This is a genomic window from Actinacidiphila cocklensis (genome assembly GCF_907177275.1).
Taxonomy (GTDB): Bacteria; Actinomycetota; Actinomycetes; order Streptomycetales; family Streptomycetaceae; genus Actinacidiphila; species Actinacidiphila cocklensis.
Genome location: NZ_CAJSLV010000091.1, coordinates 1 through 44,292, shown reverse-complemented (window position 1 = coordinate 44,292; position 44,292 = coordinate 1). Strand labels below are relative to the sequence as shown.

Annotated in this window: 37 protein-coding genes and 2 pseudogenes; 21 read left to right on the top strand and 18 right to left on the bottom strand. The window is 73.3% G+C overall.

The window, feature by feature from the left end; genetic code table 11:
- The 3 genes from NFU81_RS32355 to NFU81_RS32345 form a co-directional block, all read left to right on the top strand.
- Positions 1-504, top strand: a 504-nt coding sequence (locus tag NFU81_RS32355; protein ID WP_251498113.1) for a DUF4232 domain-containing protein, incomplete at its 5' end; no start/stop codon positions are given.
- A 10-nt stretch (positions 505-514) separates the two neighbouring features.
- Positions 515-1,345, top strand: coding sequence for a GH25 family lysozyme (locus NFU81_RS32350; protein ID WP_251498110.1), 831 nt, complete (start codon positions 515-517; stop codon positions 1,343-1,345).
- 154 nt (positions 1,346-1,499) lie between these two features.
- Positions 1,500-2,534: a PHP domain-containing protein gene (locus NFU81_RS32345; protein ID WP_251498108.1), complete on the top strand. Its 1,035-nt coding sequence runs from the start codon at positions 1,500-1,502 to the stop codon at positions 2,532-2,534.
- A gap of 71 nt (positions 2,535-2,605) precedes the next feature.
- Here the strand turns inward: NFU81_RS32345 and NFU81_RS32340 are convergent, their stop codons facing one another.
- The 6 genes from NFU81_RS32340 to NFU81_RS32315 all read right to left on the bottom strand — a co-directional run bounded on the left by NFU81_RS32340 (position 2,606) and on the right by NFU81_RS32315 (position 10,886).
- Complete coding sequence (locus tag NFU81_RS32340) at positions 2,606-4,693, bottom strand: cellulose binding domain-containing protein (RefSeq protein WP_251498105.1); 2,088 nt, start codon at positions 4,691-4,693, stop codon at positions 2,606-2,608.
- Positions 4,694-4,831: 138 nt separating this feature from the next.
- Positions 4,832-6,235 (bottom strand): Si-specific NAD(P)(+) transhydrogenase, encoded by a 1,404-nt coding sequence (gene sthA / locus NFU81_RS32335; RefSeq protein ID WP_251498102.1) that lies wholly within the window; start codon positions 6,233-6,235, stop codon positions 4,832-4,834.
- A gap of 74 nt (positions 6,236-6,309) precedes the next feature.
- Positions 6,310-8,673 (bottom strand): glycoside hydrolase family 65 protein, encoded by a 2,364-nt coding sequence (locus NFU81_RS32330; protein WP_251498099.1) that lies wholly within the window; start codon positions 8,671-8,673, stop codon positions 6,310-6,312.
- Positions 8,670-9,413: an HAD family hydrolase gene (locus tag NFU81_RS32325; RefSeq protein WP_251498096.1), complete on the bottom strand. Its 744-nt coding sequence runs from the start codon at positions 9,411-9,413 to the stop codon at positions 8,670-8,672. The genes NFU81_RS32330 and NFU81_RS32325 overlap by 4 nt, the downstream gene beginning before the upstream one ends.
- 72 nt (positions 9,414-9,485) lie before the next feature.
- A complete protein-coding gene (locus NFU81_RS32320; protein WP_251498093.1) occupies positions 9,486-10,163 on the bottom strand; it encodes an NAD-dependent epimerase/dehydratase family protein in 678 nt (225 codons plus the stop codon).
- An 87-nt stretch (positions 10,164-10,250) separates the two neighbouring features.
- Positions 10,251-10,886 (bottom strand): NAD(P)-dependent oxidoreductase, encoded by a 636-nt coding sequence (locus tag NFU81_RS32315; RefSeq protein ID WP_251498090.1) that lies wholly within the window; start codon positions 10,884-10,886, stop codon positions 10,251-10,253.
- A gap of 162 nt (positions 10,887-11,048) precedes the next feature.
- Between NFU81_RS32315 and NFU81_RS32310 the strand changes: the two genes are divergently transcribed.
- Entirely contained in the window at positions 11,049-12,284 is a 1,236-nt protein-coding gene (locus tag NFU81_RS32310; RefSeq protein WP_251498087.1) for an alpha/beta hydrolase family protein, read from the top strand.
- A gap of 121 nt (positions 12,285-12,405) precedes the next feature.
- Here the strand turns inward: NFU81_RS32310 and NFU81_RS32305 are convergent, their stop codons facing one another.
- On the bottom strand, positions 12,406-12,927 hold the full coding sequence (locus NFU81_RS32305) for a hypothetical protein (protein ID WP_251498086.1): 522 nt from the start codon (positions 12,925-12,927) through the stop codon (positions 12,406-12,408).
- Positions 12,928-13,184: 257 nt separating this feature from the next.
- Here NFU81_RS32305 and NFU81_RS32300 point away from each other — a divergent pair, with 257 nt between their 5' ends.
- Positions 13,185-14,552, top strand: coding sequence for an NAD(P)/FAD-dependent oxidoreductase (locus NFU81_RS32300; RefSeq protein ID WP_251498083.1), 1,368 nt, complete (start codon positions 13,185-13,187; stop codon positions 14,550-14,552).
- Between the two features lie 50 nt (positions 14,553-14,602).
- Here NFU81_RS32300 and NFU81_RS32295 read toward each other — a convergent pair whose 3' ends face one another.
- Positions 14,603-16,600, bottom strand: coding sequence for an ATP-binding SpoIIE family protein phosphatase (locus tag NFU81_RS32295; protein ID WP_251498081.1), 1,998 nt, complete (start codon positions 16,598-16,600; stop codon positions 14,603-14,605).
- Positions 16,601-16,727: 127 nt separating this feature from the next.
- On the opposite strand from NFU81_RS32295, the gene NFU81_RS32290 reads away from it, so the two are divergent.
- From NFU81_RS32290 to NFU81_RS32240, 11 genes are all read left to right on the top strand, one after another.
- The gene (locus tag NFU81_RS32290; protein ID WP_251498078.1) at positions 16,728-17,441 is read left to right on the top strand and encodes a ribonuclease H family protein; all 714 of its coding nucleotides are present in this window, start codon (positions 16,728-16,730) and stop codon (positions 17,439-17,441) included.
- A gap of 236 nt (positions 17,442-17,677) precedes the next feature.
- Positions 17,678-18,325, top strand: coding sequence for a GntR family transcriptional regulator (locus NFU81_RS32285; protein ID WP_251498075.1), 648 nt, complete (start codon positions 17,678-17,680; stop codon positions 18,323-18,325).
- Entirely contained in the window at positions 18,325-19,230 is a 906-nt protein-coding gene (locus NFU81_RS32280) for a dihydrodipicolinate synthase family protein (protein WP_251498072.1), read from the top strand. Before NFU81_RS32285 ends, NFU81_RS32280 begins: the two co-directional genes overlap by 1 nt.
- On the top strand, positions 19,227-20,960 hold the full coding sequence (gene araD / locus NFU81_RS32275; RefSeq protein ID WP_251498069.1) for an L-arabinonate dehydratase: 1,734 nt from the start codon (positions 19,227-19,229) through the stop codon (positions 20,958-20,960). The genes NFU81_RS32280 and araD overlap by 4 nt, the downstream gene beginning before the upstream one ends.
- A gap of 76 nt (positions 20,961-21,036) precedes the next feature.
- Entirely contained in the window at positions 21,037-21,954 is a 918-nt protein-coding gene (locus tag NFU81_RS32270; protein ID WP_251498066.1) for a carbohydrate ABC transporter permease, read from the top strand.
- A complete protein-coding gene (locus NFU81_RS32265; RefSeq protein WP_251498064.1) occupies positions 21,951-22,850 on the top strand; it encodes a carbohydrate ABC transporter permease in 900 nt (299 codons plus the stop codon). Before NFU81_RS32270 ends, NFU81_RS32265 begins: the two co-directional genes overlap by 4 nt.
- Before the next feature lie 5 nt (positions 22,851-22,855).
- A complete protein-coding gene (locus NFU81_RS32260) occupies positions 22,856-24,058 on the top strand; it encodes a Gfo/Idh/MocA family protein (protein WP_251498062.1) in 1,203 nt (400 codons plus the stop codon).
- Entirely contained in the window at positions 24,055-24,873 is an 819-nt protein-coding gene (locus tag NFU81_RS32255; RefSeq protein WP_251498058.1) for a DUF6807 domain-containing protein, read from the top strand. Before NFU81_RS32260 ends, NFU81_RS32255 begins: the two co-directional genes overlap by 4 nt.
- A 23-nt stretch (positions 24,874-24,896) precedes the next feature.
- The gene (locus NFU81_RS32250) at positions 24,897-26,243 is read left to right on the top strand and encodes an ABC transporter substrate-binding protein (protein ID WP_251498055.1); all 1,347 of its coding nucleotides are present in this window, start codon (positions 24,897-24,899) and stop codon (positions 26,241-26,243) included.
- 126 nt (positions 26,244-26,369) lie between these two features.
- Positions 26,370-27,662, top strand: coding sequence for a pectate lyase family protein (locus tag NFU81_RS32245; RefSeq protein ID WP_251498118.1), 1,293 nt, complete (start codon positions 26,370-26,372; stop codon positions 27,660-27,662).
- Positions 27,663-27,966: 304 nt separating this feature from the next.
- Positions 27,967-28,443, top strand: a complete 477-nt coding sequence (locus NFU81_RS32240; protein ID WP_251498052.1) for an NUDIX hydrolase — start codon at positions 27,967-27,969, stop codon at positions 28,441-28,443.
- On the opposite strand, the pseudogene NFU81_RS32235 reads toward NFU81_RS32240, so the two are convergent.
- Positions 28,440-28,643: pseudogene (locus NFU81_RS32235) on the bottom strand (VOC family protein); the annotation flags it as partial. The gene NFU81_RS32240 and the pseudogene NFU81_RS32235 sit on opposite strands and share 4 nt — an antisense overlap.
- 144 nt (positions 28,644-28,787) lie before the next feature.
- Here NFU81_RS32235 and NFU81_RS32230 point away from each other — a divergent pair.
- Both NFU81_RS32230 and NFU81_RS32225 read left to right on the top strand, forming a co-directional pair.
- Positions 28,788-29,597 carry an alpha/beta fold hydrolase gene (locus NFU81_RS32230; RefSeq protein ID WP_251498050.1) on the top strand — a complete coding sequence of 270 codons (810 nt, stop codon included), beginning with the start codon at positions 28,788-28,790 and terminating at the stop codon, positions 29,595-29,597.
- Positions 29,594-30,865 (top strand): PP2C family protein-serine/threonine phosphatase, encoded by a 1,272-nt coding sequence (locus tag NFU81_RS32225; protein WP_251498047.1) that lies wholly within the window; start codon positions 29,594-29,596, stop codon positions 30,863-30,865. Before NFU81_RS32230 ends, NFU81_RS32225 begins: the two co-directional genes overlap by 4 nt.
- Positions 30,866-31,020: 155 nt before the next feature.
- Here the strand turns inward: NFU81_RS32225 and NFU81_RS32220 are convergent.
- From NFU81_RS32220 to NFU81_RS32200, 5 genes and pseudogenes are all read right to left on the bottom strand, one after another.
- Positions 31,021-31,503 (bottom strand): annotated as a pseudogene (locus tag NFU81_RS32220) (flavin reductase family protein); the annotation flags it as partial.
- A gap of 44 nt (positions 31,504-31,547) precedes the next feature.
- Positions 31,548-32,414, bottom strand: a complete 867-nt coding sequence (locus tag NFU81_RS32215) for a DUF4232 domain-containing protein (protein ID WP_251498044.1) — start codon at positions 32,412-32,414, stop codon at positions 31,548-31,550.
- Entirely contained in the window at positions 32,398-32,901 is a 504-nt protein-coding gene (locus NFU81_RS32210; protein WP_251498042.1) for an RNA polymerase sigma factor, read from the bottom strand. The genes NFU81_RS32215 and NFU81_RS32210 overlap by 17 nt, the downstream gene beginning before the upstream one ends.
- Positions 32,902-32,939: 38 nt before the next feature.
- Positions 32,940-33,629: a class F sortase gene (locus NFU81_RS32205; protein WP_251498040.1), complete on the bottom strand. Its 690-nt coding sequence runs from the start codon at positions 33,627-33,629 to the stop codon at positions 32,940-32,942.
- A gap of 5 nt (positions 33,630-33,634) precedes the next feature.
- Positions 33,635-34,354, bottom strand: coding sequence for a DUF4232 domain-containing protein (locus NFU81_RS32200; protein WP_251498037.1), 720 nt, complete (start codon positions 34,352-34,354; stop codon positions 33,635-33,637).
- 220 nt (positions 34,355-34,574) lie between these two features.
- Between NFU81_RS32200 and NFU81_RS32195 the strand changes: the two genes are divergently transcribed.
- Together NFU81_RS32195 and NFU81_RS32190 are read left to right on the top strand one after the other, a co-directional pair.
- Positions 34,575-35,837, top strand: coding sequence for a VWA domain-containing protein (locus tag NFU81_RS32195; RefSeq protein ID WP_251498035.1), 1,263 nt, complete (start codon positions 34,575-34,577; stop codon positions 35,835-35,837).
- Positions 35,837-36,682 (top strand): hypothetical protein, encoded by an 846-nt coding sequence (locus NFU81_RS32190; RefSeq protein WP_251498032.1) that lies wholly within the window; start codon positions 35,837-35,839, stop codon positions 36,680-36,682. The genes NFU81_RS32195 and NFU81_RS32190 overlap by 1 nt, the downstream gene beginning before the upstream one ends.
- Before the next feature lie 58 nt (positions 36,683-36,740).
- On the opposite strand, the gene NFU81_RS32185 is transcribed toward NFU81_RS32190, so the two are convergent.
- A complete protein-coding gene (locus NFU81_RS32185) occupies positions 36,741-37,061 on the bottom strand; it encodes a hypothetical protein (protein ID WP_251498121.1) in 321 nt (106 codons plus the stop codon).
- Positions 37,062-37,240: 179 nt separating this feature from the next.
- Between NFU81_RS32185 and NFU81_RS32180 the strand changes: the two genes are divergently transcribed.
- The gene (locus NFU81_RS32180; protein WP_251498030.1) at positions 37,241-38,152 is read left to right on the top strand and encodes a Dyp-type peroxidase; all 912 of its coding nucleotides are present in this window, start codon (positions 37,241-37,243) and stop codon (positions 38,150-38,152) included.
- Here NFU81_RS32180 and NFU81_RS32175 read toward each other — a convergent pair.
- The 3 genes from NFU81_RS32175 to NFU81_RS32165 form a co-directional block, all read right to left on the bottom strand.
- A complete protein-coding gene (locus NFU81_RS32175) occupies positions 38,138-39,091 on the bottom strand; it encodes a carbohydrate kinase family protein (protein ID WP_251498027.1) in 954 nt (317 codons plus the stop codon). The two genes, NFU81_RS32180 and NFU81_RS32175, sit on opposite strands and share 15 nt — an antisense overlap.
- 61 nt (positions 39,092-39,152) lie before the next feature.
- Positions 39,153-42,083, bottom strand: coding sequence for an NHLP bacteriocin export ABC transporter permease/ATPase subunit (locus tag NFU81_RS32170; RefSeq protein ID WP_251498025.1), 2,931 nt, complete (start codon positions 42,081-42,083; stop codon positions 39,153-39,155).
- A gap of 1 nt (position 42,084) precedes the next feature.
- Positions 42,085-44,292, bottom strand: a 2,208-nt coding sequence (locus NFU81_RS32165; protein WP_422665344.1) for an NHLP family bacteriocin export ABC transporter peptidase/permease/ATPase subunit, incomplete at its 5' end; no start/stop codon positions are given.

Here is a 44,292-nt window from a genome sequence, read left to right as displayed (position 1 = left end):
GCGGCGGGCACCGCACCGGCCGGCGCCCGGCCGGCAGCGCCCGCCACCACCGACCCGGCCGCCGCGCCCACCGCCACCACCAAGGCCGCCCCGTCGCAAGCGGCCGCCGCCGCCCGCTGCACCGTCACCGGGCTGAAGATGACGCTGGGCCGGGGCGACCCGGGAGCGGGCAGCATCTACTACCCGCTGGACTTCACCAACACCACCACGCACGCCTGCACCCTCGACGGCTTCCCCGGGGTGTCGCTGCTGCGCGGCGACGGAAGCGTCATCGGCAAGCCCGCCGGTCGCCAAGGCGCCAAGGCGGCGGCGGTACGCATCGCACCGGGCCAGACCGTCGAGGCCGACCTGCACACCCTCAACCAGGGCATCAAGGGCGACAGCTGCTGGCGCAAGCCCACCCTGATCATGGTCTACCCGCCGGGATCGACCGAATCCATGACCCTCGCCACGTCGAACCCGGTCGTCTGCGGCGACACCTTCGACGTCGGCCCCGTGCACTGAGAGGACCGCCGTGACGGTTCACGGAATCGATGTCGCCTCGTACCAGAGCAGCGACTACAGCACCAGCGGCCTGGACTTCGTGTTCGTCAAGGCCACCGAGGGGACCGGCTACATCAACCCCAGGCACGCGGCCCAGGTCGCCACCGGCCGGGCGCACGGCCTGGTCGTCGGCCACTACCACTTCGCGCGCCCGGGCCCGGTGACCGCCCAGGCGGACTACTTCCTCGCGCACGCCGGCGCGAAGGCCGGCGACGTGCTGGCCTTCGACTGGGAGGACACCGGGGTGCCGGGCGCCGACAAGGACGCCTGGCTGCGGCACGTCCAGGCCAAGGCGCCCGAGCTGCGGGTGGTCCTCTACTGCAACCGGGACTTCTGGCTGCACCGGGACAGCACGTCCTACTGCGCCGACGGCCTGTGGATCGCCGACCCGTCGGCGCCCGAGGGGCATCCGCGGGTCGAGCACCCCTGGCTTTTCCACCAGTACAGCTCGGCCGGCGGCCTGGACCGCAACGTCGGGAACTTCGCCGGCCCCGGCACCCTGCGGACCTGGGCGGGCAGGGGCTCCGCACCGCGCTACGAGCCCTTCCCCGGCGCCGGCTGGTTCACCGTCGGGCGCCGCTCGCCGATCGTGGCGGCCCTGCACGACCGGCTCGTCGCGGTCGGCTGCAACCGCTACACCAGCACCGCCAACAAGGACGTCATCGGCTCGGGCGACGTGGCCTCCTACGAGGCCTGGCAGCGCAAGTACAACACCGACCACCACAAGGGCTGGACCGGGTCCGCGCTGAAATGGCCGCCGGGACGCGAGACCTGGGACGCGCTGCACGTCCCCAACGTGTGACCGTCCCCAACGTGTGATCGTCCCCGACGCCTGACCGTCCCCTGCCTGCGTGTGATCGTCTCCGGCCTGTCGCCCGAACGTGTGGCCAGTCCCGAACGTGTGACCCGGGCGGCGCGGCCGTTACGCGGCCCGCCCGACCGGGAAACGGCTCTGCATGGAGCCGATCGAGGCACTGGAGCGGATCGCGTTCCTGCTGGAACGCGCCGACGCGCCCGTCTACCGCATCCGTGCGTTCCGCAACGCCGCCGCCGTGCTGTCCGCGCTGCCGCCGGCAGAGCGGGAACGGCGGGCGGCGACCGGCCGGTTCACCGACCTCAAGGGCATCGGCTCCACCACGGGCAAGGTCCTCGCCGAGGCCGCCGCCGGCCGCACCCCGGGCTATCTGGCCGACCTGGAAAGGGACAGCGGCGGCCCGCTCGCCGAGGGCGGCACCGCGCTGCGCGCTGCGCTGCGCGGCGACTGCCACCTGCACTCCGACTGGTCGGACGGCGGCAGCCCGATCGAGGCGATGGCCCTCGCGGCCCGGGACGCCGGGCACCGGTGGGCGGTGCTCACCGACCACTCGCCGCGGTTGCGGATCGCCCACGGCCTGACGGCCGACCGGCTGCGCAGCCAGCTGGACGCGGTCGCGGAGCTGAACGCCCGCCTGGCACCCTTCCGGCTGCTCACCGGCATCGAGTGCGACATCCTGCCCGACGGCTCGCTCGACCAGGACGACGACCTGCTCGACCGGCTCGACGTCGTCGTCGCCTCGGCGCACTCCGAACTTCGGATGGCCGCCCCCGCCTTCACCCGCCGGCTGCTGGCCGCCGTCGGCAACCCGCTGGTCGACGTGCTCGGCCACTGCACGGGGCGGCTGATCGGCGACCGCAAGCGCCCCGAGTCGACCTACGACGCGGCCGCCGTCTTCGCCGCGTGCGCCGAGGGCGGAACCGCGGTGGAGATCAACAGCAGCCCGCAGCGACTCGACCCGCCGCGCCGGCTGCTGGCGCTGGCCAGGGACGCCGGCACCCTCTTCGCGATCGACAGCGACGCCCACGCGCCCGGCCAGCTCGACTGGCAGATCCACGGCTGCGCCCGCGCCGAGGAGGCCGGGATCCCGGCCGGGCGGATCATCACCACCTGGAGCGCCGACGACCTGCTGGCCTGGACCGCGACCCGCCGCCTGCCGTCGGACGCGCCGGCCTGAGAAAGAGGGCCTGCCGCGCCCGGCGCCCCTGACAGGCGCCGGGTGCGGCAGGCGGTCGTGGGGGTGCGGTGTCACAGGGTCGTGCAGACCGCCCCGTTGAGGGTGAAGACCGTCGGCGGCTGGTAGGCGCCGCTGTTGGCGCCGGTGAAGCCGAAGGTCGCCGAGTTGCCGCCGTTGGCGGCCAGGGTGCCGTTCCAGTCCACCGGGGTCGCCACCACATGGGAGCCCTGGGTGCTGAGGTTGGCGTTCCAGTAGCCGCTGACCGACTCGTTGCTGCTGCTGGGGAAGGAGAAGGCCAGGCTCCAGCCGGTGATCGGGGCGGGACTGGTGTTGGTGACCGTCACGTTGGCGTTGAAGCCGTTGCCCCAGCCGGCCGTCAGCGTGTAGGAGACCCGGCAGGGCGCGTCCTGCGGGGTCCCGGTGCGTACGGTGACCGGGTCCGAGGGCCGGGAGAGCCGGCCGAGGGAGTCCCTGGCCAGGACGTTCCAGGTGAAGGTGCTGCCCGGGGTGAGGTTGGGCACGGTCACCGAGCTGCCGGTGCTGCTGCCCAGGAGTTCACTGACGGTGCCGACCTGCCGGTAGACCTCGTAGCGGTCGACCTTGCCGCCGGTCGAGGGGGTCCAGCTGACGGTGGCACTGGTGGCGCCCGCGGCGGTGACCTCCGGGGCGCCGGGCGCGGTGAGCGCCGAGGACGTACCGGACTTCGGGTGCACGGTCACCGTGGTGATCGAGTACGGCGGTACGGTCCAGGTCCCGGTGTTCGCCGCGGTCGTGCTGTCGATGGCCGTGGCCTGGTCGCGGAAGGTGTCCACGGTCGCCGCCGAGCCGTCGGCGGTGAAGCCGGAGTAGTGCAGCGCGACGGTCTGCGCGTTCGCCGGGTCCTTGTTGATCAGCATCACGCTCAGGTCGCCGTTCGCCCGGTGCACCGCGTGTGCGGCCACCAGCGGGCTGCCGCTGCCCGCCGCGACCAGCTGGTCGCCCGGCTTGCCGAGATGGCTGAGCATCGAGATGGCGTGGTAGGGCGCGAACGGGGTGTTCAGCGGCGGCTCGCACACCGTGCCGACGCAGGTGCCGCTGGAGAGGATGCCGTAGTCGTTGTAGTCGGTGGCGCCGTCGGGGGCCGTGCTGATGGCCCCGGGGCCGTTGTGGGTGTCCCACCAGTCGACGGTGAAGACCCCGCTCTGCAGCGCGGTCAGGTACGCGTCGGCGCCGAAGAGCGCGTTGGGCTGGGTGTCCTCGAAGACGTTGGAGTTCAGCTCGGTCAGCGCGATCGGCAGGTTCGCCGCGCCTGCGGCGTTCAACTGGTCGTGCAGCTGCTCCAGTTCACCGCCCAGCTGGGAGGGGGTGTTGAGCATTCCGGCCGCGTCGGAGCCGCCCGGGTACCAGTGCACGATGACGAAGTCGGCCTTGCCGGCGATCAGCGGGATGACCGTGTGGTTCCAGTCGGAGGTCTCCCCCGAGGCCATCACCCCGTCCGGCCAGTTGCCCGGCAGCGTCAGGACCGCGCCGATCTTCACCGAGGGGTCCACCGCCTTCATGGCCGTGGCGAAGTCGGCGACGTTGGTGGCGTAGGCGGTGGGGGAGAGGTCGGCATGGTTGTCGGTCTCCCAGCCGCTGCCGTAATGGCCGTTCCCGTACAGCTCGTTGCCGATCTCCCAGTACTTCGCGCCGTAGCCCTTGGTCACGTTGGCGTAGCGCACCCAGTCCGCGGCCTCCTGCGGGGTGCCGGAGCCGTAGTTGGCGATGAGGATCGGCTGGGCGCCGATCTTCTTCACGGTGCCCATGAAGGCGTCGAAGTCGGTGCCGGGTGCCACGTAGCCGCCCGGCGCGCTGTTGTCCTTCCAGTGGTAGATGTCGCCGTAGGAGCCGCCGGGGTAGCGCATCATGCCGATGTTCGCCGCCGACAGCAGGTTCTGGACCTCGGGGACGTTCATCTGGGAGTCCCACACCGCGCTGTTGAGGCCGTAGGCGGTGCCGGGAATGGTGCCCTGCCCCTCGGCGGCGTTCACCGTGACGTCCACCGCGGCGGCCGGGTCGGCGGGGTCGGCCAGGGCGGTTCCGCCGCCGGCCAGCAGGGCGGCGCCGAGCGCCACGACGGAGGCGCAGGCGGCGAGCCGTCTGCGCAGCGGGGCAGAGCTGATCGAGGTGCCTTGGCGCACGGGAGTTCTCACCTTCGCGAGGCGGGATGTGGGGGGGCGTGCACGTGTGGGAGCGCTCCCATATTTGGCACGGCGGTGCTTCTTGTCAATGCCCCGGTCATGAACCGGAGCCGTCCGCCAACCCGCCGCTGCCGCGGCTCAGTCGCCGAGCCGGTCGATCTGCCGTATCCGGTTCGTCACGTCCAGCGCCGCGACCTTGTACGACTCCGCCAGCGTCGGGTAGTTGAAGACCGCGTCCACCAGGTAGTCCACGGTGCCGCCGCAGCCCATCACGGCGTGCCCGATGTGGATCAGCTCGGTCGCCCCGGTGCCGAAGCAGTGCACGCCGAGCAGCTTGCGGTCGGTGGGCGAGACCAGCAGCTTGAGCATGCCGTGCGCGTCGCCGATGATCTGCCCGCGGGCCAGCTCGCGGTAGCGGGAGACGCCCACCTCGAACGGCACCGACGCCTCGGTGAGCTGGTCCTCGGTCTGCCCGATGAAGCTGATCTCCGGGATGGTGTAGATGCCGATCGGCTGCAGGTCCTGCAGCCCGTGGGCCGGTTCGCCGAAGGCGTGGTAGGCGGCGCTGCGGCCCTGCTCCATCGAGGTCGCGGCCAGCGCGGGGAAGCCTATGACGTCGCCGACCGCATAGATGTGCGGGACCGCCGTACGGTACGAGCCGTCGACCGCGATCCGGCCGCGCTTGTCGGCGGTCAGGCCCGCCTTGTCCAGGCCGAGTCCTTCGGTGAGCCCCTGCCGTCCCGCCGAGTACATCACCGCGTCGGCCGCGATCTTCTTGCCGCTGGCCAGCACCGTCAGGGTGCCGCGCTCGTGCCGCTCCACGGCGGCCACCGTCTCGCCGAAGCGGAAGGTCACCGCCAGGTCCCGCAGGTGGTACCTGAGCGCGTCGACGATCTCCGCGTCGCAGAAGTCCAGCATCGCGTCGCGCTGTTCGACCACCGTGATCCTGCTGCCCAGGGCGGCGAACATCGAGGCGTACTCCATGCCGATCACCCCGGCCCCGACGATCACCATCGAGCGCGGCACCCGCTCCATGTTCAGCACGCTGTCGGAGTCCATCACCGTGCGGTCGTCGAACTCGACGGCCGCCGGGCGGGCCGGCCTGGTGCCGGTGGCGATCACGATGTGGTCGGCGGTCACCACCCGGTCCTGGCCGCCGGCGTCCCTGACGGCCACGGTGTGCTCGTCGAGGAAGCGCCCGGTGCCGTCCAGGACCGTGATCCGGTTGCGGGACAGCTGGTTGCGGACCACGTCCACCTCGCGGCCGACCACGTGCTGGGTCCTGGCCGTCAGGTCGGCGACGGTGATGTCCTCCTTGAGCCGGTAGCTCTGCCCGTACAGGTCGCGCTGGTTGAGCCCGGTGAGGTAGAGCACCGCCTCGCGCAGCGTCTTGGACGGGATGGTGCCGGTGTGCAGCGACACCCCGCCGAGCCGGTCGGCGCGGTCCACCAGCGCCGCCCGCCGCCCGAGTTTGGCCGCCGCGATGGCCGCCTTCTGCCCGCCGGGGCCTGAACCGATCACCAGGATGTCGAAGTCGCGCACCCGGCCAGTCTGTCAGGCAGGCCCGCGTCCCGTCACGGCTTCCGGCACGGCCCCGGTGGACGCGGATCGGCGGGCTACTGCAGGTGCTGCGGGCGGCGCATCGGGGCGCGGCCCGGTGGCTGCTCGGGAGGCGGCCGGTGGTTGACGGCGGGCAGGTCGCGGACCACCGGCTGCTCCACGGTGAGGGTGAACGGCTGCTCGAAGTGCAGGATCTCCAGCGGCTCGCCCGCGGCCAGCGTGTACGTCGCCGACTTCCTGCCCACCTCCACCTTCAGCCGCCTGCCGCGGAAGAGCAGCCGGAAGGCGATCCGGCTGAGCGCCTCGGGCAGCCGCGGCGCGAAGCGGATGGAGTCGCCGTCGAACAGCCGCATCCCGCCCAGGCCCGCCACCAGCGCGGTCCAGGTGCCGGCCAGCGCCGCGATGTGCAGCCCGTCGCGGGCGTTGTTCTCCAGGTCCTCCAGGTCCATCATCGCGGACTCGCCGAGGTAGTCGTAGGCCAGCTGCAGATGCCCGACCTCGGCGGCGATCACCGACTGGCAGTAGGCGGACAGCGACGAGTCGCGGACCGTCAGCGGCTCGTAGTAGGCGAAGTTGCGGAACTTCTGCTCGGCGGTGAAGGCGTCGCCGCGCAGGTACATCGCCAGCACCAGGTCGGCCTGCTTGACCACCTGCTTGCGGTAGAGGTCGAAGTACGGGTAGTGCAGCATCAGCGGGTAGCGGTCCTCGCCGGTGCCGGCGAAGTCCCAGGTCTGGTGCTTGGTGTAGCCGGCGGACTGCTCGTGCACCCCGAGGTCGTCGTCGTACGGCAGCGTCATCGCCGCCGCCGCGTCCCGCCAGGCGGCCGTCTCCTCGTCGGTGACGCCGAGCGCCGCCGCGTGCCGCGGGTGCTTCTCGGCCGAGTCCGCCGCCGCGGTCAGGTTCGCCTGCGCCATCAGGTTGGTGAAGGCGTTGTCGTCGCTGAGGGCGCTGTACTCGTCAGGACCGGTGACCCCGTCGATGTGGAAGGCGCCCGCGTGGTCGTGGTGGCCCAGCGAACGCCACAACCTGGCGGTCTCCACCAGCAGTTCGAGACCGGTGTCGCGCTCGAAGGCCTCGTCGCCGGTGGTGGCGACGTAGCGGACCACGGCGTCGGCGATGTCGGCGTTGATGTGGAAGGCCGCGGTGCCGGCCGGCCAGTAGCCGGACGCCTCGTCGCCGTTGATCGTCCGCCACGGGAAGGCGGCGCCGTCCAGGCCCAGTTGACGCGCCCGGTCCTGCGCGGCCGGCAGCATGTTGTACCGCCAGCGCAGCACCTCGGCGGCGGCCCGCGGCGAGGTGAACGCCAGCAGCGGCAGCACGAAGGTCTCGGCGTCCCAGAAGGTGTGGCCGTCGTAACCGGACCCGGTCAGGCCCTTGGCGGGAATGGCCCGCTCCTCCGCCCGCGCGCCGGCCTGGAGCACATGGAAGAGCGCGAAGCGAACCGCCTGCTGGATCTCGGTGTCGCCGTCCACCTCGACGTCGGCCCGCTCCCAGAAGTCGTCCAGATACTCCCGCTGCTGGTCCAGCAGGCCCTGCCAGCCGGTGTCGCGCGCGCCCACCAGCGCCGCGTCGGCCTGGTCGCGCAGCGCGGGCAGCGAACGCGTCGCCGACCAGCCGTAGGCGACGAACTTCTCCAGCCGCAGCCGCTGCCCCGCCTTGAGCACCGAGGTGACGGTCAGCCGGCTCACGTCGTCGCCGGAGTCCGCGGAGACCTGGGTGGTGCCGTCGGGACCCTCGACCCGGTGGTCGGCGGCGACCGCGAGGCGCAGCCGGCTGCGGGTCGTGGAGTGCACCAGGCGCAGCCGGGTGCCCGCCGCCGAGTGCTCCTCCAGCCGCAGCGGCGACTGCAGCGCGGCCGACACCCGCGGGTCCCCGGGGGAGTGAGGCACGTCCTCGTTGGCGGCCAGCTCCGACTGGACCACCACCCGCACCTCGTCGTCCAGCGGCTCGACCTCGTAGGAGATCGCGGCGACCGCACGCTGCTGGAAGGACACCATCCGGGTGGAGACCACCCGCACCGCCCGCCCGGCGGGCGACACCCACTCGCACATCCGGCGCAGCACCCCGGCCCGCATGTCGAGCTCCCGCTCGTGCCGGCGGACGGTGCCGTAGCGCAGGTCGAACGGCTCGTCGTCGACCAGCAGCCTGATGAGTTTGCCGTTGGTGACGTTGATGACGGTCTGCCCGGACTCCGGGTAGCCGTAGCCGCCCTCCGCGTACGGCAGCGGGTGCAGCTCGTGCAGCCCGTTGAGATACGTGCCTGGCAGGCCGTTGGGCTCGCCCTCGTCGAGGTTGCCGCGCCAGCCGATGTGCCCGTTGGACAGGGCGAAGACCGACTCGCTCTGCGGCAGCAGGTCCAGGTTCAGCTCGGTCTCGCGAAGCGACCAGGGGGAGACCTCGTAGGCCGCGTCGATGATCACGCGGTGGCCCCCAGCAGGTCGCCCAGGTCGGCCACCACCGTGTCGGCGCCGTGCCGCCGCAGCTCCTCGGCCTGCCCCGTGCGGTCCACCCCCACCACGTAGCCGAACCGCCCGGCCCGCCCGGCGTCCATGCCGACCAGCGCGTCCTCGAAGACCGCGGCCTCGTCCGGGCCGATGCCCAGGTCGCTCGCCGCCTCCAGGTACGTGTCGGGCTTCGGTTTGCCGCGCAGGCCCCGCTCCCTGGCGACGTTCCCGTCGATCCGCACGTCCATCAGCTGCTCGATGCCGGCGGCCACCAGGACGTCGCGGCAGTTGGCGCTGGAGGACACCACGGCGGTGCGCAGCCCCGCGGCCCGTACCGCCTCGGCGAAGCGGACCGACCCCGGGTAGGGCTCGACGCCCTCCTGGTGGATCTTGTCCAGCACGATGACGTTCTTGCGGTTGCCCAGGCCGTGGACGGTGTCGTGGTCGGGCGGGTCGTCCTCGTCGCCCTCGGGCAGCTCGATGCCGCGCGAGGCCAGGAAGGTGCGGACCCCGTCGGCGCGCGGCCGCCCGTCCACGTACTCGTCGTAGTCGGTGGCGGCGTCGAAGGGCTGGAACTCGGGGCCTTCGAGGTGGCGCAGGAAGTCGTCGAAGGTTTCCTTCCACGCGGCGGCGTGCACCAGCGCCGTCGGAGTGAGGACCCCGTCGAGGTCGAAGAGGCAGGCGCGGATGCCGCTGGGCAGGCCGATCTCGGTCATGACGCAGCTTGTGCCCGCAACATCCGCCGGGTATGTCCCGCGGCCGGGAAGTCCGCCCGACTCGCCGAACGGTCAGGCCGCTCGCTGGGCGCCCAGCCGGTTGATGTCCCGCGACGACAGGATGTGCGGCCCGGCGCCCTCCAGGCGTACGACGGCCAGCATCGACCGGCCGAGCAGCTCGGTGGTGGTGACCTGGTCGGGCGCGATCCGGTGCACCAGCGGGTAGAGCCAGGACGTCAGCGCGTAGATGACCCGGTAGGCGCGGGTGTGGGAGACCGCGCCGTGCATCGGCCTGATCCAGCCGGGCCGGAACATGTACGCCCGCATGTCCATCGCCAGCAGCGCGTTCTCGGTACGGCCCTTGACCCTCGCCCAGGCAGTCCGGCCCTGCTCGGTGCTGTCGGTGCCCGCGCCCGAGACGTAGGTGAAGGTCAGCTCGGGGTTGCCGGCCGCCATCAGCCGGGCGGCGGCCAGCGGGAAGTCGTAGGTGACCCGCTGGTAGACCTCGGCGGTGTGCCCGGCGGTGGAGACTCCCAGGCAGTAGAAGCACGCGTCGGCGCCGGCCAGCTCGCCGGCGACCGCCGACAGGTCGGTGAAGTCCGCGTGGGTGACCTCGTGCAGCTTGGGGTGCTCGACGCCCAGCGGGCTGCGCCCGACCGTGACCACCTCGGTCACCTCGCCGTCCAGCAGGCAGGCCCGCAGCACACCGTGCCCGACCATGCCCGAGGCACCGAAGACCACCACCTTCATCGCGGTCGCAGCCGCCTTCCCCGTCGTCCTTGCAGGTGCGGGGTCGCACCTGCGGGCCGGACGATAGTAACGCCCCTGCCGGGCGGGTCAGTCGGCGATGACCGCGATCTTGCGCAGGTAGTCGCCCGCGGTGAGCCGGCCGAGGATGAAGTCGGCGACGTCGGCCCGCGACACCGTCGGCACGCCGCGCAGCTCCAGCCGCTCGCCGTGCCGGTAGCGGCCGGTGCGGGCGCGGTTGGTGAGCATCACCGGGTACACCAGCGTCCAGGCCAGCGGGCTGCGGCGCAGCAGCTCCTCGCCCGCGGCCTTGTCGGCGTAGACCCGGCGCAGCGCCCGGTAGCTCAGCCGCGGCAGCGCGGGCACCTGCGCCAGGGTGTCGCCGACACCGAGGCCGGACAGCCAGACCACGCGGTCGACGCCCGCCTCCTCCATGGCGCCGACGATCCGCGGCGTCGCCTCGGCCATCAACGCCGGCGCGCGCAGGCCCTGCCAGCTGCGCTCCACGCCCAGCGCGCTGACCACGGCGTCGGCGCCGGTCACCGCGGCGGTCACCGCGTCCTGATCCGACGTCACCTGACCGATCACCACCCGCAGGCCGTCTCTGGCCGGTGGCGCCTTGGAGTCGTCGCGCAGGAAGGCGGTCACCTCGTGGCCCGCGGCCAGTGCCTGCGCGACGACCTGGCGCCCGGTGGCGCCGGTGCTGCCGAAGACCGCGATCCGCATGGTGTCCTCCTGGTGCTCGCCGGGCGCCGCCGTGCGGCCCGCCGCCGGGTGCGGCAGTCGGGTTCTCCCCCGGTCGACCGACCGGCCAGCCGGATGGGGAAGGCGGCGCACGGCGGCAAGGATGAAGCGGTCGTCACCTTCGCACGGACCTCAGGAGCCGTTTTGCAGACACGCCGCGCCGCCGTCCTGTCGGCAGCCGCCGCAGCCCTGTCCGCCGTATCGATCCCGGCCGCCTCCGCGGCGCCGCGCGGCACCGGCCGGCTGCGGCTGCCGGCCCCGAGCGGCCCGTACGCCGTGGGAACGGTCGCGCTGCGGCTGGTCGACACCGTACGCCCCGACCCGTGGGTGGCACAGCCCTACCGCGAGCTGATGGTGAGCCTGCGCTACCCGGCCGCCCGCACAGGTGGCCGGCCGGGCGCCCCGCAGATGCTGCCGGGGGAGGCCGCCGGGTTCGCCGAGCTGGCCGGCTACACCGGGGTGCCGGCCGCCGAGGTGGACTGGGCCGCCACCCTCACCCACGCGCACCCGGGCACGCCGCCGGCCGCGGGGTGCTTCCCGCTGGTGCTCTACTCGCCGGGCGCGGGCGACCCGCGCTCGCTGAACAGCACCCTGTGCGACGACCTCGCCTCGCGCGGCTACGCGGTGCTGGCGGTGGACCACACCTACGACGCGGCCGCCGTGGAATTCCCCGGCGGCCGGGTCGAACGCAGCGTGCTGCCCGCCGAGTTCGCCGAGGTCGTACCCGACCCCGAGCACCCGGACCCGGCACGGGTGGCGCCGCTGCTGCGCAAGGTCCTGCAGGCCAGGGTCGCCGACGTCCGCTTCGTCCTCGACCGGCTGCCGCAGGCGCTGCCCCCCTCGCTGCGCGACCTGCCGGACTTCGGGCGGGTCGGGATGTTCGGCCAGTCCGCGGGCGGTTTCACCGCGCTCCAGGCGATGTACGAGGACCCGCGGATCGCGGCCGGCGCGAACTTCGACGGCGTCACCGCCTACGTCATGGACGACCCCGACCGCGGCTACCTCTCACCGGTGGCGGAAGGCGGCCTGGACCGCCCGTTCCTGCTGGTCGGCAAGGACGGCAACACCCGCCGCACGGTGCCCTCCTGGGACGCGCTGTGGCGGCACAGCCGCGGCTGGCACCGGGGCCTGAGCCTGGTCGGCGCCGAGCATGCGACGTACACCGACGCCGAGACGCTCATCCCGCAGATCGCCCGCCGCCTGCACCTGCCCGCCGACGCCGTCACGGCGAACGTCGGCACCGTCGACCCGTGGCGCGCGGTCCGTGACCAGCGGGTCTGCCTTGCGGCCTTCTTCGACCGCTGGCTGCGCGGCCGCGACGACCACGGCCTGCTGGACGGGCCGTGGCCGCACCACCCGGAGGTGCGCTTCTTCTCCTGACGGCGCCGCCGCCCCCCAGCAGGGGCCGCAGGCCGTCCCGGCCGTCTCGTCGCCCGCTCCGCCGCCGGCGCACCGGGCGACGAGGACAGCGGCCCGGTGGCCGGCTCCGCCGGCGCCGGACTCAGCTCCCGGGGGTGACGCCGATGCTGACGTACGTGACGTCGACCGTGGCGGTCTGCGCGGTCGGGCTGGTCGGCGCCGGGACGAAGGCGACCGTGCCGGTGCCGTAGCAGGGCAGGTTCAGCGTCGCCGGGATCGCCACGCTGAGCCCGTAGGCCTTGATCTCGGTGTCCGGCGCCGCCGAGACGGCGGGGCCGAAGCCGACCAGGTCGCGCGTGGCCGACGTGCCGGTGTAGCCGACGGTCGCCTTGTCGGGGGCGGTGCCCGAGACCAGCTGCACCGACACCGTCTGGCCGGAGACCGGGTGCCCGGTCGAGGTGGGTGTCACCGGGCCGAAGCAGCCGACCTTGATGACCGCGTCGATCGTCGCGCCGTTGACCTGCCCGACGAAGGTCTGCCCCGGGCCGATCGGCAGCGGTGAGACCGCGGCGGCGCCGGCCGAGGACAGGCCGACCGTACCGGCCAGCACGGCGAGGGCCGCGACGGTGCCAAAGGAGCGTAAGTGGTGGTTCCTGCTGCGCATGTCTACCTCCGGAATGGGGGACCGGGGCCGTTCGCGACCCCGGGTGGCGAAGGGGCGAACCGTGCGGGAGCACCAGCATGCTAGCGAGCCCGGGACCGAACCGACCCCGGCCGTCGGCAGCCTGCTGCCGCCGGCGCCCGGTCGTACCACCCCGCTGGCGGGGCGGCTGAGGGCGCGGTAGGACAGGAGGTGCGAAGCCGCGACAGACGGGCAGGCGTCCTGTCGACCGCAGGCAGCCCCCAGAAGGGACGGACATCGTGGCACGACCGAAGATCCTCGTGGTGGGCGCCGGTTTCGCCGGCGTCGGGTGCGTGCGCCGGCTGGAGCGCAACCTCAGCAAGGACGAGGCGGACATCTGCCTGGTGACCCCGTTCTCCTACCAGCTCTACCTGCCGCTGCTGCCGCAGGTCGCCTCCGGCATGCTGACGCCGCAGTCGATCGCCCTGTCGCTGCGCCGCAGCAAGAAGTACCGCACCCGGATCATCCCCGGCGGCGCGATCGGCGTGGACACCAAGGCCAAGGTGTGCGTGGTGCGCACGCTGACGGACGAGATCGTCAACGAGGCCTACGACCACATCGTGCTGGCCCCCGGCAGCATCACCCGCACCTTCGACATCCCCGGCCTGGAGGAGCACGCCCGCGGGATGAAGACCCTCGCCGAGGCCGCCTACCTGCGCGACCACGTGATCGCGCAGCTCGACCTCGCCGACGCCTCGCGCGACGAGGCCGAGCGGGCCTCCCGGCTGCAGTTCGTCGTCGTCGGCGGCGGCTACGCCGGCACCGAGACCGCGGCCTGCCTCCAGCAGCTGACCACCACCGCGCTGCGCCGCTACCCGCGGCTCGACCCCAAGCTGATCAAGTGGCACCTCATCGACATCGCACCGCAGCTGATGCCGGAGCTGGGCGAGAAGCTAGGGAAGAGCGCGCAGAAGATCCTCACCGACCGGGGCGTGGAGATCTCCCTCGGGGTGTCGATCGCCAAGGCAAGCGCGGAGGAGGTCACCTTCACCGACGGCCGGGTGGTGCCCTGCCGCACCCTGATCTGGACCGCGGGTGTCGTGGCGAGCCCGCTGATCGCCACCCTCGGCGCGGAGACCGTACGCGGCCGGCTCGCCGTGACCGCGGAGATGACGCTGCCGGGCGCCGACGGGGTCTACGCGCTCGGCGACGCCGGGGCCGTACCCGACCTGGCCAAGGGCGAGGAGGGCGCGGTCTGCCCGCCCACCGCGCAGCACGCCATGCGGCAGGGCAAGAAGGTCGCCGACAACGTCATCGCGGCGATCCGCAACCAGCCGCTGCAGCCCTACCGGCACAAGGACCTGGGCCTGGTCGTCGACCTCGGCGGCCGGGATGCGGTCTCCAAGCCGTTCGGCATCGAGATGCGCGGCATGCCCGCCCAGGCCGTCGCCCGCGGCTACCACTGGTCGGCGCTGCGCACGAACGTCGCCAAGACCCGGGTGATGACCAACTGGCTGCTCCACGCCGTGGCCAACGCCGACTTCGTGCGCACCGGCTTCCAGTCCCGCAAGCCCGCCACACTGGCCGACTTCGAGTTCACCGACGCGTATCTGTCGCCCGAGGAGCTGCGCAAGCAGGTCGCCGACGCGACGGCGCGCAACTGCTGACCGCCCAGGACTGAGACCGCCCCGCGCCCCTCCGGGCCTGCCGGGCGGTCTCAGTCGTGCAGGTCGGCCGGCGGCTGGGCCGGGGTCCGCGAGCCGGCCGGATCCTCCTCGGTGGACTCCTCGTCCTCCCACAGCGAGAACCACACCGTCTTGCCCTCCGACTCCGGCCGCACGCTCCACTGGCCGGACAGGATGTCGAGCAGCATCAGCCCGCGGCCCGAGGACGCCATCTCGCCGGGGGTCCGCTGGTGCGGCAGCTCGTCGCCGTTGTCCGAGACCTCCACCCGCAGGACGCGGCGGCCCGGCTCGCCGGTCATCGACGCGTTCAGCGCCGCCGACTGGTCGGTGTGCATCAGCACGTTGCCCACCAGCTCCGACGTCAGCAGCACCGCGGTGTCCACCTGGTCGGGCTGCGCCCAGTCGTGCAGCAGCGCCTGCAGCTCGGCCCGCGCCTCGGACAGGCCCTCGGCCTGGTCCTGCTCGATGGTCAGCACGAGCTTGCGCTCGGGCACCACCCGCTGCTGCACCCCGGCGTCGCGGCGCAGCAGCAGCAGCGCGATGTCGTCTTCGTTGCGCGGCGCCAGATCGGCGCGGACACCGGCGGCGTCCGGCTCCCGCTCGTGGCCCTCGCCCGAGGCCTGCCGGGCAGGCTGCTGCAGCGGGTCGTGGACCGCGCGGATCAGGCGCTCGGCGATGCCCTCCAGATCGCTCGCCGACCCCGGGGACATCGCGTCCCTGACCCGGATCCAGCCGCTGTACATGTCGTGCCCGCCGGTCTCGATCAGCCCGTCGGTGCACAGCATCAGGATCTCGTCGGGGTGCAGCTCCAGGTCGGTGACCGGGTAGTCCTCGGTGCCCGGCATCAGGCCCAGCGGCAGGCCGCCGCCGACGTGCTTGAGCATGCAGGTGCCGTCCGGCAGCCGCAGCACCGGGTGCGGATGGCCGGCCCTGGCGATGTGCAGCATCCCGGTGGACGGCTCCGCCTCGATGTAGAGGCAGGTGGCGAAGCGGTCCTCGTCCAGTGCGGCGAGGAAACGGGACGCCCTGGACAGCACCGCGTCAGGACCATGGCCCTCGGCGGCGTAGGCGTACACGGCGGTACGCAGCTGCGCCATCAGCCCGGCCGCGTGCACGTCGTGGCCCTGCACGTCGCCGATCACCACGGCCAGCCGGCCGCCCGGCAGGTTGATCACGTCGTACCAGTCGCCGCCCACCACCAGGCCGCCGCCGGTCGGCACGTAGCGGGTGGCCACCGACAGCCCCGGCACCGCCGGCGCCGCCGCGCCCATGCTGCGCCGCAGCCCGCGGGACAGGGCCAGCTCCGCGCTGCTGGTCCTGGTCCGCTCCAGCGCCTGGGCGACCAGCCGGGCGGTCAGCACCAGCAGCGCCCGCTCGTCGGCGGTGAACTCCATCGGCCGGCGGAAGGCGATCAGGCACACCGCGCTGATCCGCCCGGAGGCCACCAGCGGCAGGAACGCCCACGACTTCCGGCCGAACCTGGCGGCCAGCGGCCAGGTGCCCGCGAAGCGCTCGCGGTACTCGCGGGGGGAGGACAGGTAGACCGGCCGCCCCGACCTGACCACCTCGTTGGCGGGGAAGGCCGACGTGACCGGCATCCGGAAGACCCCCAGGGAGTCGCGGGTGCGGAAGCCGTACTGGCCGATCACGTTGAGGAACTTGTCGGTGACGCCGAAGACCACCAGGCCGTCGATGCTGAAGTCCGGGTCGAAGAGCCCGGTCACCGTCCTGAGAGCGGCGGACAGCGACTCGGCCTCCGCGAGGTCGTGGCCGGTCTCCAGCAGCAGCGCGTCCCGCCGTCGCGGCGGGACGCGGCCGGCGTCGGCCCCGGTCGCGGAATCGGCCGCGGCGGGGTGGCCGGCCGGATCGGGCCGGAACCGGTTCATCGTGTCGATCTGCCGCAGTTCCGCGCTGTCCTTCCCCGGTTCCGCTCCCGGGGTGCCGGGCTCGGCCTCGGCGGCGACAGGCTCGTTCGGGGACCCGGCCGGCGACCTCCCGTGCTCCGCCGGACCCTCTGCTCCCTTGCCCATCCGGCGCCCTCTCGCCCCAGGGGTTGGACCTGTCCGTACCCATGCTCGGTGACGTCCGCGGTCCTCGCACGCGGAGCGCCCGGCGCGGCGGTGGGGGGCGATGTGCTGACCCGTACGGTCTCCTGGCATGCTCGGAGTCGTGGGTGAACGCATCATTGCCGCGTGTGACGGGGCATCGAAGGGCAATCCGGGGCCTGCGGCATGGGCCTGGGTCATCGCGGACGACCGGGGCGAACCGGTCCGCTGGGAGGCCGGGCCGCTGGGCACCGCGACCAACAACGTCGCGGAACTGACCGCGCTCGAACAGCTGTTGGGGGCCGTCGACCCGGACGTCGCGCTGGAGGTCCGGATGGACTCGCAGTACGCGATGAAGGCCGTCACGACCTGGCTGCCCGGCTGGAAGCGCAAGGGCTGGAAGACCGCCGCGGGCAAACCGGTCGCCAACCAGGAACTGGTCGTACGGATCGACACGCTGCTGACCGGCCGTTCGGTGGACTTCCGCTACGTGCCCGCGCACCAGGTGGACGGCGACCGGCTCAACGACTTCGCCGACCGCGCCGCCAGCCACGCCGCCGTCGTCCAGGAGCCCGCGGGCAGCGGCCTCGGCTCGCCGCTGCCGCCGCGCGCACCCGACACCGTACGCAAGGCCGCGCCGCGCGCCTCGGGCTCGGGCTCCTCGGGGGGCTCGTCCGGCGGATCCTCGGGCGGCACCTCCGGTGGCGGCGCCCCGCGCACGCTCAAGGCGAAGTACCCCGGGCGCTGCCGCTGCGGCCGCGCCTATGCCGCGGGCGAGCCGATCACCAAGAACGCCGACGGCTGGGGCCACCCCGACTGCCGCTGACCTGCTCAGACCCGCCGCTGACCGGCCGAGACGTCCCGGCACCCGGCCGCCGCCCCCGTCACCCGCGCATCCCGCGGTGACGGGGGCGGCGGCGTTCGCGCGCACCCGCGGCCCGCGCGGCGCCCGCGAGACGATCGCGCGCGGGGCATTGACGCCCGCTTCCGGTGGCCCTACTTTCATCGCGTCGTACTTCGTACGTCATATATGAGACGTCATACGCGAGATCTGAGAGCCCCATGACTTTCGCCCCCACCCCGATCCCCTCCCGGACGCAGTACGTCCTGGAGGCGATCAAGCACCGCATCCTCACCGGGCAGCTCAGCCCGGGGCAGGCCCTGGTCGAGGCGGACCTGGCGGCACAGTTCGGGGTGTCCAAGACCCCGGTGCGCGAGGCGCTGAAGACGCTGGCCGGGACCGGGCTCGTGGTCATGAGCCAGTACAAGGGCGTCACCGTACGGACCGTGGACGCCGCCATGGCCCGCGAGGTCTACGACGTACGCCTGCTGCTCGAACCCGAGGCGCTGCGCAGGACCATCACCCTCGACGCCTCGCTGGCCGCGGCGCAGGAGGCGCTGGTGCGGGCCGAGGAGGCGCAGGACCGGGCCGACCGCAGCCTGGCCAACCGGGACTTCCACCGCGCCCTGTACCTGCCGTGCGGCAATCCGCTGCTGGCCAGGATGCTCGACGAGGTCCGCGACCAGGCGGCCCTGGTCTCCACCGTCGCCTGGGCCGCCGACCCGTCGTGGGAGCGGGAGGCGCACGAGCACCAGGAGATCCTGCGGGTCGCCCTGGCCGGCGACGCGCAGGAGGCGGCCCGGCTGCTGCACGCGCACATCGCGGACTTCGTCCGCCGAGCGTTCCCCGACGACCAGGAGGGTCTGTGATGGACCGGTCCGCGCTCACGACCGCACTCGCCGGTGTGGTGGCGATCCCGGTGATCCCGTTCGGCACCGGCGGCGGTATCGACAGACCCGCCTACCGGCTGCTGCTGCGCCGGCTGCTGGACGGCGGCATCGGCACCGTCACGCCGAACGGCAACACCGGCGAGTTCTACGCCCTGACCCCGCAGGAGCGGCAGGTGGTCGTGCAGGACACCCTCGCCGAGGCCGCGCACCACCCGGCGACCGTGATCGTCGGCGTCGGCCACGACCTGCCGTCCGCGATCGGCGCTGCCGAGCACGCCAGGGACTGCGGCGCGCAGATGGTGATGGTGCACCAGCCCGTGCACCCGTACGTCTCGCAGGACGGCTGGGTGGCCTACCACCGCGCCATCGCCGAGGCCGTACCGGAGCTGGGCGTGGTGCCCTACATCCGCAACCCGCTGCTCGACGGCAGCCGGCTGGCGGAACTGGGCGAGAGCTGCGCCAACGTGATCGGCGTGAAGTACGCGGTGCCGGACGCCGCGCGCTTCGCCGCCTTCGCCCGGGACGCCGGCCTGGACCGCTTCGTCTGGCTCGCGGGCCTGGCCGAGCTGTACGCGCCCGCCTACTTCGCGGCCGGCGCGAGCGGCTTCACCTCGGGCCTGGCCAATGTCGCGCCGCGGATCTCGCTGGACATGCTCGCCGCGCTGCGGGCCGGCGACTACCCGGCGGCGATGAAGGTCTGGGAGCAGATCCGCGCCTTCGAGGACCTGCGCGCGGCCCGGCAGTCCGCGGACAACGTGACCGTGGTCAAGGAGGCGCTGGCAGCCCTCGGCCTGTGCCGCCGCGAGGTGCGGCCGCCCAGCAGCGCGCTCCCCGAGGTCCGCCGGGCCGAGGTGGCCGCCGCGGTGGAGGGCTGGGGACTGTGACCGGCGACGGCGCGACCGGCCCCGCGCAGCTGCGCAGCAGCCGCTGGTACGAGGGAGACGGCCTGCGGGCGTTCAGCCACCGGGCCAGGACCAGGCAGCTCGGCTACCTGCCCGAGGAGCACCTCGGCAAGCCGGTGATCGCGGTGCTGAACACCTGGTCGGACATCAACCCCTGCCACAGCCACCTGCGCGACCGCGCCCAGGCCGTCAAGCGCGGGGTGTGGCAGGCCGGCGGCTTCCCGCTGGAGTTCCCGGTCGCCACCTTGTCCGAGACGTTCCAGAAGCCCACCCCGATGCTCTACCGCAACCTGCTGGCGATGGAGGCCGAGGAGCTGCTGCGCTCCTACCCGGTGGACGGCGCGGTGCTGCTCGGCGGCTGCGACAAGACCACCCCCGCGCTGCTGATGGGCGCCGCCAGTGCCGACCTGCCGGCCGTGTTCGTGCCCGCGGGACCGATGCTGCCGGGGCACTGGCGCGACCAGGTGCTGGGCTCCGGCACCGACATGTGGAAGTACTGGGACGACAAGCGCGCGGGGCTGATCGGCGACTGCGAGATGGCCGAACTGGAGAGCGGGCTCGCCCGCTCCGCCGGCCACTGCATGACGATGGGCACCGCCTCCACCCTGACCGCCGCCGCCGAGGCGCTCGGCATGACGATGCCCGGCGCGTCCTCGATACCCGCGGTGGACTCCGGGCACGAGCGGATGGCGGCGGCGAGCGGCGCCCGCATCGTCGAGCTGGTGCGGCGCGACCTGAGGCCCTCCGCGATCCTCACCCGCGAGGCCTACGAGGACGCCGTCACCACCGTGCTGGCGCTCGGCGGCTCCACCAACGCCGTGATCCACCTGATCGCGATGGCCGGCCGCTCCGGCGTCACGCTCACCCTGGACGACTTCGACCGGCTCGCCCGCACGGTCCCGGTGCTCGCCAACGTACGCCCCGGCGGCCGGTACCTGATGGAGGACTTCCACTTCGCCGGCGGCCTGCCGGGACTGCTGTCCAGGATCACCGGCCTGCTGCACCTGGACCGGCCCACCGTCGGCCACGCCACCCTGCGCGACCAGCTGGCCGGCGCCGCCGTGCACCACGACGACGTCATCCGCACCGCAGACGAACCGCTGGCCGGCGAGGGGGGGATCGCGGTGCTCCGCGGCAACCTGTGCCCGGACGGCGCGGTCATCAAGCACATCGCCGCGGAGCCGCACCTGCTCACCCACACCGGGCCCGCCGTCGTCTTCGACGACTACAAGACCCTGCAGGCCACCATCAACGACCCCGGCCTCGGCATCACCGAGGACAGCGTGCTGGTGCTGCGCAACTCCGGTCCGCTCGGCGGCCCCGGCATGCCCGAGTACGGCATGCTCCCGATCCCCGACCACCTGCTCAAGCAAGGGGTCCGCGACATGGTCAGGATCTCCGACGCCCGCATGAGCGGCACCAGTTACGGCGCCTGCGTCCTGCACGTCGCCCCCGAGTCCTACGTCGGCGGGCCGCTCGCGCTGGTCCGCACCGGCGACCCCGTCACCCTCGACGTACCGGCCCGCACCCTGCGCCTTGACGTCCCCGAGGCCGAACTCGACCGCCGCAGGGCCGAGTTGCAGGCGCCGCCGGCGCGCTACGGCCGCGGCTACGGCGCGCTCTACCAGGAGCAGATCACCCAGGCCGACACCGGCTGCGACTTCCGCTTCCTGGCCGCACCCGGCCAGGTCCCGGAACCCTACGCGGGCTGACCCAGGCCGCCCACCCGTCCGTCCGGGCGACCGAGCCTCCCGGCACACGCCCTCCGTAGCGAAGGAGCCCCCGGTCATGGCCATCGCCGTGGCGAAGCACCCAGTCGAGAACCGCAGACGGCGCACCCGGCGCCTTCCGTATCTGCTGATAGCCCCGGCAGCCCTGCTGATGCTGGCCTTCATCGCCTATCCGATGATCAGCGTCCTCTACTACAGCCTGCAGGACTACAACGTCACCAAGCCGTGGCGCAACGGCTTCGCGGGCATGTCCAACTTCACCCGGATCTTCACCGACGACCCGCAGTTCTGGCACAGCCTCAACTTCAGCGTGCGCTGGGTCGTCGTGGAGATCGCACTCCAGCTCCTCATCGGCCTGGCCCTGGCCCTGCTGGTCAACCAGACCTTCGTCGGCCGCGGCCTGTCCCGCGCCCTGGTCTTCTCGCCGTGGGCGGTCTCGGGGGTGCTGACCACCACGATCTGGATGCTGCTCTACAACCCCTCGACGGGCATGACCCGTTACCTGGCCGACGCCGGGATCGGCTCCTACGGGCACTCGCTGCTGTCCGACCCGCACACCGTCTTCTGGGCGGCGGTGCTGGCCGAACTGTGGCGCGGCGTCCCCTTCTTCGCGATCCTGCTGCTCGCCGACCTCCAGTCGATCCCCGGGGACCTGTACGAGGCGGCGTCCGTGGACGGCGCGGGACGGCTGCGGCAGCTGTTCCACATCACCCTGCCGCACCTGAAGGACGCCATCGTGCTGTCCACACTGCTGCGCGCGGTCTGGGAGTTCAACAACGTCGACCTGCTCTACACACTGACCGGCGGCGGACCCGCGGGCCAGACCACCACGCTGCCGCTCTACGTCGCCAACACCGGCCTCGACGGACACGACTTCGGCTACGCGTCGGCGCTGACCACGGTCGCCTTCGTGATCCTGCTGTTCTTCTCCGTCCTCTACCTGCGCCTGAGCAAGTTCGGAGGCGACCGCGCATGACCGCCGCACTCGTCGAGGAAGGCGCCCTCGTACCGGTCGCCGCCGTCCCGGGCACCCGCCGCGGCCGGCGCCGCGGGCGCGGGCCCGCCGACGGCCCGCCGCGCTGGCAGATCTACCTCCCGCTCGGCCTGTACCTGCTGTTCACCCTGGTCCCGTTCTACTGGATGCTGCTCTTCGCGGTACGGCCGGACGGCTCGACCTCGCTGGTGCCGTGGCCGGCCACCGGCGCGCACTTCGACAAGGTCTGGAACGACCGGTCCTTCGGGACCTTCTTCCAGAACAGCATGCTGGTCGGGGTCGCCACCCTGATCCTCACCACCGTGGTCGCGCTCAGCGGCGGATACGCCCTGGCCCGCTTCCGCTTCAAGGGCAGGACCGCCTTCCTGATCGCCCTGCTGTGCTCGCAGTTCGTCCCCGGCGCGCTGATGCTCGTCCCGCTCTTCCAGATCTTCCGGCACCTGCAGCTGATCAACTCGCTGTGGAGCGTGGTCATCTCGGAGACGGTCTTCCAGCTGCCGCTGTCGGTCATCCTGCTGAGCGGATTCATCCGCGGCATACCCGAGGCGCTGGAGGAGGCCGCCTGGGTCGACGGCTGCACCCGGCTGCGGGCCTTCTTCGCGGTGGTGCTGCCGATGCTGCGGCCAGGCCTCGTCGCCGTCGGCTCCTTCGCCTTCGTACACAGCTGGAACCACTTCCTGTTCGCGCTGATGTTCCTCAGCGAGCAGGACAAGCAGACGATCCCGGTCGGCCTGAACACCCTGATCGGCGCCGACAGCGTCGACCTGGGCGCGCTGGCGGCGGGCGGCGTCATCGCGGCGGTGCCCGTGGTGATCGTCTTCGCCTTCATCCAGAAGTGGCTGATCACCGGCTTCAGCGCCGGCGCGGTGAAGGGATGACGGGCATGAACGCCATGAACGCTCTGAGCCGTACCCCGGCGGCCCCGGGCCGCGAACCGGTGCGTGTCGTGCTGGCCGGCGGGCGCGGCCACGGCGCCTGGCACCTGGCCAACCTGCGCCGCCTGGCGGCCCGCGGCATCGTGCGGCTGGCCGGCGTGTGCGACGTCCAGCCGCTGGAGGCCGCCGAGCTGACCCGGCTCGGCCGTCCCGAGCAGGGCACCGACCTCGGCGAGCTGATCGAGCGGACCGGCGCCCGCGCGGCGATCGTCTGCACCCCGATCCACACCCACACCGACCTGGCGCTGACCGCGGCCGCCCGCGGCGCGGACATCCTGCTGGAGAAGCCGCCCGCACCCTCGCTCGCCGAGTACCGGCGGCTGCTCACCGGCCTCGACGGCACCGACCGGGCCTGCCAGATCGGCTTCCAGTCGCTGGGCTCGCACGCGGTCACCTCGGTGCGCACGCTCATCGAGGACGGCGCCGTCGGCGAGGTGCGCGGCATCGGCGCGGCCGGCAACTGGGTGCGCGAGGAGCACTACTTCACCCGCGCCGCCTGGTCGGGGCACCGCCGGCTGGCCGGCACCGACGTGGTCGACGGTGTGCTGACCAACCCGCTCGCGCATGCGGTGGCCACCGCCCTGCACCTGGACGGCAGCAGCCGCGAGCAGGACGTCGCCGAGATCGGCACCGAGCTGTACCGTGCCAACGACATCGAGTCGGACGACACCTCCTGCGTGCGCATCCGCACCTCGCGCGGCACCAGGATCGTGGTGGCCGCCACCCTGTGCGCGGCGGAGGCGGCGGAACCATACGTCGTGGTGCACGGCAGCAGGGGCCGGATCACCCTGTGGTACAAGCAGGACCGGGTGCTGCTGCAGCGCGCCGGACACGGCCCGGAGGAGCGGGTGCACGGCCGTACCGACCTGCTGGAGAACCTGCTGGCGCACCGCGCGGACGGCACCGGCCTGCTCGTACCGCCGCAGGTCACCGGCGCTTTCATGCGGGTCGTCGAGGCCGTACGCACCGCGCCCGATCCGCAGCCGGTCCCCGGGTCCCTCTGGTATGCCATAGCGGGGGAGCGCTCCCACCGCCGGGTGGTGGACGGCGTCGACGACCTGGTCGCCGAGGCCGCCGAGCGCCTGGCGACCTTCTCCGAGCTGGGCGCGCCCTGGGCCGCCACCGCGCGGCGGACGGCGGTGCACCGGTGACCGCGGGCCTGCCGCTGCGCTGCGGCGGGCACACGGTGGGCACGTACGTCCACCGGCCCGACATCGAGGGACGGCTGTCCCCGCGCCCGTACCTGCACCCGCTGACCACCCTGGGCGGCACCGCGGTCACCGAGGTGATGCCCGACGACCACCCGCACCACCTCGGCGCGGGCATCGCGGTGCCGGACGTGGCCGGGCGCAACTTCTGGGGCGGCAGGACCTACGTGCGCGACCGGGGACCCACCGAACTGGACAACCACGGCGAGCAGCGCCACCTCCGCTTCACCTGGCAGGACGACGACGGCTTCACCGAGGAGCTGTCCTGGACCGCGGACGGGACCGAACTGCTGCGCGAGGAACGCACCCTGCGCACCCGCCGGCTCTCCTCCACCGCATGGGAGCTGGACCTGGCCTTCACGCTGGCCAACTCCACGGCGGAGCCGCTGCGCATCGGCAGCCCCGCCACCAACGGCCGCCCCGGCGCCGGGTACGGCGGCTTCTTCTGGCGCGCGCCCCGCACCGGCGCCCCGCCGCTGGTCTTCACCGCCGACGCGGCGGGGGAGGACGCGGTGCACGGCAGCCGCGCCGACTGGCTCGCGCTGGCCGGCGAGCGGTGGACGCTCGTGCTGCGCGCGGCCGACCCCTGGTTCGTCAGGACCCGCGAATACCCCGGCGTCGGGTCCGCACTGGCCTGGCGCACCCCGCTGACCGTACCCGCGGGCGGCACCCTCACCCGGCGCGTCGTCACCGCCGTCGCCGACGGCCGCCTCGGACCCGACGAGGCCGCCGCGCTCGCCGCCCGTACCACCCGATGATCCCGACAACCGAAAGAGCCGCCATGTCACGACCGCAGCACAGACAGCGCAGAGCCCGGCCGGCCGCCGGCATCGCCCTCGTCGCAGCACTCGCCCTGACCGCCACCGCCTGCGGTGACTCCGGCAGCGGCGGCTCCGGCGACGAGGGCAGCGGCAAGGGGAAGATCGTCTTCTGGGACAACAACGGCGGTGTGCGCACCGACGTCTGGAAGCAGATCATCGCCGCGTTCACGAAGAAGTACCCCGACATCCAGGTCGAGTACGTCGGCATCCCGATCGCCGACGTGCAGAAGAAGTACGACACCGCCATCGCCGGCGGCGGGCTGCCCGACGTCGGCGGGGTCGGCACGGCGTACCTGGCCAACATGGTGGCGCAGGACGCGCTGGAGCCCGTCGGCGACCGCATCGACAAGAGCGACCTCAAGGGCAAGCTCGTCAACGGGATGGTCACCAGCGTCCAGGCGGCGGGCGGCCAGGGCAAGGAGATGTACGAGGTCCCGACCTCCGCCAACCAGGGCACCATCTGGTACCGCACCGACCTCTTCAGCGCCGCGGGCCTCCAGCCGCCCACCACCTGGTCGGCCTTCTACGCGGCCGCGGACAAGCTCACCAGCGCCTCGGACAACAAGTTCGGCTTCACCATCCGCGGCGGCAAGGGCTCGATCGCCCAGGCCCTGGAGATGATGTACGCCCAGTCCGGCATCCAGGACTTCTGGGACGGCGACAAGACCACCGTCAACGACCCGAAGAACATCGCCGCGCTGGAGAAGTACGTCGGCCTGTACAAGAAGGCCACCCCCGAGGCCGACCTGAACAACGACTTCGTCAACATGGTCGCCGAGTTCGACCACGGCAACGTCGGCATGCTGCAGCACAACCTCGGCTCGTACAACGACCACCTCAAGGCCCTGGGCAAGGACAAGGTCGACGGCATACCCCTGCCGCCCTCGCAGGACGGCGGGGTGCGGACCGTCGTCTCCAACCCGGTCGACGGCCTGGGGCTGTTCAAGTCGGGCAAGAACAAGGCCGCGGCCTGGAAGTTCATCGAGTTCGCCGCCTCGGCGCCGATGAACAGCCTCTGGAGCCAGTCGGCGGCCTCCATCCCGGCCAACACCGGTGCCGAGCAAGACGCGTGGATCAACGACTCCAGGCCCACCAAGGTGGCGATGGACTCGCTGAACGACCCCAACACCAAGATCGTGCAGTTCCCCTACTACCTGCCGGACTGGAACAACATCACCAAGGCCGACACGGAACCGGACTTCCAGAAGGTCCTGCTCGGCAAGATGACCGCGAAGGACTTCGCGGACGAGCTCGCCGGCAAGATCAACGACGCCCAGGCGGACTTCGCCCAGCACCACAAGAAGTGAGCCCCGGGGCGGGGGCCGGCCCACCCGGCGCCGGCCCCCGCCGCGGCCGCCCCTTCCGCCCTCTCCTTCACCTCGAAACCTCTTTCACCCCCCACGGGAGCCGCAGTGCGCAAGAGCCATGTCCCGATGATCGCCCTCCTGGTCTCCACCGCCCCCCTGATGCTCGCCGCCGCCCCCGCGCACTGCGGGACCGGCGCACGGCTGCCGCACTACGCCCGGCAGGCGCTGCCGGCCGGCGACGGCTGGGCCTCGCAGGGCGCGGGCACCACCGGCGGCGCAGCCGCCGACCAGGCGCACGTCTTCACCGTCACCAACCGCGCCGAGCTGGCCGCCGCCCTGGACAACGGCAGCGCCACCCCCAAGATCATCCAGGTCTCCGGGACCATCGACGGCAACGCCGACGACACCGGCGCCCCGCTGTCCTGCGACGCCTACGCCACCGACGGCTACAGCCTGGACGCCTACCTCGCCGCGTACGACCCGGCCGTGTGGGGCATGGACGAGGTGCCGACCGGCCCGCAGGAGGACGCCCGCGCCGCGTCGGCCGCCAAGCAGGCCGCCCGGGTCGAGCTGAAGGTCGGCTCCAACACCACCGTCGTCGGCGTCGGCCGCAACCCCCGGCTGCTGGGCCTCGACCTCCAGGTCAGCGGCTCCGACAACGTCATCGTCCGCAACCTCGCCTTCGAGGACGCCTTCGACTGCTTCCCGCAGTGGGACCCCACCGACGGCGACACCGGCAACTGGAACTCCGAGTACGACAACCTCGTCGTCACCGGCTCGACCCACGTCTGGGTCGACCACAACACCTTCACCGACGGCCGCCGCCCCGACGCCGACCAGCCGTTCTACTTCGGGCGGATCTACCAGCAGCACGACGGCGAACTCGACGTCGTCAAGGGCGCGGACTACGTCACCGCCTCCTGGAACGCCTTCACCGACCACGACAAGACCCTGCTGTTCGGCAACAGCGACGGCGCCGCCGCCACCGACGCGGGCAAGCTGCGCATCACCTTGCACCACAACCTCTTCCAGGACATCGGCGAGCGCGCCCCGCGGGTCCGCTTCGGCCAGGTCGACGCCTACAACAACCACTACGTGGTCACCGACGCGGCCGACTACGTCTACAGCCTCGGTGTCGGCTTCCATTCCCAACTGGTCGCCGAGGACAACGCGTTCACCCTGCCGGCCGGCGTCACCGCCGGCCGGACCATCGCGTACTGGAAGGGCACCGCGATGACGGAGGACCACAACTACGTCAACGGCCGCCCGGCCGACCTGCTCGGCGCCTTCAACGCCGCCAACCCGGCCACGCCGATCGCCCAGGGCGCCGGGTGGACGCCCGCACTGCGCACCCGCGTCGACGACCCGCGCTCCGTCCCGCACATCGTCGACGGCGGCGCGGGCGCGGGCCGGCTGTGACGAGGGGCGGCGTCATTGCGGCAAGGGGACTTTTCGCGTGACGCGCAAGCGCTTGCTGGATACCTGCTGACGTGCCGCCAGTAATCCTGGTGGAGTTCCAGCAAGCGGTTGTGCGCACCCCCGCCGCGGATCCCCCCACTGCTGCCGCACCCGCGATCGGGCAGAACCGTGCCGGCGAACCCCCGGGGGTCCGCCGGCACGGTGCGACGGGGCCAGGGCGGCCCCAGCGCCCAGGTCCTGCCGGGCTGCGGCATGCCCGCATGCGCAGGGCTTTCCGCCGAGCCGAACCGGGCATCATCGGGACATGGCCGACCCCGAGGACACACCGCTTGCAGCCGATGACCGTGGCAACTCCCTGCTCTCCTTCACGCCGGGGAACGAGAGGACGCCACCCGACGACGCACCACTGCCGGCAGCGCTCGTCGCCCTCTGGCACGCCGGCCGGGTCCTCATGGTCTTCGACCGGTACCGCCAGTGCTGGGAGCTTCCCGGCGGGCACATAGAACAGGGGGAGACCCTTCGTCAGGCGGCTGTGCGTGAACTGCGGGAGGAGAGTGGGCAGGAGCCCGGCGGGCCGCTGCGGTTCGCCGGCTACGCGAGGTCTGTACTGGCGCCTGACCAGCGCACCGAATACGCGGCGCTGTTCACGGGGCACTGCACCGAACTCCGCGACTTCCAGGCCAACGAGGAGATCGCAGCCATCCACTGGTGGGACCTCGTCGAAGCCCTTCCGGGACGCTTCCAACCCATGGACGCCTGCCTCGCCGAGCTCACCCGCTAGAGTCTGACGGCGGCGTTCGCCGCCGCTGAGTCGAGGCAGAACCCGTTGCCCTCGACGTCCTGCATCACGAGGCACGACTCGTTGACTCCATCGGCAAGCAGGAGTCGCACGCGTACCGCGCCGAACGCGATCAGCCGCGCGCACTCGGCCTCCAGCGCGGCCACGCGCTCCTCACCCGCGAGCCCGGTGCCGACCGGGACCTGGAACTGCTTGATCGACGCCATCGGTCCATCCTGGAGGCGGAGCTTTCCCCGCCCACGGGCACGCCCCGCCCGGCCGGGAGTGGGAGAGCCGAGCCGGCGCGCGAACGGCCGGGGGTCGCGGCCTCTGCGAGTATGGATCGTATGGATGTGCGAAGCAGGAACCATGTCACCGTCACTGGCCGGGTCGGCGGGCCGGTGGTGATGCTCGCACACGGGTTCGGGTGCGACCAGAACATGTGGCGCCTGGTGGTTCCCGCGCTGGAGCGCGACTTCACCGTGGTCCTGTTCGATCACGTGGGCTCGGGGAATTCGGAGCTGTCGGCGTGGAGCCCGGAGCGCTATTCGTCGATGGACGGCTACGCGGAGGACGTGCTGGAACTGTGCCGGGAGCTGGCCCTCGGCCCCGTCACGTTCGTGGGGCATTCGGTGAGCGCGATGATGGGAGTGCTGGCCGCCGCACGCGAGCCGGAGGCGTTCGCCGGGCTGGTGCTGCTCGCCCCCTCGGCCTGCTTCATCGACGATCCCGACACCGGTTACCGCGGCGGGTTCAGCGCCGCGGACATCGACGAGCTGCTGGAGTCGCTGGACGCGAACTATCTGGGCTGGTCGGGTGCCATGGCGCCGGTGATCATGGGCAACCCGGAGCGGCCGGAGCTCGGTGAGGAGCTGACCAACAGTTTCTGCCGCACCGACCCCGGTATCGCGCGGGTCTTCGCCCGGGTGACGTTCCTGTCCGACAACCGCCGGGACCTGTCCCAGGTACGGGTGCCCACGCTGGTCGCCCAATGCTCCAGCGACGCGATCGCCCCGCCGGAGGTGGGTGAGTTCATCCACGCGCAGATCCCGGGCAGCCGCCTGACCACGCTGAACGCGACGGGACACTGCCCCCAGCTCGCCGCCCCTGAGGAAACCGCCGCGGCCATTGCCGCCTTCGCGCGAGCCGCCGGATGACGTGCGGAACCGGCGGCGAGGAGGGAGGCCGGGAACGGGACAACGGCTCCGGGCCGGGGGAGGAGGAGGCCCTGTTCTCCGCGCTGCTGGAGGACAGCACCGAGGACCTGTACGAGCACGCTCCGTGCGGATTCCTGTCCACCCTGCTGGACGGCCGGATCGCGAAGGCGAACGCGACGCTGCTGGACTGGCTCGGCTACCGGCGCAGTGACCTGGTGGGACGCAGGCATTTCTCCGACCTGCTGACCGTCGGCGGCCGGCTCTACTATGAGACCCATTTCGGACCTCTCCTGCGCATGCAGGGCGAGGTCAGCGGGGTCGCACTGGAGCTGAAGGCAGCCGACGGCTCCCGCCTGCCGGTCATGGTCACCTCCAAGGTGAAAACGGGTATCGACGGGCAGCCGCTGCTGATCCGCACCACCGTCTTCGAAGCCCGCGACCGCCGCGCCTACGAGACCGAGCTGCTGCGCGCCCGCCGGGAAGCCGATCAGGAACGCGACCGCCTGAAGCTGCTGAACGCCACCCTGCAGACGACGCTGCTGCCGCCGGCGCTGGCGAACGTTCCCGGGCTCGACGTGTCCGCCTACTACCACATCGCCTCCGCCGACGAGGTCGGCGGCGACTTCTACGACCTCTTCCCCCTGGCCACCGGTACCTGGGGCCTCTTCCTGGGCGACGTGTGCGGCAAGGGTGCCACCGCAGCCGCCGTCACGTCCCTGGCCCGTTACACGCTGCGGGCCGCGGCTGTCTACGACCCCGACCCGGCCGCCGTGCTGGCCAACCTCAACACGGTGCTGAACCACGAGTACAACGGCGACGACCCCCGCTTCTGCACCGTCGTCTTCGGTCTGCTCACCCCCGACGCCGACCGGGGCGGCTTTCACATCGTCCTGGCCAGCGGCGGACACCCTCCGGCCCTGATGATGCGTGCGGACGGCACCGCCGACTTCCTGCCCACCCCCGGCGGGCAGCTCATCGGAGTCCTGCCCGACGCCCACATCGCCACCGCCACCGTCCACCTGGCCCCCGGCGACACCTTGCTCCTGTACACCGACGGCCTGACCGAAGCCCGCACCGCCGCGGGAGGCGAGGACCGCTACGGTGACGACGCCCTCCTCGCCTTCATCCGTGACCTGGCCCCCAGCACGGCCTCGGACACGATCGGCGCGGTCCGCGTCCTGCTCGGCACGTTCGGAACCGGCGTGGACGACGACACCGCCGTCCTCGCCGTGCATGTGCCCCGAGCCGGCAGCGAAGAGCGACACTGAACGAGTACCTGACCCTCCGTACCCGCGCCACCACATCGGTGCGGTGATCGAACCGGCAGCCGGACCACCACACCGCGCACGAGGTGCGCCCCGTGGCCGCCCGACCGCAGCTGCGTCACCCGGCCGACGCGTCAGGGGCGCAGGGCGGCCCGGCTTCAGCGGGGTGTCTGGGAACGGAAACTGTGGCCGAGCTCGGGGCCGAGGCCGAAGTGGTGGCGGAAGTTGTAGATAAAGGGGCTCCACACGGCCGGGTCGGCGTGCTGGGAGCCGGCGACGACGATGCGCGGACCGGCGTGGACCCTGAGCACATGGGCTTCGACGATGAGGAACCCGCCGGAGACGTCGGGCCGGACCATGGCGGCACGGGCCTCCAGTTGCAGGGGGCACTCGGCGACCCGGGGCGGCCGGACCAGTGCCGAGGGCTCAGGTCGCAGGCCCGCGGCCGCGAACTTGTCACGCTCGAACCGGAAGCCGCCTCGCTTGTACACGGGCACGGGGGTGCGCCCGGTCAGCGGCGCGAGACGTTCCACCGCCGGCCACTGAGCCGGCGCGGGCAGGTTGATCACGAGCTCGGGTCGCGCCAGGAGATTGTGCGCGGTCTGCCCCTCGGCCCCCACGCCCAGCGCGACCACCTCGCCGGCGTCCTCGGGGGCGCGATCACCTCGGCCTGTCCGATACGTCCTCATGACGCGGGGTTGCCGGTGCTGCCCGCGGCGAGCGGGGTGACGGTGAAGAGGTGGTCGCAGTCGGTGACGCTTCCCACGAAGTCCAGCGACGCGGTGTTGCCCGGCGGGTAGATCCGCAGCTTCACCGACGCGGGCAGGCAGCTGCCCTGCTGGTTGACGGTGTGGATGGTGTCGCTGGCCGACCCGCCCGGCCGCAGCACCACCGGCGCGTAGGACATCGGCTGGCGGTCCGCCGGCGCCCCGATCTGCTTGCCCGCGGCGTCCAGCATCGAAAGCCCCGGGTAGCCGGTGAGATGGCAGGCCGTGCCGCTGTGGTTGGTGAGGACCAGATAGCGGAAGAGGCTGCCCGCTCCCGCGTCGCCGCCGCCCAGCGCCGCGGTCAGCTGCGAGGTGGTGCACATCGGGGTCGTCCCTGAGGTCCCTGAGGTTGCGGAGGCGCCGGTCCTGGTCGGGGTCGGGCCGGCCGTGGTGGTGGCGGTCGTCCCGCCCCGCGTGCCGGTGCTGTGCCGGGCGGCAGGCCTGCTCGGGGAGGGCGTCGGAGCCGTCCCGCGGGTCGGCGTGGGCGTCGAAGGGGCCGCGCTCGTCCGCGAGTTGCTGGCCGGCGGGCTCACCACCCGGTCCGAGCCGGGCGAGGTCATCGCGCCCACCAGGTAGACGGAACCGGTCAGCACCACGGCCGCCGCCAGGGCGCCGCCGGCCGCCCTCGCCCGCCGCCGCCGCGCCGCACGCCGCCGGATCTGCGCGAACGCCCCGGGCGGCGCGTCCAGATACCCGGGCGGCTGCCGCAGCAGCGGCTCCACCGGGCCGGCGCGGTCGCCGTCGCCGTCGGGTCCGCCCCCCTGGTGGTCAGGAAATCCGGTCATGGTGTCCCTTGAGTCGGGCGCGGAGCAGTTCGCGTGCCGCGTGCAGGTCGGCCTTCACGGTTCCCTCGTTCCGGCCAAGCAGCGCGGCCACCTCACGGACCGGCAGGTCGGCGTAGTAGTACAGCAGGACGGGGTTGCGCAGCCGCTCGGGCAGCGACTGCACCAGCAGGCGTACGGACGGGTCGGCCGCCTCCGCCTGACCGCGTACGGACTGCTCGGTGGTCACCCGGCGCAGTGCGCGCCGCTCGCGCTCCATTCTGCGCCAGTGGTCGCGGACCAGGTTGGCCGCGGTCACGTAGAGGAAGCCGTTGGGCTCCTCGACCGCGGTCCAGCGCGCCCACAGCCGGGTGAACGCCTCGGCGGCGATCTCGTGCGCCGTCCCGTCGTCGTCCACCAGCCGCCGGCACCAGCCCGCGAGCCGCGGGTAGACCGCCTCGAACAGCTCGGAGGCAGCGCGCTCTTCTCGCCGGATGACCGCTCTCCTCACTCGTGTCGCCGAAGTGCTGGCCGCCGCCGGCCAGCCGTTCACGAGCCGCCGACCAGCGAGGCGTAGACGATCACGTTGTCCGGATAGCCGCCGCCGTCCGAGATCCGCGTGCCGCCGCAGGTGATGAGACGCAGCGCGGGGTGGTCGACGTTCCCGTACACCTCCTCCGTCGGGAACCGCGACTTCGCGACGGTCTGCACCCTGTCGACGGCGAAGGTCGCGGTGCTGCCGTCCGCCCGGGTGACGGCCACCCGGTCGCCCGGCCGCATCCGGTCCAGGTGGCGGAAGACGCCGTCGCCGTACGCCCCGACGGTGACGTGCCCGAGCAGCACTGAGGGGCCGGTCTCGCCGGGCGTCGGCGAGCCGTCGTACCACCCGGCGGGCGAATGCGCCTTGATCGGCGGTACGCGTACGGTGCCGTCCGCCGCCAGGCCGAGGGCCATGACGCCGGTGTCCACCCCGATGCCGGGAATCCGCAGCCGCTGCGGCGCCGACTTCGCCATCGCCCTGGCGGGTCGCGTGGTGGTGGCGGTCGGCGTCGCAGCTGCGGCACGCGTGGTCGTGCCCGGGCTCGTGCCGGGGCGCGTCGGGGCAGGCCCCGCGTCTCCGCTGCCGGTGGCGGCGGTGTTGCATCCGGCGAGCAGCGCGGCCGCAACCGCCGCTGCCGCCGCTGCGCGGGAGGCCCGCGCGCGCAACGACGTCGGCGCGGGTTCGGGAGTCGGGGGCAAGGCGGTCAGCCCCTGGTACGGCGGCGGCGGTTGGCGGCGGCGGCCAGGGCGAGTCCGCCCAGGAGGACGCCGCCGGCAGCCGCACCGACCGGCAGGGCCGAGGAGTGGCCGCCGCCGGTGGCGGCGAGCCCCGTGTCGGGCGCCCCCGACGGCACCGTCGGAACCTGGCGGCCGGAGGTCGACGTGGACGTCGGGGTCGGGGCCGGCGGCTCCACCGGGTCACTGCCGCCCCGCCCGGCGGCCATCGGCGTCACCGTGAAGAGGTGGTCGCAGTTCGTGACGGCTCCGGTGATGACCATCGCCGCGGTGTTCCCCGGCGGGTAGATCCGCACCTTCGCCGAGGCGGGCAGGCACGTCCCCATGTGGTTGGCCGTGTGGATCGTGTCGCTCGCCGACGCCCCCGGCCGCAGCACGACGGGCGCGTAGCGGCTGGGCTGGCGGTCGGCCGGCGCCCCGATCTGCTTGCCCGCGGCGTCCAGCAGCGACACCCCCGGGTAGCCGGTGAGGTGGCAGGTCGTGGAGCTGTGGTTGGTGAGGACCAGGTACCGGTACAGGTTGCCCGCGCCCGCGTCCCCGCCGTCGAGCGCCCCCGTCAGCTGGGAGGTCGTGCACATCGGGGTGCCGGCCGCCCGGCCCACCGGGGCCGAGGCCGCCGCGGGGACGGCCCCCGCGACCGCCACCGCCAGTACCGCTGCCGCACTCGCGGCCAGTGAAGTGCTGCGCATGTCCCGTCCCTCGTTTCTCCGGCGGCCCGCCGCACCCTGGAGCGGGCGCGGACCCGGGCCGTTCCGGGAGTCGCGAGCAGAGACGACACAGCATCGGCCCGGGTTGTAAAGACTTCGCCAAGTCCGCCGCGGCAAAGCGGAGTCCGCCGTTCCGCCCCCGTAACCGTCGCTCTGACCAGCCGACTTCATGAATGGGCCGGACCTTCACTACGATCCTGCGATGATCATGAGAAGACTCGTGGCCACAGGAATGGCCGGTGGCCTGCTGGCCACCCTCGCCTGCGGGCTGCTGCCCGCGAGCGCCGCCGCGGACGAACCCGTGGCGCAACCCTCACCGAAGGTCGAACTCGTCCTCGACGTCAGCGGCTCCATGCGGGCCAAGGACATCGACGGGCAGAGCCGGATGTCGGCCGCCAAGCAGGCCTTCGACGACGTCCTGGACTCGACGCCGCCGAACGTCAACCTCGGCATACGCACCCTCGGTGCGGACTACCCGGGCAACGACCGCAAGACCGGCTGCAAGGACACCAGGCAGCTCTACCCGGTCGGCCCGCTCAACCGCACCGAGGCCAAGACCGCCGTGGCCACGCTCGCCCCCACCGGCTGGACCCCGATCGGCCCGGCCCTGCTCGCGGCGGCCGAGGACCTCAAGGCCGGAGGCGACGGCACCGCCCGGATGGTGCTGATCACCGACGGCCAGGACACCTGCAACGCCAACCCCTGCGACGTCGCGCGCGACATCGCCGCCCAGGGCATCCACCTGGTCATCGACACGCTCGGCCTGATCCCCAACTCCACCACCCGCAACCAGCTCAGCTGCATCGCCGAGGCAACCGGCGGCACCTACACCACCGTGCAGCACCGGGCGCAGCTCACCACCAAGGTCAAGCAGCTGGTCAACCGCAGCACCGACCCGGTGGCGACCCCGGTGGCCACCCAGGGCGCCGCGAACTGCGCCGACGCGCCGGTGCTCAAGGCGGGGCTGTACTCCGACCGGGAGACCTTCTCCGAGAACCGCTGGTACCGCATCGACGTACGCCCCGGCCAGGAGCTGCGGGCGTCGGTGAGCATCAGCGACGACCGGGCGGTCAACGCCGGCTACGGCGTCCTGCTGCGCGGCGTCACCCTGCACGGCCGCGAGATCGTCCGCGACGACGAGGGCGGCACCGGGCGCACCGACCAGGTGTCGGCCGGCATCCGCTACCCCAAGCCGAAGGCCGACTCCGACACGCCCGCCGAGACCGTGTGCCTCCAGGTCGGCAACTCCTTCTCCGCGCCGGCCTCCGTCAAGACCACCCCCGGGCTGCCGGTCGAGCTGTCCATCGACCTGGTGCACAGCCCCGACCAGCCCTCCGACGTGGCCTTCTACGGCCTCGGGCGCGGCTGGTGGCTGCTCGGACTGCTGGCCGTCACCGGCGCGGTGGCCGGTCTGCTGACCGGCTGGGCCGCCCGCTGGCGGATGAACTCGGGGAGGACCTCCTGATGCGCACCGCACGACGTCTGGCCGCGGCGGGACTGCTCGCCGCGACCGCGCTCACCGTACTGACCGGCACGGCCACGGCCGACGACACCCCGAGCGCCACGCCCAGCGCGACCGCGACCGCGGGGAACGACGGCCCGCCCACCGAGGCGGGCACCAACTTCCTCACCGCCGCGGTGATCAAGCAGGGCGAGGAGGCCACCGCCACCGCCTCCGCGGGCGACTACCTCTACTGGGTGGTGCCCGCTGACACCGGCCAGAACGTCACGGTGAAGGCCACCGTGACCTTCGGCTCCGGCACCGGGACCGCGGCCGCGCACGGCGCCTCGACCTGGCAGCTGGACGTCTACGACGGGCTGCGCCGCCGCCAGCCGTGCCGCTACGGCGCCCAGACGCGTACGGTCGCGGCCGACGCGGCGACCGTGGAACTGGCCTGCACCCTGCGCCCGGTGCGCGCCTGGGCCGACACCTGGTCCAACGACCCGCTGCGCGGCGCCTACTACCTGCGGCTCACCGCGCTGAACGTGCCGGAGTCCGACCTCGGCCAGCCGGTGCGCGCCTCGATCAAGGCGACGTCGCACGGCACCGCGGGCCGCAACGCGGTCGACGGCTCCGTGGCCCCCGTGGTCTCCGCCAACGCCCCCGACGTCGCACCCGGCGACGGCTGGGCCGGCACCTGGTGGTCACCGCGCTGGCTGTGGACCGGCGGCGGCGGCCTGCTGGCCGTCTTCGCCGCCCTCGGCGCCCACCGGCTGGCCCGCGGCCCGCTCCGGCCGCCGGCCCGGCCGCGTCCGCCGCACCCGGACGCGCCCTACCAGCCGCGCGAGCCCTCGCGGTACCCGGGCTGACCGCTCCGGCCGGGCGCGGCACCCACCGCGCCCGGCCGGCGGCACCCGCTGTGCGGGTCTACTCGTCCCGCTCGAAGTCCGCCTCCCAGACCTCCCTGTCCAGCGCCCGCTGCGCGGCGAAGTACAGGTCGTGCACGAAGCTCTGCGCCTGCTCGGCGGGCAGCGTGGGCGCCTCGCCCAGCAGCCGCTGCGTCCACTCGGCGATGTGCGCCTCGGGGGCCTGCCGGGTCTGCTCGGCCGCTGTCGCGGCCACCTCCTGGCGGTCGGTTTCCGTGCGCTGCTGGAGTTCGTCCTCGTCGGGGCGTTCCGGCATGCCGCGGCTGTGACCGGTGTCGGGGTCGCCCTCGACGGCCGTGTTCGACTTGTGATGGTGTGCCATGGCTGCTCCTCTCGATCACCGGCGCCGTCGCCGCGGACCGTGCGCCGTGCCGTGCGGCAGCAGCTACCCCTGGCCCGCCGACCCGCCGGTGTGGAGGGTGCCTCCCGGGGAAGGAGGGTTACTTCTCACTCAAACGCCTCGGTCGCCTGGCCGCAAGCGGGGCGTGCAACGATGAGGGCATGCCGACGCCGCAGCCCGTGCTCAGCCCGCTGACCACCGCTTCCCTCTTCCTCGTCCTCACCGTCGACCGGGGCGGCGAGTCCGCCGTCAGGGAGCTGCTCGGCGACCTCGCCGGGCTGCAGCGGGCGGTCGGCTTCGGGCATCCCGCCGGGGAGCTGAGCGTCGTGGCCGCGGTCGGCTCCGACGCCTGGGACCGGCTGGTACCGGGACCGCGGCCCGCGGAGCTGCACCCCTTCAAGGAGCTGCGCGGAAGCCGGCACACCGCCCCCGCGACCCCCGGCGACCTGCTCTTCCACATCCGCGCCACCCGGCAGGACCTCTGCTTCTCGCTGGCCACCGAGATCATGGCCCGGCTGCGCGGCTCGGTCGGCGTCGCCGACGAGGTGCAGGGCTTCGCGTACCTGGACCAGCGCGACCTGCTCGGCTTCGTCGACGGCACCGAGAACCCGGTCGGCCCGGAGGCCGCCGACGCGGTACTGGTCGGCGCCGAGGACGCGGAGCAGGCGGGCGGCTCCTACGTCATCGTGCAGAAGTACCTGCACGACCTCGACGCCTGGAACGGGCTCACGGTGGAGCAGCAGGAGCAGATCATCGGCCGCCGCAAGCTCAGCAACGTCGAGACCGGCACCCCCGGCTCGCACGTCGACCTCAACACGATCACCGACCCGGACGGCACCGAGCGGAAGATCCTCCGCGACAACATGCCCTTCGGCAGCCCCGGCAGCGGCGAGTTCGGCACCTACTTCATCGGCTACGCGCGCACCCCCGCGGTGACCGAGGAGATGCTGCGGCACATGTTCCTCGGCGACGGCGCCGCCGAGCACGACCGCATCCTCGACTTCTCCACCCCGGTCACCGGCACCCTCTTCTTCGCGCCCGCAGCCGACGTCCTCGACTCACTGGCCGACTGAGCCCGCCGAGGCGGCGGCCGTCAGGGCCGCGGCCAGCTCTGCCGCGTCCGGCGGGTTCGCGCCCGCCCTGGACACCGTCAGTGCCGCGGCGGTGCCCGCCCGGCGCAGCATCGAGGCGAGCGCGGGGCCGTCGAGGCCCGCCGCGAGGCCGGGCCGGGCGGCGGCACCGGTCAGGCCGAGGTCGGCCAGCGTGTCGAGCGCGGCGGACATGAAGGCGTCTCCTGCCCCCACCGTGTCGGCGACCTCGACCCGCACCGGCGCCGCCGTGACCTGCCCGGCAGGGGTGAAGGCCAGGGCGCCGTCCGCCCCGAGCGTCACGAAGACGACGGCCGGGCCGAGCCCGAGCCAGCGCCGCGCCACCTCACCGGCCGGCTCGCCCGGATACAGCCACGCCAGGTCCTCGTCGCTGGCCTTGACGACATCGCTCAGCGCCACGCACCGCTCCACCCGCGCCGCCGCCCCGGCCCGTTCGCCCAGCAGCGCCGGGCGCACGTTCGGGTCGTAGCTGACCGTCGCCGACCCCCGCAGCCGGGCCGCCACCTCCAGCGCGGCGGCCGCACCGGGCGGCTGCACCGCACCGATCGACCCGAGGTGCACATGCCGTACGCCCGCGGGGACGTCCACCGGCCGCAGCGTCCAGCCGATGTCGAAGTCGTACGAGGCGGCGCCGCGACCGTCCAGCGTCACCACCGCGGTCGGGGTGGCCACGCCCTGCTGCCCGTCCGCCAGCAACTCCACCCCGGCGGAGGCCAGATGCCCGCGGATCAGCCGTCCCGCCTCGTCCTGCCCGAGCTGGGTGAGCAGCGTGACGGGACGCCCGAGGCGGGCCAGCCCGTAGGCGACGTTCGCGGAACTGCCGCCGGGGTGCGCGACGTCGGGCCTGCCCGGGGTGCGGACGATGTCGGCGACGCTCTCGCCGATGGTCAGGAAGTCGGTCATCCGGCCATCCTGCCGTGTCCGGCGCCCCGGCCCGCGACGGGGCCGCCGGGTACCGGACCGGTCACAGCGTCTGGCGGCGGACCAGCGCGTGGAAGGGGCCGGTGGTGTCGGCCAGCAGGTCCGCGGGCGTGCCCTGCTGGACGATCCGGCCCGCCGCCATCACCACCACCCGGTCGGCGTCCAGCACGGTCGACAGGCGGTGCGCGACCACGATCCTGGTGGCCCGCAGGGCGCGGGTGCTGTCGATCACCGTGCGCTGGGTGGCGTTGTCCAGCGCGCTGGTGGCCTCGTCGAGGAAGAGGATCCGCGGGCGGCGGATCAGCGCCTGCGCGATCATGAGCCGTTGCCGCTGCCCGCCGGACACCGCGGCGCCGCCGTCCGGCAGCACGGTGTGCATGCCCATCGGCATCGCCTTGATGTCCTCGGCGAGCCCGGCCATCGCGGCGGCCTGCCACGCCTCCTCCAGCGAGTACGTGCCGGCGCCGCGGATGCAGTCCAGGATCGAGCCGCTGAAGGGCTGCGCGTGCTGCAGGACCACCCCGCACTGCCGGCGCACCGCCGCGAGGTCGAGCGCGGCCAGGTCCTGGCCGTCGTAGCGGACGCTGCCGGACACGGGGGCGTCGAACCCGATCAGCATCCGCAGCAGCGTCGACTTGCCGCAGCCGCTCGGCCCGACGACGGCCACGAACTCGCCCGGCGCCACCCGCAGCGACACCTCGTCCAGCACCAGCGGCCCCTCGCCCGGGTAGCGGTACGACACCGCCACCGCCTCGATCGCGCCGGACAGTTCACCGGGCTGCGTGCTGCCGTCCGGCACCTCGGGCGCCGTGTCGAGCACCGGCCGCAGCTGCTCGACCATCGGCACCACGGAGACGGCGGACAGCAGCGCGCCGGTGAGCTGCCCGGCGGAGGAGAGCATCATCGTGGCGGCCGAGTTGAAGGTCAGGAAGCCGGCCGCGGACAGGCTGCCGCGGGCCGGGCCGGCCAGCAGCGCGAACATCGCGAGGCTGCACAGCGGCAGGTAGACCGCGTTGACGACGGTCGCCACATTCCCGATCCGGCCCGCCCTGCGCTGCAGTTCGCGGCTGCGGGCGAAGTCCGCGGCCCACGCGGCGTACGCGAAGCTCTCCGCCGCCGCCACCCGCAGCTTCGGCAGTCCCCTGAGGGTCTGGAAGGCCTGGTTGTTGAGCCGGTTGCCGAGCTCCACCAGCTGCCGCTGCCACCGCAGTTGGGCCAGCCCGACGGCCAGCAGCACCGCACCCACCACCGCCAGCATGCCGAGCGCGGCCAGCGCCAGCGGGACGCTGTAGCACAGCAGCAGCACCAGGTTGACCGCCGCGACCGTACCCGACTGGACCGCCACCGACGTGGTGCCGGACAGCACCCGGCGGATCGCGCTGACCCCCATCGCGGCGCTCGCCAGCTCGCCGGTGGAGCGGTGCGCGAAGAAGCCGGTGGGCAGCCGCAGCAGCCGGTCCCACACGGCCGGTTGCAGCGAGGCCTCGATCCGCCCTTCGAGCCGCAGCACCGCGATGTTCTGCACCAGCATGAAGGCGGCGGACACCACGCTGGCCGCCGCCACCGCGAGCGCGGCCTGCACGATCAGGCCGTTCTCGCCCTGCGGGACGTAACTGCCCAGGACGCGCCCGGTGGCCAGCGGCACCAGCGCGCCGAGGCCGACCGCGACCAGGCTGCCGGCCAGCAGCCGGCCGAGGTCGGCCGCGGTGCCGCGCAGCCCGAAGCGCAGCAGCCCTCGGGTGGAGACCGCCTTCGCCGGCAGCGGGCGGTAGAACATCACCGCCTGCGGGGCGAAGCCGGCCGCGTTCGCCGGGCCGACCCGGGTCGTACGGCCGCTCGCCGGGTCCACCGCGCGGTAGCCGCCGCGGCGCCACAGCAGCGCGACCGGTGCGCCGGACGCCGCGGTGCGGCCGACCAGCGGCCCTGCGTCCGTACGCCACCAGCGCCCGCCGAGCCCGACCTCGCGGGTCCTGAAGCCGGAGGCGACCGCGATGCGGTCCACCAGGCCGAGCCGGCTGCCCGGCGCGGCTCCTGCCGGCTCGGTGACCGTGATGCCGGCGGCCGCCGCCACCAGCCGGCACACCGCGAGCGTCGCGTCGCCCGCGCCGCCGGCGTCCTGGCCCGGCCGGTCGAGGGCGGCCAGCAGCAACCGGTCGGCCCGCGCGCCCGCCGCCTCGCCGGCCCGCGTCCCGGCGGCCGCCCGCTCCTCGTGGGCGTGCTCGACCTGTTCGATCCAGCGGCCGAGCGCGAGCAGCAGCCGCGACTGCTGCCTGACCATCCGCTGCCACATCGCACCGTCGACCAGCAGCTGGCCGACCGACTCGCCGCCGTACCCCGCGCCGTCCCGCACGCTGCCCGGCTCGACCGGCACCCACTCGATGTCGTCCTGCGCGGACGCGGAGCCGGTCGCGGGGCGCCCGTCCACCCTGGCCTCGAACATCAGCCGCAGCCCGCGCCCGACACCGAGTGCGAAGGCCTCCTCCAGCGCGCTCAGCCGCGGGCCGGCGTACGGCTCGGCGTATGCCTGCGGGTACGGGTCGGCGAACAGCTCGCGCAGCGCGATCCGCCGCAGCCCGCACCCCGGCAGCGGCCGCCCGACCAGGGTGTGGTGCGGTCCCGGCGGCGGACCGAGCACCGCGGTGCCGGCCTCCAAGCGCCCCAGGAAGTGCCACCGGCCCTGCCCGTCGGCCCCGACGGCGAAGAGGTCCACCGCCCCCGACGTCACCAGCCACAGCCCATCGGGCCCGGCGAGCGCGAGACTGCGCAGCCCCTCGCAGTCGACCGCCGCCCCGAAGCCGCCCAGGACCGCGGCGACCGGGTCGGCGAATGCGTCCGGGGCGAGCCCGGGGTGCGGGCCTTCGCCGTCCTGCGGCACGAGACCGGCCGGCGGGCCTTCGCCCGGCGGGGGCGGCACGCCGTCGTACGGCGGGTACGTCCCGGGGCCGAGGCCCTGGGCTGCGGGCGGGTGCGTCATCTCAGTGCTCCCTGACCAGGTCCGCATAGGCGCCGCCGGCCGCCACCAGGGTCTCGTGGCGGCCGCGTTCGACGATCACGCCGCGGTCGAGGACCACGATCTCGTCGCTGTCGCGCACGGTGCTCAACCGGTGCGCCACGACCACCCGGGCGCACCCGCGGCGGCGCAGGTTGTCGATGATCAGCCGCTCGGTCTCGGCGTCCAGCGCGCTGGTGACCTCGTCGAGCACCAGCACCGCGGGATCGCGGACCAGCGCCCGGGCGATCTCCAGCCGCTGCCGCTGCCCTCCGGAGAAGTTGCGGCCGTCCTGCTCCACCCGGCAGTGGATGCCGCCGGGGCGCCGGCCGACCACGTCGAGTACGGCCGCGTCCGCGAGCGCCGCGGTCACCGCCGCGTCGGTCAGGGAGGGGTCCCACAGCGCCACGTTGTCGCGGACGGTGCCCTCGAAGAGGAAGACGTCCTGGTCCACGAAGGCCACCGACGCGGACAGCACGCTGCGCGGCAGCTCCGCCAGCGCCCGCCCGTCGATGCGTACCGTGCCCCGCGACGGCTCGTACAGCCCGGACACCAGCCGGGCCACCGTCGACTTGCCGCTGCCGGAGCCGCCGACCAGCGCCACCTGGCGGCCAGGCCCCACCGACAGCGAGAAGCCGGTGAGCAGCGGCGGGTCGAGCGGGCTGTAGCCGAAGTCGACGTCGTCGAGGTCGACATGACCGGCCGCCCGGTGGCCGCCGCGCGTCTCGGCCGCGGCCCTGGCGGGGGAGTGGACCGGGTCGACGGGGAAGTTCTCCACGTCCCTGAGCCGTGCGACGTCCGCGGCGAAGTCCTGCGCCCGCCCGGCGACCGCGCTCAGCCGGGTCACCGGTGCGGTGAAGCTGGTCACCAGCGCCTGGAAGGCGACCAGCAGGCCCACCGAGATGCCGCCCGCTACCGCCCGCCGCCCGCCGACCAGCAGGATCAGTGCGCTGTTGAGCGCGGCGAGCGCGGGGGCGACGACCGCGAGCGCCGCGCCCGGCACGCCGAGCCGCTGCCGGCCGTCCAGGGTCGCCGCGTGCTGCCCCGCCCAGCGGCGGAAGTAGCCGTCCTCGCCGCCGGTGGCCTTCATCGTCTCGATCAACTGCAGTCCGCTGTAGGCGGTGTTGGTCAACCGGGCGGTGTCGGCCCGCAGTTTGCGGGTGCCGGTGGCGCGCAGCCGCACCACGACCCGCATCGCCGCCACGTTGAGCAGCGCGATCAGCACGCCCAGCACCGTCAGCTGCCGGTCGTAGGTCCACAGCAGCGCCGCGTAGAGCAGCACCACCACCGCGTCCACACCGGCCGCCGCCAGGTCCCTGGCCAGGGTCTCGGCGACCGTGTCGTTGGACTGCAGGCGCTGCACCAGGTCGGCGGGGCTGCGCTGGGCGAAGAAGCGCACCGGCAGCCGCAGCAGGTGCCGCATGAAGCGCGCGCTGCCCAGCGTGGCGGACACCACCCGCCCGTGCAGCAGGTTCGCCTGCTGCACCCAGGTCAGCACCGCGGTGAGCGCCACCACGACGGCCATGGCCGTCAGCAGCGTGCCCAGCAGCGCGGAACTGCCGCCGAGCAGGAAGCCGTCGATGTACGTACGGCTCAGCGCGGGCGCCGCCGCGCCCACCACGACCAGCAGCAGGCTGGCCAGCACCGCCGCCGCCATGGTGGCGCCGGTGCCGCGCAGCCGGGCCGGCAGCCCGCGCACGATCCCCGGCCTGCGGCCCGCCGGCACGAAGCCGTCGCCCGGCTCGAAGGTGAGCACCACGCCGGTGAAGCCCGCGTCGAACTCCGCCGGGGTCACGAAACGCCGGCCGCGCGCCGGGTCGTTGAGGTGCACCCCGCGCCGCCCGAGGTGCCGCCCTGTGCCCTCGTAGACGACGTAGTGGTTGAACTCCCAGAACAGCACGGCAGGCGGCGGCAGCTCGGCCAGCGCGGCCGGCTCCATCTGCATGCCCTTGGCCTGCAGGCCGTAGGTGCGCGCGGCCTTGAGCAGGTTGCCGGCCCGCGACCCGTCGCGGGACACCCCGCAGGCCACCCGCAGCTCCTCCAGCGGGACGTGCCGCCCGTGGTGGCCGAGCACCATGGCGAGGGCGGCGGCGCCGCACTCCACCGCCTCCATCTGGAGCACGCCCGGCGTCCGTACCCGGCGCACCCGGCGGCCGGTGCGCGCGGCCCGCCCGGGGCGGTGCCGGCCCGCGGC

Excerpts from the sequence above, each read along its gene's own strand:
- NFU81_RS32280 (WP_251498072.1), top strand. The coding sequence starts at position 18,325 with ATGGACCGGTCCGCGCTCACGACCGCACTCGCCGGTGTGGTGGCGATC.
- NFU81_RS32345 (WP_251498108.1), top strand. The coding sequence starts at position 1,500 with ATGGAGCCGATCGAGGCACTGGAGCGGATCGCGTTCCTGCTGGAACGC.
- NFU81_RS32215 (WP_251498044.1), bottom strand. The coding sequence starts at position 32,414 with ATGACCGGATTTCCTGACCACCAGGGGGGCGGACCCGACGGCGACGGC.
- NFU81_RS32225 (WP_251498047.1), top strand. The coding sequence starts at position 29,594 with ATGACGTGCGGAACCGGCGGCGAGGAGGGAGGCCGGGAACGGGACAAC.
- NFU81_RS32185 (WP_251498121.1), bottom strand. The coding sequence starts at position 37,061 with ATGGCACACCATCACAAGTCGAACACGGCCGTCGAGGGCGACCCCGAC.
- NFU81_RS32295 (WP_251498081.1), bottom strand. The coding sequence starts at position 16,600 with ATGGGCAAGGGAGCAGAGGGTCCGGCGGAGCACGGGAGGTCGCCGGCC.
- NFU81_RS32315 (WP_251498090.1), bottom strand. The coding sequence starts at position 10,886 with ATGCGGATCGCGGTCTTCGGCAGCACCGGCGCCACCGGGCGCCAGGTC.
- NFU81_RS32170 (WP_251498025.1), bottom strand. The coding sequence starts at position 42,083 with ATGACGCACCCGCCCGCAGCCCAGGGCCTCGGCCCCGGGACGTACCCG.
- NFU81_RS32190 (WP_251498032.1), top strand. The coding sequence starts at position 35,837 with ATGCGCACCGCACGACGTCTGGCCGCGGCGGGACTGCTCGCCGCGACC.
- NFU81_RS32245 (WP_251498118.1), top strand. The coding sequence starts at position 26,370 with ATGATCGCCCTCCTGGTCTCCACCGCCCCCCTGATGCTCGCCGCCGCC.
- NFU81_RS32195 (WP_251498035.1), top strand. The coding sequence starts at position 34,575 with ATGATCATGAGAAGACTCGTGGCCACAGGAATGGCCGGTGGCCTGCTG.
- NFU81_RS32290 (WP_251498078.1), top strand. The coding sequence starts at position 16,728 with ATGCTCGGAGTCGTGGGTGAACGCATCATTGCCGCGTGTGACGGGGCA.
- NFU81_RS32260 (WP_251498062.1), top strand. The coding sequence starts at position 22,856 with ATGAACGCCATGAACGCTCTGAGCCGTACCCCGGCGGCCCCGGGCCGC.
- NFU81_RS32250 (WP_251498055.1), top strand. The coding sequence starts at position 24,897 with ATGTCACGACCGCAGCACAGACAGCGCAGAGCCCGGCCGGCCGCCGGC.
- NFU81_RS32320 (WP_251498093.1), bottom strand. The coding sequence starts at position 10,163 with ATGAAGGTGGTGGTCTTCGGTGCCTCGGGCATGGTCGGGCACGGTGTG.
- NFU81_RS32230 (WP_251498050.1), top strand. The coding sequence starts at position 28,788 with ATGGATGTGCGAAGCAGGAACCATGTCACCGTCACTGGCCGGGTCGGC.
- NFU81_RS32285 (WP_251498075.1), top strand. The coding sequence starts at position 17,678 with ATGACTTTCGCCCCCACCCCGATCCCCTCCCGGACGCAGTACGTCCTG.
- NFU81_RS32200 (WP_251498037.1), bottom strand. The coding sequence starts at position 34,354 with ATGCGCAGCACTTCACTGGCCGCGAGTGCGGCAGCGGTACTGGCGGTG.
- NFU81_RS32305 (WP_251498086.1), bottom strand. The coding sequence starts at position 12,927 with ATGCGCAGCAGGAACCACCACTTACGCTCCTTTGGCACCGTCGCGGCC.
- NFU81_RS32325 (WP_251498096.1), bottom strand. The coding sequence starts at position 9,413 with ATGACCGAGATCGGCCTGCCCAGCGGCATCCGCGCCTGCCTCTTCGAC.
- NFU81_RS32175 (WP_251498027.1), bottom strand. The coding sequence starts at position 39,091 with ATGACCGACTTCCTGACCATCGGCGAGAGCGTCGCCGACATCGTCCGC.
- NFU81_RS32180 (WP_251498030.1), top strand. The coding sequence starts at position 37,241 with ATGCCGACGCCGCAGCCCGTGCTCAGCCCGCTGACCACCGCTTCCCTC.
- NFU81_RS32240 (WP_251498052.1), top strand. The coding sequence starts at position 27,967 with ATGGCCGACCCCGAGGACACACCGCTTGCAGCCGATGACCGTGGCAAC.
- NFU81_RS32270 (WP_251498066.1), top strand. The coding sequence starts at position 21,037 with ATGGCCATCGCCGTGGCGAAGCACCCAGTCGAGAACCGCAGACGGCGC.
- NFU81_RS32265 (WP_251498064.1), top strand. The coding sequence starts at position 21,951 with ATGACCGCCGCACTCGTCGAGGAAGGCGCCCTCGTACCGGTCGCCGCC.